General features: G+C 72.9%; 41 protein-coding genes, 1 tRNA gene, 1 rRNA gene and 1 pseudogene (1 of these 44 only partly in view). 25 read left to right on the forward strand and 19 right to left on the reverse strand.

All coding sequences use genetic code 11. The features are described from left to right. Window positions 1–794 carry the beginning of a cobaltochelatase subunit CobN gene (gene cobN, locus CCO04_RS25735; protein WP_252373892.1) on the reverse strand. 2785 nt of this gene lie to the left of the window's left edge, so only the first 794 of its 3579 coding nucleotides appear in the window; it begins with the start codon at window positions 792–794; its stop codon lies beyond the left edge, outside the window. 178 nt (window positions 795–972) lie between these two features. Between cobN and CCO04_RS25740 the strand changes: the two genes are divergently transcribed. Beyond that, window positions 973–1524: a hypothetical protein gene (locus tag CCO04_RS25740; RefSeq protein ID WP_215817038.1), complete on the forward strand. Its 552-nt coding sequence runs from the start codon at window positions 973–975 to the stop codon at window positions 1522–1524. Here CCO04_RS25740 and CCO04_RS25745 read toward each other — a convergent pair. After that, on the reverse strand, window positions 1491–3044 hold the full coding sequence (locus CCO04_RS25745; protein WP_215817039.1) for an AMP-binding protein: 1554 nt from the start codon (window positions 3042–3044) through the stop codon (window positions 1491–1493). The two genes, CCO04_RS25740 and CCO04_RS25745, sit on opposite strands and share 34 nt — an antisense overlap. Before the next feature lie 168 nt (window positions 3045–3212). Between CCO04_RS25745 and CCO04_RS25750 the strand changes: the two genes are divergently transcribed. The 3 genes from CCO04_RS25750 to CCO04_RS25760 are packed head-to-tail and all read left to right on the forward strand — an operon-like array spanning window position 3213 to window position 5639. Then, window positions 3213–3554: a hypothetical protein gene (locus CCO04_RS25750; RefSeq protein ID WP_215817040.1), complete on the forward strand. Its 342-nt coding sequence runs from the start codon at window positions 3213–3215 to the stop codon at window positions 3552–3554. Further along, window positions 3463–4980, forward strand: a complete 1518-nt coding sequence (locus CCO04_RS25755; RefSeq protein ID WP_252373894.1) for a cell wall metabolism sensor histidine kinase WalK — start codon at window positions 3463–3465, stop codon at window positions 4978–4980. The genes CCO04_RS25750 and CCO04_RS25755 overlap by 92 nt, the downstream gene beginning before the upstream one ends. Beyond that, window positions 4965–5639, forward strand: coding sequence for a response regulator transcription factor (locus CCO04_RS25760; RefSeq protein ID WP_215817042.1), 675 nt, complete (start codon window positions 4965–4967; stop codon window positions 5637–5639). The genes CCO04_RS25755 and CCO04_RS25760 overlap by 16 nt, the downstream gene beginning before the upstream one ends. Window positions 5640–5642: 3 nt before the next feature. Here the strand turns inward: CCO04_RS25760 and CCO04_RS25765 are convergent, their stop codons facing one another. From CCO04_RS25765 to CCO04_RS30010, 4 genes are all read right to left on the reverse strand, one after another. After that, window positions 5643–6524: a serine/threonine-protein kinase gene (locus CCO04_RS25765; protein WP_308281540.1), complete on the reverse strand. Its 882-nt coding sequence runs from the start codon at window positions 6522–6524 to the stop codon at window positions 5643–5645. Beyond that, window positions 6521–6958, reverse strand: a complete 438-nt coding sequence (locus tag CCO04_RS25770) for a hypothetical protein (protein WP_215817043.1) — start codon at window positions 6956–6958, stop codon at window positions 6521–6523. The genes CCO04_RS25765 and CCO04_RS25770 overlap by 4 nt, the downstream gene beginning before the upstream one ends. 124 nt (window positions 6959–7082) lie before the next feature. Further along, complete coding sequence (locus CCO04_RS25775) at window positions 7083–7706, reverse strand: hypothetical protein (protein WP_215817044.1); 624 nt, start codon at window positions 7704–7706, stop codon at window positions 7083–7085. A 76-nt stretch (window positions 7707–7782) separates the two neighbouring features. Further along, a complete protein-coding gene (locus CCO04_RS30010; protein ID WP_257751617.1) occupies window positions 7783–8304 on the reverse strand; it encodes a CGNR zinc finger domain-containing protein in 522 nt (173 codons plus the stop codon). 26 nt (window positions 8305–8330) lie between these two features. On the opposite strand from CCO04_RS30010, the pseudogene CCO04_RS29540 reads away from it, so the two are divergent. Then, window positions 8331–9605: pseudogene (locus CCO04_RS29540) on the forward strand (MFS transporter); the annotation flags it as partial. A 62-nt stretch (window positions 9606–9667) separates the two neighbouring features. Here the strand turns inward: CCO04_RS29540 and CCO04_RS25790 are convergent. The 4 genes from CCO04_RS25790 to CCO04_RS25805 form a co-directional block, all read right to left on the reverse strand. Then, window positions 9668–9742: transfer RNA gene (locus CCO04_RS25790), tRNA-Val, on the reverse strand. 212 nt (window positions 9743–9954) lie between these two features. After that, window positions 9955–10455: a peroxiredoxin gene (locus CCO04_RS25795; protein ID WP_308281541.1), complete on the reverse strand. Its 501-nt coding sequence runs from the start codon at window positions 10453–10455 to the stop codon at window positions 9955–9957. Continuing rightward, complete coding sequence (locus tag CCO04_RS25800) at window positions 10452–12095, reverse strand: AMP-binding protein (protein WP_215817045.1); 1644 nt, start codon at window positions 12093–12095, stop codon at window positions 10452–10454. The genes CCO04_RS25795 and CCO04_RS25800 overlap by 4 nt, the downstream gene beginning before the upstream one ends. Window positions 12096–12114: 19 nt before the next feature. Continuing rightward, window positions 12115–12492, reverse strand: coding sequence for a DUF3052 domain-containing protein (locus CCO04_RS25805; RefSeq protein WP_082003982.1), 378 nt, complete (start codon window positions 12490–12492; stop codon window positions 12115–12117). 224 nt (window positions 12493–12716) lie between these two features. On the opposite strand from CCO04_RS25805, the gene aceE reads away from it, so the two are divergent. After that, window positions 12717–15530, forward strand: coding sequence for a pyruvate dehydrogenase (acetyl-transferring), homodimeric type (gene aceE / locus CCO04_RS25810; protein ID WP_374197028.1), 2814 nt, complete (start codon window positions 12717–12719; stop codon window positions 15528–15530). Between the two features lie 70 nt (window positions 15531–15600). Here the strand turns inward: aceE and CCO04_RS25815 are convergent, their stop codons facing one another. Continuing rightward, window positions 15601–16524: a hypothetical protein gene (locus CCO04_RS25815; RefSeq protein ID WP_215817047.1), complete on the reverse strand. Its 924-nt coding sequence runs from the start codon at window positions 16522–16524 to the stop codon at window positions 15601–15603. A gap of 62 nt (window positions 16525–16586) precedes the next feature. Beyond that, window positions 16587–17291, reverse strand: a complete 705-nt coding sequence (locus tag CCO04_RS25820; protein ID WP_215817048.1) for a FadR/GntR family transcriptional regulator — start codon at window positions 17289–17291, stop codon at window positions 16587–16589. A 155-nt stretch (window positions 17292–17446) separates the two neighbouring features. Here CCO04_RS25820 and CCO04_RS25825 point away from each other — a divergent pair, with 155 nt between their 5' ends. The 11 genes from CCO04_RS25825 (at window position 17447) to CCO04_RS25875 (ending at window position 27252) form a co-directional block, all read left to right on the forward strand. Beyond that, window positions 17447–17689: a biotin/lipoyl-containing protein gene (locus CCO04_RS25825; RefSeq protein WP_215817049.1), complete on the forward strand. Its 243-nt coding sequence runs from the start codon at window positions 17447–17449 to the stop codon at window positions 17687–17689. Next, window positions 17686–18642, forward strand: coding sequence for a thiamine pyrophosphate-dependent dehydrogenase E1 component subunit alpha (locus tag CCO04_RS25830; protein ID WP_215817050.1), 957 nt, complete (start codon window positions 17686–17688; stop codon window positions 18640–18642). The genes CCO04_RS25825 and CCO04_RS25830 overlap by 4 nt, the downstream gene beginning before the upstream one ends. After that, complete coding sequence (locus CCO04_RS25835) at window positions 18639–19631, forward strand: alpha-ketoacid dehydrogenase subunit beta (protein WP_215817051.1); 993 nt, start codon at window positions 18639–18641, stop codon at window positions 19629–19631. Before CCO04_RS25830 ends, CCO04_RS25835 begins: the two co-directional genes overlap by 4 nt. Continuing rightward, window positions 19628–21004, forward strand: coding sequence for an aspartate aminotransferase family protein (locus CCO04_RS25840; RefSeq protein ID WP_215817052.1), 1377 nt, complete (start codon window positions 19628–19630; stop codon window positions 21002–21004). Before CCO04_RS25835 ends, CCO04_RS25840 begins: the two co-directional genes overlap by 4 nt. Then, window positions 21001–21987 carry an ABC transporter substrate-binding protein gene (locus CCO04_RS25845; RefSeq protein WP_215817053.1) on the forward strand — a complete coding sequence of 329 codons (987 nt, stop codon included), beginning with the start codon at window positions 21001–21003 and terminating at the stop codon, window positions 21985–21987. The genes CCO04_RS25840 and CCO04_RS25845 overlap by 4 nt, the downstream gene beginning before the upstream one ends. Window positions 21988–22000: 13 nt before the next feature. Then, the gene (locus CCO04_RS25850; protein ID WP_215817054.1) at window positions 22001–22951 is read left to right on the forward strand and encodes an ABC transporter permease; all 951 of its coding nucleotides are present in this window, start codon (window positions 22001–22003) and stop codon (window positions 22949–22951) included. Beyond that, entirely contained in the window at window positions 22935–23771 is an 837-nt protein-coding gene (locus CCO04_RS25855; protein ID WP_215817055.1) for an ABC transporter ATP-binding protein, read from the forward strand. Before CCO04_RS25850 ends, CCO04_RS25855 begins: the two co-directional genes overlap by 17 nt. Next, entirely contained in the window at window positions 23768–24415 is a 648-nt protein-coding gene (locus CCO04_RS25860; RefSeq protein ID WP_215817056.1) for a 2-oxo acid dehydrogenase subunit E2, read from the forward strand. Before CCO04_RS25855 ends, CCO04_RS25860 begins: the two co-directional genes overlap by 4 nt. Beyond that, on the forward strand, window positions 24415–25356 hold the full coding sequence (gene lipA, locus CCO04_RS25865) for a lipoyl synthase (protein ID WP_215817057.1): 942 nt from the start codon (window positions 24415–24417) through the stop codon (window positions 25354–25356). The genes CCO04_RS25860 and lipA overlap by 1 nt, the downstream gene beginning before the upstream one ends. Next, entirely contained in the window at window positions 25353–26414 is a 1062-nt protein-coding gene (locus CCO04_RS25870; RefSeq protein WP_215817058.1) for a histidinol-phosphate transaminase, read from the forward strand. The genes lipA and CCO04_RS25870 overlap by 4 nt, the downstream gene beginning before the upstream one ends. Window positions 26415–26526: 112 nt before the next feature. After that, window positions 26527–27252, forward strand: a complete 726-nt coding sequence (locus tag CCO04_RS25875; protein ID WP_215817059.1) for a DUF4352 domain-containing protein — start codon at window positions 26527–26529, stop codon at window positions 27250–27252. Window positions 27253–27334: 82 nt separating this feature from the next. On the opposite strand, the gene CCO04_RS25880 is transcribed toward CCO04_RS25875, so the two are convergent. Continuing rightward, on the reverse strand, window positions 27335–28336 hold the full coding sequence (locus CCO04_RS25880; protein WP_215817060.1) for an SLC13 family permease: 1002 nt from the start codon (window positions 28334–28336) through the stop codon (window positions 27335–27337). 9 nt (window positions 28337–28345) lie between these two features. Beyond that, on the reverse strand, window positions 28346–29338 hold the full coding sequence (locus CCO04_RS25885; RefSeq protein WP_215817061.1) for an alpha/beta fold hydrolase: 993 nt from the start codon (window positions 29336–29338) through the stop codon (window positions 28346–28348). Between the two features lie 104 nt (window positions 29339–29442). Here CCO04_RS25885 and CCO04_RS25890 point away from each other — a divergent pair, with 104 nt between their 5' ends. The 7 genes from CCO04_RS25890 to CCO04_RS25920 all read left to right on the forward strand — a co-directional run bounded on the left by CCO04_RS25890 (window position 29443) and on the right by CCO04_RS25920 (window position 36373). Continuing rightward, window positions 29443–30621 (forward strand): CdaR family transcriptional regulator, encoded by a 1179-nt coding sequence (locus tag CCO04_RS25890; protein WP_215817062.1) that lies wholly within the window; start codon window positions 29443–29445, stop codon window positions 30619–30621. Then, window positions 30611–31048 (forward strand): GNAT family N-acetyltransferase, encoded by a 438-nt coding sequence (locus CCO04_RS25895; RefSeq protein ID WP_215817063.1) that lies wholly within the window; start codon window positions 30611–30613, stop codon window positions 31046–31048. The genes CCO04_RS25890 and CCO04_RS25895 overlap by 11 nt, the downstream gene beginning before the upstream one ends. 78 nt (window positions 31049–31126) lie before the next feature. After that, window positions 31127–32326, forward strand: a complete 1200-nt coding sequence (locus CCO04_RS25900; protein ID WP_215817064.1) for an acyltransferase domain-containing protein — start codon at window positions 31127–31129, stop codon at window positions 32324–32326. Next, window positions 32323–33324: a beta-ketoacyl-ACP synthase III gene (locus tag CCO04_RS25905; RefSeq protein ID WP_215817065.1), complete on the forward strand. Its 1002-nt coding sequence runs from the start codon at window positions 32323–32325 to the stop codon at window positions 33322–33324. The genes CCO04_RS25900 and CCO04_RS25905 overlap by 4 nt, the downstream gene beginning before the upstream one ends. Window positions 33325–33404: 80 nt before the next feature. Continuing rightward, window positions 33405–33650, forward strand: coding sequence for an acyl carrier protein (locus CCO04_RS25910; RefSeq protein WP_141799363.1), 246 nt, complete (start codon window positions 33405–33407; stop codon window positions 33648–33650). Between the two features lie 31 nt (window positions 33651–33681). Then, entirely contained in the window at window positions 33682–34932 is a 1251-nt protein-coding gene (locus tag CCO04_RS25915; RefSeq protein WP_215817066.1) for a beta-ketoacyl synthase, read from the forward strand. Between the two features lies 1 nt (window position 34933). Further along, complete coding sequence (locus CCO04_RS25920) at window positions 34934–36373, forward strand: acyl-CoA carboxylase subunit beta (RefSeq protein WP_215817067.1); 1440 nt, start codon at window positions 34934–34936, stop codon at window positions 36371–36373. 42 nt (window positions 36374–36415) lie between these two features. On the opposite strand, the gene CCO04_RS25925 is transcribed toward CCO04_RS25920, so the two are convergent. From CCO04_RS25925 to CCO04_RS25935, 3 genes are all read right to left on the reverse strand, one after another. Next, a complete protein-coding gene (locus CCO04_RS25925) occupies window positions 36416–37339 on the reverse strand; it encodes a hypothetical protein (protein WP_215817068.1) in 924 nt (307 codons plus the stop codon). Between the two features lie 143 nt (window positions 37340–37482). After that, window positions 37483–37980, reverse strand: coding sequence for a DUF3145 domain-containing protein (locus CCO04_RS25930; RefSeq protein WP_215817069.1), 498 nt, complete (start codon window positions 37978–37980; stop codon window positions 37483–37485). Window positions 37981–38217: 237 nt separating this feature from the next. Continuing rightward, on the reverse strand, window positions 38218–39138 hold the full coding sequence (locus CCO04_RS25935; protein WP_215817070.1) for an alpha/beta fold hydrolase: 921 nt from the start codon (window positions 39136–39138) through the stop codon (window positions 38218–38220). 83 nt (window positions 39139–39221) lie between these two features. Here CCO04_RS25935 and CCO04_RS25940 point away from each other — a divergent pair, with 83 nt between their 5' ends. Beyond that, a complete protein-coding gene (locus tag CCO04_RS25940) occupies window positions 39222–39839 on the forward strand; it encodes a hypothetical protein (protein WP_215817071.1) in 618 nt (205 codons plus the stop codon). A 27-nt stretch (window positions 39840–39866) separates the two neighbouring features. On the opposite strand, the gene CCO04_RS25945 is transcribed toward CCO04_RS25940, so the two are convergent. Together CCO04_RS25945 and rrf are read right to left on the reverse strand one after the other, a co-directional pair. Beyond that, window positions 39867–40982, reverse strand: coding sequence for a tetratricopeptide repeat protein (locus tag CCO04_RS25945; protein WP_215817072.1), 1116 nt, complete (start codon window positions 40980–40982; stop codon window positions 39867–39869). Between the two features lie 90 nt (window positions 40983–41072). Next, window positions 41073–41189, reverse strand: a 5S ribosomal RNA gene (gene rrf, locus CCO04_RS25950). Between the last annotated feature and the right edge of the window lie 82 nt (window positions 41190–41271).

Below are 41271 nucleotides of genomic sequence, written 5' to 3' on the forward strand. Positions count from 1 at the left end.
TCCGAGGCCTCCCACTCGGCACGGCTGCTCGTCAGGCACAGGCCCTGCAGCACGGGGATGTCGAGCGCGGCGACCCGCTCCACGTCCCAGGTCTCGTCGTCGCCACCGGCGCTCGCACCGGCCGGGACGCTGCCGCCGGCCGCGAGGACCGTGACGACCAGCGCGTCGAGCTCGCCGAGCGCGTCGAACAGCGCGTCGGGCGCCGCCCGCAGCGAGCCCGCGAACACGGGCACGCCGACGGCCTCACCGGTCGCGTCGATCGCGTCGCACAGGGCGTGGGCGAAGGCGGTGTTCCCGCTCGCCTGGTGCGCGCGGTAGAACAGCACGCCGACCTTGGCGAGGTCCGCGGCGGCAGGCGCGGCCGGCCGCTCGACCAGGCCCCACGCCGGGATCACCTCCGGCGGCTCGAAGCCCTCACCGGTCAGCAGCACCGTGTCGGACAGGAAGGCGTGCAGCTGCGCGAGGTTCCGCGGGCCGCCCTCGGCCAGGTACCGGTGCGCCTCGGCCGCGAGACCGACCGGCACGGTCGAGGTCTCCATCAGCTCGGCGCTCGGCGTCTGCTCGCCGCCGAGCACCACGAGCGGACGTCCGGTGGCCTGCAGCGCGGCCAGCTCGCCGTCGTACTGCTGGGGGGAGCCGAGGAGCCGGATCACGACCAGGTCGCTGTCCTCGGCCAGCGCGACGAGCCCGTCGAGGCCCGACCGGCTCGGGTTGGCCCACCGGTAGTCGGTGCCGCTGGCCCGTGCGGAGAGCAGGTCGGTGTCGGACGTGGACAGCAGTGCGATGCGCGCCATGACGCTCAAAGCCTCCTCGGGGTTCTCGCCCCTCATCGGTAGGTGTGTCCGTGGCCAGTGTCTGGCTGCCCGGCGGCGCCCTCGCGGGGGCCGTCGGGATCACAGTGGCGGAACCGCCCCGGTCTCACACCGGGTTCCTGGGCCACGGACCTGTGGGGGCTCAGCCTACGGTGGTCCCGTGACTTCCCCGCAGGCGCCTGGTCTCAATGTGGCCGTGCACGGCCACCCCAACCTGGACACCCTCCTGCTGTGGCACCCCGCGGTCCGCACCGACGCCGAGGCCGTCGGCGCGCTGGCGAGCCGGATCGCGACGCGCGGCGGGGTCCGGGTCGTCGTACCGACCTGGGAGGACGGGCGCGACCTGCTGCGCTCGGTGCGCTACGCCCGCGGGTCGGCGGTGCACCCTCCGGACCAGCTCTCCGTCGTCGGGTACGGCGCCGCCGGGATCGCCGCGCTGAGCCTGGCCCAGCACCAGCGGCGCCTCGGCATCGGCCTGCGCCGCGTCACCTGCGTCGACGGCGCGGCCGACCTGGTGGACCCGATCAGCGGGCAGCCGCTCGGCGTACCGGCGGCCCGGCCCGACCGGGTCACGACCGAGGTCGACGTCGTCGTCCCCGCGGTGGGCGGGGACTGGGCCGAGACGACCGTGACGGCGTGGCAGGGCGCGGGATGGGCCGCCACGCTCGTCCCGGCCGATCAGTTCACCTGGCGGGTGAGCCCCTCCCAGTAGGGCGCGCGGAGCTTGAACTTCTGGAGCTTGCCGGTCGCCGTGCGGGCCAGCTCGTCGCGGAACTCCACCGATGTCGGCGCCTTGTAGCCGGCCAGCCGGTCCTTGCACCAGCGGATCAGCTCGGCCTCCATCTCGGGGCCGGCGGTGGCGTCGGCGGAGAGCACGACGAGCGCCTTGATGGTCTCGCCCCACTTCTCGCTGGGGACGCCGATGACCGCGACCTCGGCGACGGCCGGGTGCGAGAAGAGGGTGTCCTCGACCTCGATCGAGGTGACGTTCTCGCCGCCGGTGATGATGACGTCCTTCTTGCGGTCGGCGATGATGAGGTAGCCGTCGTCGCCGACGAAGCCGCCGTCGCCGGTGTGGAACCAGCCGTCCTTGAGCGCGGCGGCCGACTCCTCGGGCTGCTCCCAGTAGCCCTCGAGGATCACGTTGGAGCGGGCCAGCACCTCGCCGGCGCCCTCCTCGGACTCGTCGATCGCCAGCCGTACGCCGAGCGCCGGCGCGCCCGCCCGGGTCAGCCGGGTGGCGCGCTCCTCGGCGGACAGGTCGTCCCACTCGGCCCGGGTGCGGTTGATGGTGAGGAGCGGGGAGGTCTCGGTGAGGCCGTAGATCTGGATGAACTCCCAGCCCAGCTCCTCCTGGACCCGGATGACGGTCTTGGTCGGCGGCGGGGCGCCGGCCATGATGATCCGCACCTTGTCGCGCCCGGGGATCTCGCCCTCCCAGGTCTGCGCGGCCTCCAGGACGGCGGCCGCGACCGCCGGCGCCGCGCACATCACGGTCACGCCGTGGTCGCGGACCCGGCGCAGGATCTCGGCGCCGTCGACCTTGCGCAGGATGACGTGCCGGGCGCCGACGCCGGTCATGGCGAAGGGCATCCCCCACCCGTTGGCGTGGAACTGCGGGAGCGTGTGGAGGTAGACGTCGCGGTCGCTGATCCCCGCGTGCAGGCCGAAGGTCAGCGCGTTGACCCAGATGTTGCGGTGGGTGATCTGGACGCCCTTGGGCCGCGCGGTCGTGCCGGAGGTGTAGTTGATCGTCGCCGTCGCGCCCTCGTCGTAGGCCCACGGACGCGGCTCGGTGCCCGGGGCGGCGTAGAGCGCGTCGTCGTCACCGAGGACGTACTTCTGCTCGCAGGTGACCCCGGCGAGCGACTCCTCGAGCTCGGGGTCGACGTAGAGGACGCGGGCACCGGAGTGCTCGACGATGTACTGCACCTCGTCGGGGCTGAGCCGGAAGTTGACCGGCACCAGCACCCGGCCCCACCCGCTGACGCCGAAGAACGACGTGAGCAGCCGGCTGCTGTTGTGGCTGACGACCGCGACCCGGTCGCCCACCCCGATCCCGAGCTCGTCGAGCCGGGCGGCCTGGCGGCGCGCGAGCGCACCGATCTCGGCGTAGGTCAGCTCGCCCTGGCTCGGCGCGGGCTGGGTCGGCTCGTCGACGACGCCCACCCGCTCGCCGTACACCTGGACGGCGCGGTCGAGGAAGTCGTTGACGCTGAAGGGGACGAACACGCGGGGGCCTCCCAGGGTGTGACACGGGTACGACGCGGGTGTGACACGGACCACCCTAGGCCCGCGGGCCAGGCGTCCGCTCCCTCCCAAAGGATGCATTCAGGCAGATGAGAGTCCTCTCATCCGGCTCTCACCGGCGGCCCACGGTGGGGCAGGATGATCGACGTCATGGGACGGGTCGGGAAGGTGCTGCTGCCGCTCGCGCTGCTGCTCGTGCTCGTCGCGTTCGCGGCGGGCGCGGTGGTCGCCGCGGGCGCGGACGACGAGCCGCCGGCCCGGCCGCCGGTCGACCTGCCGACGGCACCGGCCCCGACCACCCCGACCACGCCCGGCACGCCGACGCGGCCGACCGGCCCGACTGCGCCCCGGACCACCGACGAGGTGATCCGGCCGCAGCCGGACCTCGACGACGATGACGATGACGACCACGGCGACGACGACCGCCGGGACGACGACCGGCGAGGCGGCCGGGACGACCGGGACGACCGCGACGAGCGCGATGACGACTGAGCCCCGCCGCGGGGTCTCCGTCCGGACCCGGATCACCGCCGCGGTCGCCCTCCTCGTCACGGTCGCGCTCGCCGGCGCGGGGCTGATCGTCTACTTCGTCGAGAGCCGCTCGCTCACCGAGTCCACCCAGCGCGAGGTCGAGCAGGAGCTCGACGAGTTCGTCGCCCTGCAGAAGACCGGCGACTTCGCGTCCGTGCGCGACCTGCTCAGCGGCTTCCTCGAGCGCAACGTGCCCGACGAGGACGAGCTGCTCGTCGGCTGGGTCGGCGACGGCCGGATCGTGCGCTTCCCCGACGATCCGCTGGTCCGTGACCAGCGGTTCCTCGCCGCGGCCGCTCCCCTGGTCACCGACGGCGGTACGGCGTACCTCGACACCGACCGCGGCGAGGTCCGGATCACCAGCCAGCCGGTCACCCAGGGCGACCAGCGCGGGGCGCTGCTCGTCGTGACCTTCCTCGACGAGGAGCGCGGCGAGCTGCTGCGCACGATGCGGACGTACGCCCTGGTCGCGGTCATCGCCGCCGTCCTCGTCACCGCGACCGCGGCGTGGCAGTCGGGCCGGCTGCTGCGCCCGCTGCGCAGCCTGCGCACAGCCACCGAGAGCACCAGCGCCACCGACCTGTCCCGGCGGCTGCCCGAGCGCGGCAATGACGACATCACCGCGCTCACCCGGACCGTCAACGGCATGCTCGACCGGCTCGAGCACGCGTTCGCGGGGCAGCGGCAGTTCCTCGACGACGCCGGGCACGAGCTGCGCACGCCACTGACGATCCTGCGCGGGCACCTCGAGCTGCTCGACCCGCACGACCCGGTCGAGGTCGCCGAGACCCGCGCGCTGCTGCTCGACGAGGTGGACCGGATGGCGCGCCTGGTGGGCGATCTGATCCTGCTCGCCAAGAGCGACCGGCCCGACTTCCTCTCCCCCGCGACCACCGACATCGCCGACCTGCTCGCCGCCGTGGTCACCAAGGCCCGCGCCCTCGGCGAGCGCGACTGGGTGCTCGCCCTCGGCGACGACCTCCCGGCGGACCTGGTCCTCGACGCCCAGCGGATCACCCAGGCGCTGCTCGCCCTGGCCGACAACGCGGTCAAGCACACCGGCCCCGGCACCCGGATCGAGATCGGCGCCGGCCTCAGCAGCGGCGGCACCGGGACCCCGCTGCACTGCTGGGTGCACGACGCCGGGCCCGGGGTGGCCCCCGCGGACCGGGAGCGGATCTTCCAGCGGTTCGGGCGGGCCGCCGTACCGGAGGGGGACGAGGGGTTCGGCCTCGGGCTGTCCATCGTCGCCGCGATCGCCGAGGCCCACGGCGGCCGGGCGTACGCCGACCCGGCGCCGGGCGCCGGCGCCCGCTTCGTGGTCGAGGTTCCGGCCGTCCGCCCCGACCCGACCGACACCGAGGAGCTCCCGTGGCCCGCATCCTGATCGTCGAGGACGAGGAGCGGATCGCCTCGTTCGTCGCCAAGGGCCTGCGCGCCGAGGGCCACCAGACGACCGTCGCCGGCGACGGCCTGACCGGGCTCGACCACGCGCTCTCCGGCGACTTCGACCTGCTGGTGCTCGACATCGGCCTGCCCCGCCTCGACGGCTTCGCAGTCCTCGACCAGCTGCGCGCCCAGGGCTCGCGGATGCCGGTCATCGTGCTCACCGCCCGGGACTCGGTCACCGACACGGTCACCGCGCTCGAGGGCGGTGCGGACGACTACATGCCCAAGCCGTTCCGGTTCGCCGAGCTCAACGCCCGGGTCAAGCTGCGGCTGCGCCGCCTGGCCCCGGCCGACGGCGCGGGCGACGTCCTCGACCACCTCAGCGCCGGCCGCGTCCACCTCGACCTGCGCACCCGCCGGGCCACGGTGGCCGGGCGCGAGGTCGAGCTGTCCGCGCGGGAGTTCGCGCTCGCCGAGATCTTCCTGCGCCATGCCGGCCAGGTGCTGTCCCGCGAGCAGCTCCTCGACCACGTCTGGGGGTTGGACTTCGACCCGGGCTCCAACGTGGTCGACGTGTACGTCGGCTACCTGCGCCGCAAGCTCGGCGCCGACACGATCACGACCGTGCGCGGCATGGGCTACCGGCTCGACCGCTAGCCGCTAGCTCTTCCAGCTCAGCCGCGGCGCCGGCAGCGCGGCCAGCTCGGGCTCGAGCGCCTCGGCGACCTCGCGCGGCGCGGGCCGGTCGGCCGGGTCGGGCTCCAGCATCGCGTGGACGACCTTCGCCACCGCCGCCGGTACGTCATCGGGCAGCTCGGCCGGCGCGTCGAGCAGCTGCGGGAAGCGGGCCGCGGGCTCCGCGGCGTCCGGGTCGCCCTCGCGGAAGGCGCGGACGCCGGCCACCGCGTGGAACAGCGTGGTGCCCAGTCCCCAGACGTCGCTGGCGTAGCCCGGCACGCCGTACGCCGTCCCGGGCGCGGCCTGCTCGGGCGCGAGGTAGGCGTCGGTCCCGATCGGCGTGGTCAGCGCCGCCGCCTCGGCGTCCGGGCGCGCCACGGACAGGTCGATCATCCGGGCCGGGTCGCCCATGATCACGTTGCTCGGCTTGATGTCGAGGTGGCACACGTCCGCGTGCCGGAAGAAGTGCAGCGCCGAGGCGAGGTCGATCGCCAGCGGGAGGTACTGCTGCGGCGAGAGCCGCCGGTGCCGCCGGATCAACCGGGACAGGCTGGGCCCCTCGACGTGCTCGAGGACCAGGTGCGGACGCGGCCCCTCGGCGTCGTGGCGCAGGCCGCGGACGACCACCGGGTGGTGCGCGACGTCGAGCGCGGTCGCCTCGCGCACGAGGGCGCGGACCGTGCGCTCGTCGTCGGCCTCGGCGGGCCGGACGACCTTGACCACGACGGGACCGTAGGTGATCTCGTCGAACGCGAGGTACGCCTCGTAGGCGGAGCCACCCCCGAGCAGCCGCTGCGCGGTCAGCTCGGGGGTGATCGCGTCACCCTCGGCGAAGTGCCAGGAGGACAGCTCCACGGTGCTCACCCGCGGGTGTTGTGCCGGCTGCGGTCGTTGGTGTGGTTGCGCGACCAGTCGCGGACCTTGGGGCCGGGGCCGTCCTGGGTCCAGTCGCGGACGGCACGGCCCGAGCGGCTGTCGTCGCGACCGCTGCGCGCACCGGTCCGGGTGTTGTCGCGGCTGTTGCCGGTCCGGGTGACCCGGGTGTTGGTCCGGGTCTGGGCCTTCGTGCCGGTGTGGGTGTCGGCCACCTGACGGGCGCGGAGGGCGTCGGCCGGGTCGTCGTCATCGTCCTCGACGACGAGCACGACGTCCGGGGTGTCCTCCTCGCGCTTGACGGCGAGGTCGCCGTCCGAGCCGCTGCCCGCGTCGGCGGGCCAGGCGAGCAGGCTCACGGTCAGGCCGGAGGCCATCAGGCCGACCAGTCCGGTCGCGACGGCGGCGATGGGCTTCTTCTTCATGGGTGCTCCTCGGTCCGGGGGGACGTCGACCCTGCGTCGACGTCCCTCACCCTTCCGAGCGGCCGTGAGGTCACCATGAGCCGACCATGAGAGGGCTCTCATGGTCGGCGTCGTGCCGGTGCGCTCAGCCGTGCTTGATCTTCGGCGACATCTTGCCCGGGCCGAAGCCGGCGCCCATGCCCCCGCGCAGGGCGTCGTCGCTGTAGCTGTAGTCGTCGTCGCTGAAGATGTCCATCGTCGTCACGTCGAGGCTGAACCGGACCCAGCGCGGGTTGCCCAGGCAGGAGCGCGGGATCTTCGTGGTCATCACCGTGCGGCCCTTGTCGAAGGAGCGCTTCAGCCCGGGGCAGCGGACCGTGGGGTCCTTGCGCTTCGAGCTGAGGTCGAGGAGCTCGACGCTGTTGCCGAGCATCGGCATCCGCATCGACATGAGCAGGAACCGCTTGTTCGGCGTGCGGATCAGCGAGTTCACCATGAGCGCGCCCTTCATCGCGGTCCGGGTGCGGACCTTGATGGTGAGGTGACGGCCCCGGTGGTTCGCGACCACGCGCGTGACGTCGATGTCGGTGCGATCGGGCACGGGCGTCAGCTCGCCGACCTCCCCCATCGTCTCCCGGACGACATCGCCCACGGCGTCGTCGTGGGTCCACCGCTCGGCCTGGGCGGGCGCGGCGAGCGCGGCGGTCGTGCCGACCAGCGCGAGGGACAAGGACAGGGTGGCGACGGTACGCCGGACGGTGCTGAGCATGGGGATACCTTGGCAGAGGCTCACCATTCTCGGGACAGGACCCGGCAGAAGACGCGTGTCCCGAGGCTCCGCAGGCTCACGAGGACCGCGCGCGCCGGTGCCGCCGTACGGCGTCGCGGTTGGCGCAGGCGTGCGAGCAGTACCGCTGGCGCCCCGGCCGGCTGTGGTCGGCGAACGCCCGCCCGCACTCGTCGAGGGCGCAGCGCCCGAGCCGGTGCATGCCGTGCGCGGTGAGGTGGTCGGCCGCGGCGACCGCGCTCGACGCGGCCAGGATCTCGCCCAGACTGGCGTCGTCCGGGCGGTGGTGGACGTGCCAGCCGCTGCCGTCGTGGTCGGTCACCGTGGGCGGCCCGGCGTACCGCGCGAGCAGCTCGTTGAGGACGACGACCCGCGCCGCCTCGTCCACGGCGTCGACCATCCGGGCCCACGCCGCCAGGCACGCGCCGACCACGGCGAGGTCGCTCTCCCGCGGCCGGCTCTCCAGCGGCATGCCCGCCGCGACCCAGCGCGCCGCGACCTCGTCGGCGTCCGCCGGCGGCTCGTTGAGCAGGCCGATCATCACGTCCAGCAGCGGGCGTGCGTAAGGCTTTACAAGCACAAGAGCATTACACCACGCTCCGAGCCATGGCCCCCACCCCACCGCGTCCCCCCGGTTGGCAGCCGCTGGTCGCCTGCTGCCTGAGCACCTTCCTCCTGCTCCTCTACACGTCCGTCGTCACGGTGGCGCTGCCCAGCATCGGCGCGGACCTCGGCGCCGGCTTCGCGGCCCAGCAGTGGGTGGTCGACGGCTACACCGTCGCGCTGGCCGGCCTCCTGCTCGGCGCCGGAGCCCTGAGCGACGCCGCCGGGAGCCGCCGGGTGCACCTGGCCGGCCTGGCCGGGTTCACCGCGGCGACGCTCGCCTGCGCCCTGGCCGGATCGCCCGGCTGGCTCGTCGCGGCCCGCGCCGCGCAGGGCGTGGCAGGTGCGGCCCTGTTCGCGACGATCCTGCCGCTCATCGCCCAGACCTACACCGAGCCACGGCGCCGGGCGAGCGCCTTCGGGATCTGGGGCGCCGTGGCCGGCGGCGCCTCCGCGGTCGGCACCGTGGGCGGCGGCCTCCTCACGGCGTACGCCGGCTGGCGGTGGCTCTTCGGGGCCGGACTCCCCCTGTGCGCGCTCGCCCTCGTCCTGGCCCACCGCTCGCTCCCCCGGACACCTCAGGCGACGGCGCGGCCCCCGGCGGACCGGCGCGGCATCGCCCTGATCACCGTCGCGATCACCGCGGCCGCCACGGCCGTGATCGGCGGCGGTTCCTGGTGGGCCGCCGCCGTCGCCGCGCTCGCCCTGGCCGGCTTCGTGCACACCGCGCGGCGCTGCCCCCAACCCGTGCTCCCGCTCGGCCTGCTCACCTCGCCCCGGTACGCCGCGGTGCTCCTGACCGCCTTCGGCTACTACTTCGCCGCGTTCGGCGCGCTGCCCGCCCTGGCCACCTGGCTCCAGACCGACCTGCACCTGGGCCCGCTGACCACCTCGCTGGTCCTCGTCGCCCAGCTGCTCGTGTTCATCGCCGTCTCAGGCCTGCTCACCCGGCACCTGCACGCCCTCGCCCCCACCTGGACGCTCGGCGCCGGCACCGTCCTGGTCGGCCTCGGCGCCCTCGCCGGGACCGCGCTGGCCCTCGGCCCGGCCTGGCCGGCCCTGGCGCCCTTCCTGGTCCTGACCGGCTTCGGCGCCGGCCTGGTCTCCCCCGCGCTCCCGGCGCTGGCGATCGCCGCCGCCCCCGCGCACCAGGCCGGGGTCGCGAGCAGCGCCGCGAACGCCGTACGCCAGCTCGGGCTGGCGCTCGGCATCGCGGCCTGCGGGACGATCGCCGCGACCTCGGGCGGCACGGTCACCCGCGCCGGGCTCTCGGCCGCTCTCGCCGCATGCGCCCTGACGGCGCTCGGGACCGGGGTCCTCGCGGCGGTGCTGCTGAGGGGTGGTGGGCGCAACAGGGATCGAACCTGTGACCGCCTCGTTGTAAGCGAGGAGCTCTACCGCTGAGCTATGCGCCCCAGAAGCCGGGACAGCGTACCGAAGCCTGCTCCGGGCACCGAAACGAGGCGCACTCAGGAGAAAGCGTCAAAAATGAGCCGAACCGCTGGCGTCTCGGGTCACCAGCGGTTCGACAACAGGAACATTACCGGCCACCCCCGGCCCATCCAACCGTTCCCGGGGATTTGGGCCAAAAATGATCCGAAAGAACTAGACGACCTACCCGACCGGCCTATCCCGCGGCCGCGCGGAGCGCCTCGAGGAGCTCGTCGGCGCTGCGTGCGGCGGGCTTGGGGTGGTGCACGGCCCAGGTGAGCCGCCCCGCCTTGTCGACCACGTACGACGACCGCTCGGCCGACCCGCCCCGCTCGTCGAAGACCCCGTAGGCCCGGGCCACCTCGCCGTGCGGCCAGAAGTCGCTGAGCAGCGGGAAGTTGAGCCCGTCGGCGTCGCTGAACGCCCGCAGCGCGTAGACCGGGTCGCAGGAGATCGCGAGCACCTCGGTGTCGAAGGTGAGGAACTCGTCGAGGCGGGTCCGGAAGGCGTTCATCTCACCGGTGCACACGCCGCTGAACGCGAACGGGTAGAAGACCAGGGCGACCGCCTTGACCCCCCGGTACGACGACAGCGTGGTGTCCTGCCCGAACTGGTCGCGCAGGGTGAAGTCGGGGGCCGGGCCGCCGAGCTCGATGCCCAGCGCGCTGGTGGCCGGTCCTGCCGCGTCGGGCCTCACTCGGCAGGCTCGATCGCGGCGAGCTCGCGCTTGAGGACCTTGCCGGTCGCGTTGCGGGGCAGCTCGTCGAGGAACACGATCTCGCGCGGCACCTTGTAGCGGGCCAGGTTCTGCTTCACCAGGTCCTTCAGCTCGTCGGCGGAGACCGGGTCGGCGTCGGGCACGCGGACCACGAAGGCGCGCAGGCGCTTGCCGAAGTCGGGGTCGTCGACCCCGATCGCGGCGACCTCGGCGACCCGCTCGTGACCGGCCAGGCAGTCCTCGATCTCCTTGGGGAAGACGTTCTCGCCGCCGGAGACGATCATCTCGTCGTCGCGGCCCTCGACGTAGAGGCGGCCCTCGGCGTCGAAGCGGCCCACGTCGCCCGAGGACATCAGGCCGTCGACCATCTCCTTGCCACCTCCGCCGGTGTAGCCCTCGATCTGGAGGCTGTTGCCGACGAAGATCCGCCCGGACTCGCCCCGCGGCACCTCGCGGCCCTCGCCGTCGAGGATCCGGACGACGGTCTGGTGCGGGAGCCGGCCGGCGGTGCCGGGCGCCTTGCGCAGGTCGTCGGGCGAGGCGATCGAGGCCCAGGCGACCTCGGTCGAGCCGTAGATCGAGTAGAGGTTCTCGCCGTAGCGGTCCATCCACTGGGTCGGCAGGTCGCCGGGCAGCGCGGAGCCGGACGAGGCGACCGCCTTGAGCTGCGGCAGCGGGTAGCGGTCGAGGGTCTCGGCGGGCAGCGCCAGGATGCGCTGGAGCATCACCGGGATGACCGCGAAGGAGTCGCACTTCTCGTCGCGCAGCAGGCGCAGCGCGTCCTCGGGGTCGAACTTGCGGGTCAGCACGAGCGTGGTGCCGAGCATCATCGAGAGCTGGTAGTGCGCGAAGCCCCAGGTGTGGAACAGCGGCGCCGCGACGTGGCAGCGCCAGCCGCTGCGCAGCGGCATCCGGGACAGCAGCGAGATCGCCGCCGGCAGGCCGCCCTGGGGGCGGGGCGCGCCCTTGGGCGTACCGGTGGTGCCCGAGGTCAGGATGATCGTGCGGCCCTTGGCGGACGGCGGCGCGAGGTCGTCGGTGCGCCCGGCCGCGAGCCCGGCGCCGATGATCCCCTCGAGGCTGTCGGCCCCCGCCTCGCCGTCGGTCCAGCCGAGCACCCGGTCGGCGATGTCGGCCCCGGCGAGCAGCCCGGTGAACTCCTCGTCGTGGATGACCACGCGCGGCTTCTCCCGGGTCAGCACGTCGGCCAGCTGCGGGCCGGCGAACGCGGTGTTGAGGTAGAGCACGTCGGCGCCCAGCTTGCTGATCGCGATCGACGCCTCGATGAACCCGCGGTGGTTGCGGCACATCACCGCGACCCCGTCGCCGGGCGCGACGCCCCGGGCACGCAGCCCGTGGGCCAGCGCGTTGGTCCGCGCCTGGAGCTCGCCGAAGGTCAGCGCACCGCGCTCGTCGATGATCGCCGTCTGCTCGGGCATCCGCAGCGCGATCGTCTTGAAGCCGCCCGCGGGCGTGGTGCTCCACTGCCGCAGGGCGTTGGCCATGCCAGCCAGGACCTGCGGCGAGTAGGGCCGGACGATCCCCGACTCGGTGAGGATCTTCAGGCTCGTCCTGGCGTCCTTGACCTTGCCGGTGACCCGATCGGCGATGTTACTCATGAGTTCAGTCTAGAGGGGGTCAGGCGATCGACTTCGGGGCGACCAGCCGGGTCGCCGCCCAGTCCTTGCTGACCGTGGCCGCGGTGGTCTGGGCCAGCCCGGCGACCGGAGCCGCCTCGGCGATGTCCGCGGCGTCGACCGCCCCGGGGCGCCCGATCTTGGGCGTGAGCAGCCAGATGACCCCGCCGCCGACCAGGTCGGTCAGCGCGTCGACGAGTCCGTCGACCAGGTCGCCGTCGTCCTCGCGCCACCAGAGCAGCACGGCGTCGACGACATTGCCGTAGTCACCGTCGACCATGTCCCCGTCGATCGCGTCCTCGAGCGCGACCCGCAAGGCGTCGTCGGTGTCGTTGTCCCAGCCGAGTTCCTGGACCACCATGCCCGGCTTGAGGCCCATCCGCTCGGCGGGTCCGGTCGGGGTGGTGCCGCCAGGGGCGGTCGAAGTCACGGTGAGTCCTCCAGTGGTTCGGGGTACGACGACGGTCCCGCGAACGTGCGGGTTGGGGAGTAGTCCAGCGGAGTCAGGTACCCAGGCGCAACCCTCTGGCACTCCGAGCCCCCTCCGCGACCGTACTCATGGGTAGATTTTCAGCCCTGGAGCGAGGTGCAACGATGGGCAGCGTGACCTCCGACACGAACTCCGGTGGCCCCACCCCGGCCGCCCGCGCAGGTTCGGCACCCTCGGTCATCCATGAGGGCCTGCCCACCCAGCTTCCCGACATCGACCCGGACGAGACCCAGGACTGGATCGACTCGTTCAACGCGCTCATCGACGAGCGCGGCCGCGAGCGCGCCCGCTACGTGATGCTGCGCCTGCTGGAGCGGGCCCGGGAGGCCCAGGTCGGCGTCCCGGCGCTGCGCAGCACGGACTACATCAACACGATCCCGCCCGAGCGCGAGCCGTGGTTCCCCGGCGACGAGGACGTCGAGCGCCGGATCCGGGCGTTCATCCGCTGGAACGCCGCGGTGATGGTCTCCAGCGCCAATCGCAAGGGCCTCGAGGTCGGCGGGCACATCGCCACCTACCAGTCGAGCGCGAGCCTCTACGAGGTCGGCTTCAACCACTTCTTCCGCGGCAAGGACCACCCGGGCGGCGGCGACCAGATCTTCATCCAGGGCCACGCCTCCCCCGGCATCTACGCCCGGGCCTACCTCGAGGGCCGGCTCTCCGAGGAGCAGCTGTTCCGCTTCCGCCAGGAGGTCCAGCACGGCAAGGGCGCCGGCCTGTCGTCGTACCCGCACCCGCGGCTGATGCCGGACTTCTGGGAGTTCCCGACGGTCTCGATGGGCCTGACCGGCATCAACTCGATCTACCAGGCGCGGTTCAACCGCTACCTGCACAACCGCGGCATCAAGGACACCGCCGCGCAGCACGTCTGGGCGTTCCTGGGCGACGGCGAGATGGCCGAGCCCGAGTCGCTCGGCGCGATCCGGATCGCGGCCCGCGAGGAGCTCGACAACCTCACCTGGGTGATCAACTGCAACCTGCAGCAGCTCGACGGCCCGGTCACGGGCAACGGCAAGATCATCCAGGAGCTCGAGGCCAACTTCCGCGGCGCCGGCTGGAACGTCATCAAGGTCGTCTGGGGCCGTGAGTGGGACGCCCTGCTCGCCCGCGACGTCGACGGCGTGCTCGTCAACCAGATGAACTCCACCCCCGACGGCGCGTTCCAGACCTTCTCGGTCGAGGACGGCGCCTACACCCGCGAGCACTTCTTCGGCCCGGACCCGCGGCTGCGGGCGATGGTCGAGCACATGAGCGACCGGCAGATCGAGAAGCTGCCGCGCGGCGGCCACGACTACCGCAAGGTCTACGCCGCGTTCGACGCCGCGACCAAGCACGTCGGGCAGCCGACCGTGATCCTGGCGCACACCGTCAAGGGCTGGACGATCGACGCCCTCGAGGGCAAGAACGCCACCCACCAGATGAAGAAGCTGACCCAGGACGACCTGAAGAAGTTCCGCGACCGGCTCTACCTGCCGATCAGCGACCGCGACCTCGAGACGGCCTACGACGCCACGGGCGCGGCGCCGTTCTTCCACCCGGGCGCGGACTCGCCGGAGATCGAGTACATGATGGAGCGGCGGCGCCAGCTCGGCGGCTCGCTCCCCCGGCGCGTCGACCGCTCGACGATGCTGACCCTGCCCGGCGACAGCACCTACGCCGAGCTCAAGAAGGGTGCCGGCAACCACAAGGTCGCCACGACCATGGCCGCCGTCCGGCTGCTCAAGGACTGGATGAAGGACCCCGGCATCGGCAAGCGGATCGTCCCGATCGCGCCCGACGAGTACCGCACCTTCGGCATGGACGCGATGTTCCCCTCGGCCAAGGTCTACGACCCGCACGGCCAGCAGTTCGAGTCCGTCGACCGCAACATGCTGCTGCAGTACAAGATGTCCGCACAGGGCCAGATGCTCCACGAGGGCATCTCCGAGGCCGGCGCGATGGCCTCCGCGATCGCGGCCGGGTCGTCGTACACGACCCACGGCGAGCCGATGATCCCGTTCTACATCTTCTACTCGATGTTCGGCTTCCAGCGCACCGGCGACTCGATCTGGGCGATGGCCGACCAGCTCTCCCGCGGCTTCCTGGTCGGCGCGACCGCCGGCCGGACGACGCTCACGGGTGAGGGTCTGCAGCACGCCGACGGCCACTCGCCGCTGATCGCGGCGACCAACCCGGCCGTCGTCCACTACGACCCGGCGTTCGGCTACGAGGTCGGCCACATCATGCGCTCGGGCCTCGAGCGGATGTACGGCGCCGGCCCCGAGCACCCGCGCGGCGAGGACGTGATCTTCTACCTCACCGTCTACAACGAGCCCGTCGCCCAGCCCGCCGAGCCCGAGGGCCTCGACGTCGCGGGCCTGCTCAAGGGTCTCTACCGGGTCACCGAGTCGGCGCCCGCCGAAGGCCCGCGGGTCCGGCTGCTCGCCTCCGGCGTCGGCTTCCCGTGGATCGCCGAGGCCCAGCAGATCCTCGCCGACGAGTGGGGCGTCCAGGCCGAGACCTGGTCGGTCACCTCGTGGAACGAGCTCGCGCGCGACGGCATCGCGACCGAGAAGTGGAACCTCCTGCACCCCGACGAGGCCCACCGCACGCCGTACGTCGCGACGGCGCTGGGCGAGGGTGCCCACGCCCAGGCCCCCGTGGTCGCGGTCTCGGACTACATGACCGCCGTCCCGCTGCAGATCGCGCAGTGGGTCCCGGCCGACTACCGGGTGCTCGGCGCCGACGGCTTCGGCTTCGCCGACACCCGTCCGGCCGCGCGGCGCTTCTTCCAGGTCGACGCCCCGTCCGTCGTCGTCGCGGCGCTCGCCGCGCTCGCCGACGCCGGCGAGATCGACCCGGCCCGGGTCAAGGAGGCCGTCGAGCGCTACCGCATCGACGACCCGACCGCCGCGGCCGGCGTCCTCCAGGAGGGCGGCGACGCCTGAGCCCACCGGCTCCTCGTCCGTGCGGGCGTCCTCGCGAGAGGGCGTCCGCACGGCTCATTCTCCCGGCGGGTCAGACCCGCAGCCCGGTGGAGGCGCGCAGCGCCTCCGCGAAGACCGGGAAGTTGGCGATCCCCGACTGCTGGACCTTGACCCGGCCCCGGCGTCCCCGGACCCGGACCACCACGTGGGTCCAGTTGTTCTCGCCGTCGTGCTCGTAGGTGACCGCGTCGATCCGGTCCCACCGCACGGGCTCTCCCTCCAGCACCAGGACGTCCGCCTGGAGGCTCACCGCGCCGAGGTCGATCGTGTCGCCGGCGCGCAGCCGCTCGGCGTACGTCGCGAGCCCGGCGGCGACGGCCGCCTCCTCGATGCGGGTCTCCACCGCGCCGCTCACACCGGCCCGGTCCGGCCGGCCCTCGATCCCGGCCTGCCCGCTCTCGAAGTACAGGACCTGTGACCAGGGTGCGGCCTCGAGCCGCCCGCGCCGGACGATCCGGACGCCCTCGGCGTGCACGCCGACGTACTCGTTGCCGCGCCAGTGCACGAACACACCGACGCTGATCGCGACCAGGCCCAGGAGCACCGGCGTCAGCCAGCCCCACGCCGCGCCGTCCGCGGCGGCCGGCACGACCACGATCCCGAACACCCCGACGGCCAGCGCCGCCAGGACCGCCCACCACGGGACGTAGCCCTCGGAGAACATCGCCGCCCCGCCCTGCGCGAGCTCGGGACGATCACCGGCGACGAGCGGGGCCGCGCGCAGGTCCCGCCGCCACGCCACCACGAGCGCGACCAGGAAGCCCAACGCGACGAGCACCAGGCCCGCACCGACGACGAGCCCGACGAGGCGCACCTGCGCGCGGTCGCTGGTGCCCAGCGTCGCCAGGTAGCCGGCGCCGCCGATCGCGATCAGCCCCAGCCACCCGGCCGAGCCGGCCGAGAAACGCGTCAGCCTGCGCAGCGCCGCGGCGTGCATGTCGGTCCCGGGATCCATGCGTCACGGTAGCCGTCGGGCGTCGCGCGATGTCAAGCGGTCCGGGGCCGCCGGGCCTCGCCTCAGCTGTTGCCGATCGCGTCGAAGTGCTCGTCGACGGCGCGCATCGCCGCGTCGGGGTCGCCGGCGACGATGGCGTCGTAGATCCGCGTGTGGTGGTCGACCAGGAGGGCCTGGCGCGAGGTGCTCAGCCGCTCCTGGCTCAGCCGCTCGCTGCGCTCGGCGAGGTCCTTGGTGAGCACGTTGGACAGCGCCTCGGCGAAGAAGGTCAGCGACGGGTTGCCGGCCGCGCGCAGCAGCGACTGGTGGAACGCGCGGTCGGCGACCAGGACGTCGGCGCTCAGCTCGGTCGCGGCCATGGTGTCGATCGCGCGCTTCATGTAGGCGATGAGCACCGGGTCGGCCCGGCGGGCCGCCTCGGCCGCGGCCTGGCGCTCCAGGGCGATCCGGACCGACTCGAGCGAGGCCAGCGGCAGGTGCGAGCTGCTGATCGCGAGGTTGAGCGCGAACGCGAGCGCGTCGGGGCGCAGGGTCTCGACGAACGTCCCCGCCCCCGTACGACGGCGCAGCACCCCCAGCCCCTCGAGCATGCCGAGCCGGTCGCGCAGCGCGGTCCGGCTCACGTCGAGGCGGACGGCGAGGTCGCGCTCGCTCGGCAGCCGGTCCCCCGGCTGGATCCCCTGGATCAGCTCGGCGAGCGCGACGGAGAGCGGGTCGTCGGCGAACAGCTCGCTGAGCGAGGACCCGGCGTCGTTCTCGATCGTCATGGCATCGGCCTTTCCTGGGTGGGGCGCAGCGACTGTAGCCGGAGGCCCTTGACATCCGGCCGTGGGCCAGATCACTATTCATTCAATTGGTAGTACCACTTTGCGAAGCGGTAGCACCACTTTAGCAACCCCTATCCCCGACCGAAAGGACTTCGGTGAGCACTTCCGTCTCGATCACAGAGCTGGGCGACGGCGTCGAGGAGGCCGTCCTCGCGACCTGGCTGTGCGCCGTGGGCGACACCGTCGCCGCCGGCGAGCCGATCGCCGAGGTGATGACCGACAAGGTGAACCTCGAGATCGAGGCCCCGGTCGCCGGCGTCGTCACCGCGCTGCACGGCGAGCCCGAGGACACCGTGCGGATCGGCCAGGTCATCGCCGAGATCGGCGACCCCGCATGAGCCTCACCGAGACCGGCCTCTGGGAGGCCATGGTCGAGGCCCGCGCCTTCGACCAGGCGATGTGCCGGCACAACGGCCACTGGCACGAGGCCCGCGGCGAGGAGGCCGTCTTCGTCGGCGCCTTCGCCGACCTGGGCGCCGACGACGTGGTCGCCCCGCACTTCCGCGGCGCCTGCGCCGTCGCGCTCCACCGCGGCGCCGACCCCGCGACGCTCGCCGCCGGGGTGTTCGGCACCGACGCGAGCGGCTCGGGCGGGCACTGGCGCGGGGACATCTGCCCGGCTCCCGGCACGCACGCGGTCGGCATGTTCTCCGGCTCGCTCGGTACGTCGGTCGCCTACGCCACCGGCGCGGCCCTGCACCTGTCCCGGACCAGCCCCGGCGCGGTCGCCGTCTGCGGCTTCGGCGACGGCACCGCCAACAGCGGCATCGTCGCGGAGTCGCTCAACCTGGCCGCGATGCTCGCCCTGCCGATCGTCTACGTCTGCCAGGACAACCAGTACGCCACCTCGCTCCCCTCGTCGGTCGCGCTGGCCGGCGAGCGGGTCTCCGACCGGGCCCGGGCGCTCGGCATCACCGCCACCGACGTCGACGGCAACGACGTGCGCGCCGTGCGGGCCGCCGTCACCGCGGCGGTCGACCACGCCCGCAGCGGCGGCGGCCCCGCGTTCGTGCACGCGCTGACCTACCGGATGGGCGGGCACTACATGAACGACCCCGAGACCTACCGGACCCCCGAGGAGGTCGCGGCCTGGGCCGAGCGCGACCCGATCGCCCGGCTCGAGGACGACCTGGTCGCCACCGGGCTCCTCGACCGCGCCGGCGCCGAGGCGCGCTCGGCCGCCGCGCACGAGCGGATGGACGCGATCGTCGCCGCCGCCAAGGCCGCGAGCGATGCCGCCCTCGTCCGCGCCACCAGCCCCTACGCCGAGGACCTGAGGAGCGCGTCATGAGCCGGATGACCATGAGCGAGGCGATCGTCGCCGCGATCGCCGACGCGATGGCCGAGGACGACTCGGTCTACCTGATGGGCCAGGACATCGGCGTCTTCGGCGGGCCGATGCAGTCGGCCAAGGGCCTGTGGGACGCGTTCGGTGCCCAGGGCCGGGTGATCGACTCCCCCATCTCCGAGGCCGCCATGGTCGGGACGGCGGTCGGGGCCGCGATGGCCGGCAGCCGGCCGATCGTCGACCTGATGTTCGCCGAGTTCCTCGCCCTGACCATGACCCCGCTGGGCCTGGAGGGTGCGGCGGTCGCCTTCCGCACCCGCGGCGAGGTCACCGTGCCGCTCGTCGTCCGCGCCAAGTGCGGTGTCGGGCCGCACCGCGGCCACGCCGAGAGCTGCGTCGGCATGCTGCTGGCCTTCCCCGGGCTCAAGGTCGCGATGCCGACCACGCCGCAGGACGCCTACTCCCTGACCCGGGCCGCGATCCGCGACGACAACCCGGTGGTGCTGCTGGAGCACATGAGCCTGCTCCACGGCGCCAAGGCCGAGGTGGACCCCACGCTGGAGGTGCCGCTCGGCGCGGCCGTCGTACGGCGTCCGGGGGCCGACCTGACCGTGGCCGCCTCCGGCCTGATGGTCCAGCGCGCCGTCCGCGCCGCCAAGGACCTCGCCGCCGACGGCATCGAGGCCGAGGTCGTCGACCTGCGCTCCCTCGCCCCGCTCGACACCGCGCTGGTCCGGGCCAGCGCCGAGCGGACCGGCGCGCTCCTGGTCGTCGAGGAGTCGTGGCCGGGCTCCGGTCCGGCCGCCGCCCTCTGCGCCGCCCTCCTCGGCGACGGCGACCGGCTCGGCTTCCCGGTCCGGCTGCTCCAGCCGCCCGCGACGCCGGTGCCCTTCGCTGCGTCCCTGGAGGCCGCCTTCGTCCCGTCCGTCGCCGACATCGTGGACGCCGCCCATTCCCTTCACCCGTCCCTGAGAGGAACGGTGTCCGCATGAGCACCTCACCGGCCAGCCAGGTCTTCCACCGCGACCTGGTCCACTCCGCACCCGCGGTCAGCCACGCCTCCGGCGTGCACGTGTGGGACGCCGACGGCAACGAGTACCTCGACGCCTCCTCCGGCGGCAATATCGTCATCAGCATCGGCTACGGCGTCCAGGACGTCCTCGACGCGATGGCCGAGCAGGCCGCCAAGGTGAGCTTCTGCGGCCAGTTCACCAGCGAGCCGCAGGAGCAGCTCGCCCGCGAGCTCGCCGACTTCGCGCCCGACGGCATGGACTACGTCCGGTTCACCTCCGGCGGCTCCGAGGCCAACGAGACCGCGATCAAGCTCGCCCGGCACTACTTCGTCGAGTCGGGCAAGCCGTCCAAGCACAAGATCGTCGGGCGCTGGCGCAGCTACCACGGCAACACGCTCGGCGCGCTGTCGGCGACCGGGCACGTGATGCGCCGGACCGGCTACGCGCCGATACTCCTGCCGTTCGCGCACGCGGCGCCGCCGTACCGCTACCGGTGCACGTTCTGCGCCCAGAGCAACGCCTGCACGCTCTCGTGCGCCGACGACGTCGAGCGGGTCATCCTCAACGAGGGCCCCGAGCACGTCGCGGCCTTCATCGCCGAGCCGGTCGTCGGCGCGGCCGCGATGGGCATGGTGCCGCCGGACGGCTACTTCGAGCGGGTCCGCGAGATCTGCGACAAGTACGACGTGCTGATGATCGTCGACGAGGTGCTCAGCGGCATGGGCCGGACCGGGCGCAACTTCGCGATCGAGCACTTCGGCGTCGTCCCCGACCTCATCACCTGCGGCAAGGGCATCAGCAGCGGCTACTCCCCCTTGGGCGCGGTCATCGCCCGCAACGAGATCTACGACGCCGTCGCCAACGGCAGCGGCATGTTCGAGCACGGCTTCACCTACGGCGGCAACCCGCTCTCGTGCGCGGTCGGCCTGGCCGTGCTGCGCCACATCGAGAAGCACGACCTCGTGGCCCGCGCCGGCGACGTCGGCTCCTACCTGCTGGCCGAGGTGCGCCGGGCGATCGGCGACCACCCCCTGGTCGGCGAGGTGAGCGGCCTCGGCATGCTCGTCGGCGTCGAGATCGTGGCCGACCGCGCCACCAAGGAGCCGTTCCCCTACGAGGCCGGCGTCAGCAAGCGGATCGCCCGGGCCTGCCAGGAGCGCGGCGTCCTCATCAACCCGTCGTTCAGCGGCAACGCCGACGGCTATCGCGGCGACCGGTTCGGCATCTGCCCGCCCTACGTCTTCGAGCGCCACCACGTCGACCAGACCGTCGCGGCCCTCGCCGCGGCCGTCGACCAGGTCGCCGCGGAGCTCGCCTCTCGGGTCCCCACCACCACCAAGGAGTCCCAGTGAAGCGCACCCACCTCACCCTCGCCGCGTCCGCCCTCGCGGGCCTCGGGCTGTCCACGCTGACCGCCTGCGGCGGCGACGGCGCCGCCGGGGCCACCGAGGTCGCCGACGCCAAGGTCTGCATCGACCAGTACGCCACCGCCACCGTGATCGACGACCTCCTCACCGGCATCAAGAAGGGCCTGAAGAGCGCGACGGACGACGGCCTGGAGCTCGACATCCAGAACCCCAACGCCGACGCCGCGACCGAGCAGACGCTGGCCCAGAAGTTCATCTCCGGCGGCTGCGACCTCATCGTCCCCGTGGGTACGTCGGCCTCGCAGCTGATGGCGACCGCGTCCAAGGACATCCCCATCGTCTTCGCCGCGTCCTCGACGCCGGTCGAGGCCAAGCTGGTGAAGTCCATGGACGAGCCGGGCGGCAATGTCACCGGCGTCGCCGACGTGATCGACCCGGTCCCGGACATCGACGCGATGACCGAGCTCGTCCCCGGGCTCGACAAGGTCGGCCTGATCTGGAAGCTCGGCGACCCCGCCGGCGACGCCCAGGCCGACAAGGTCCGCGCCCACCTCGACGACCTCGGCATCGAGTACGTCGAGGCGACGATCAGCAACGGCTCCGACATCACCCAGGCCGCACAGAGCCTGGTCGGCAAGGTCGACGCGATCGAGATCCCCGGCGACACCACCACGATCAGCGCGGTCGAAGGCCTGATGAAGGTCGCCGACGACGCCGAGATCCCGGTCTTCGGCGGCACCAGCGAGGCCGTCGAGGCCGGCGCGGTCATCTCCTCCTCCTACGACTACGAGGTCGTCGGCCAGGCGGTCGCCCAGCTCGTCCTCGAGGTGCTCGACGGCGCCGACCCCGCGACGACGGCGGTCGTCGTCCCCGAGACCGGCGGCTTCGACCTCAACCTCACCAAGCTCGAGCAGCTCGGCATCGACGTCCCGGCCGAGATCCGCGACGCCGCGCTCACCACCCACTGACGAAGGGCACACCATGATCTGGAACCTGTTCGAGATCGCCGTGCAGGTGGGACTGCTCTACGTCCCGCTCGTGCTCGGCATCTACCTGGCGATGGGGGTGATGAGCCTCCCCGACCTGACCCTGCAGGGCTCCTTCGGCGTCGGGGGCTCCACGGCCGCGGTGCTCACCGTCCACGGCCACCACCCGCTGGTCGCGCTCGGCCTGGCCATGCTGGCCGGCGCCGCGACCGGCCTGGTCACCGCGATCCTGCACATGACGCTGCGGCTCAACGTGCTGCTGGCGAGCATCCTGGTCGCCACGGCGGCGTACTCGATGTGCCTGGTGATCATGAGCTCCGGCAACGTCTCGCTGTTCGGCGCCGACACCGCGTTCTCCTGGGCCGCGGACGCCGGGCTGACCTACCGCCAGGGCACGATCGTCACCGGCGTCGTCGTCGCGGCGCTGCTCGGCGTGGCGATGCTCTGGTTCCTGCGCACCGACTACGGCCTCTCGCTCATCGCGTCCGGCCAGAACATCCAGACCGCGCGCGGGCTCGGCGTCCGTACCGAGTCGCGCCAGGCCGTCGGCCTCGCCGTCGCCAACGCCTTCGCGGCGCTCTCGGGCGGCCTGGTCGTGCACAACCAGGGCTTCATGGACGTCACCATCCAGAACGGCGTCATCGTGATCGGCCTGGCCGGGATGATGCTCGGCCTCAGCTTCACCCGCTCCAGCCGGGTGCTGCCCATCGTGCTCGCGCTCGTCGCCGGCGTCGTCGTCTACCGCTTCGCGGTCGCGGCCTCGCTGCAGATCGGGCTCGACCCCAACCTGCTCCAGCTGCTCACCGCCGCTGTCGTGGTGATCGTGATCGCCGTGCGCAGCCAGGGCCGCAGCTGGCTCAGCTCTCTCACGACGAGCGGACGGCGCCAGCGGCGCATCGCTCGTACCAGGTTCTACGAGGAGGACCGCGTTGCCAGCTTCATCTGATTCCGTCCCCGACCTGCTCCTGGAGGGATGCACCAAGCGGTTCATCGCCCCCGGACGCGAGCTCGTCACCGCCGTCGACGACCTGAACCTGGAGGTGGCGGCCGGCACCTTCGTGTCGATCATCGGCTCCAACGGGGCCGGCAAGTCGACCATGCTCTCGATGGTCGCCGGCAACCTGCTGGCCGACGAGGGGCACGTGACCGTCCGCGGCCGCGATGTCACCACGCTGCCGTCGTGGCGCCGGATCGGCCTGGTCTCGCGGGTGCGCCAGAACCCGCAGGACAACATGGTCTCCAACCTGACGATCGAGGAGAACTTCGCGCTCGCCCTGGCCGGACGACGCGGGCGGTTCCCGCTGCGCCGTACGTCGCCGAGCAAGGTGCGCGCCGCCGCCCAGGAGCTCCTCGAGCCCCTCGGCATGGGCCTGGAGGACCGGCTCGGCGCCATCTCCGGCTCGCTCTCGGGTGGTCAGCGCCAGGCGATCGCCGTGGCCATGGCGTGCCTCGGCTCGCCGGCGCTCATGCTCCTCGACGAGCACGTCGCGGCGCTCGACCCCAACAGCGCGGCGCGGGTCAACTCCGCCACCGAGCGGCTGGTGCGCGAGCGGAAGATCACCACGATGATGGTCACCCACGACATGAAGCACGCGCTCGACCACGCCGACCGGCTGCTGATGATGCACCAGGGCAAGGTCGTCGTCGACGTGAGCGGCGAGCAGCTGACCGGCATCACGCCGCGCGACCTCCAGCAGCGCTTCGCCGCGCTCTCGGGCGGCAGCCTGTCCGACGCCAGCCTGCTCGCGGAGAGCAGCCCGGCATGAGCACCCCGACGGTCACCCGCACGCCGCTGGTCGGCATCCGCAAGGCGATCGCCCAGCGGATGGCTCAGTCCCACGCGCAGATCCCCGGCGTGCACGTGGTCGAGGAGTGCGACGTCACCCGCGTCGACATGCGCCTGCTCCTCGCCCACGTCTGCCGGGCGGTCGCCGCGCTCGCGGCCGAGCACCCCGTGTTCAACGCGCACGTCGTCGACGACGAGATCCTCGCGTACGACGACGTGGCGGTCGGGTTCGCCGTGGACACCCCGCGCGGGCTCGTCGTACCGGTGCTGCGCGACCCGCTCGCCCACTCGGCCGAGGACCTCACCGCCCAGGTGGCGGACCTCGCCGAGCGGGCGCGGGCCGGCCGCCTCGCCGCCCGCGACATCAGCGGCGCCACGGTGACCGTCACCAGCCCCGGCAAGAGCGGCGGCGTGCTCGCCACCCCGCTCATCAACCCGCCGCAGACCGCGATCATCGGCGTGCACCGGGCGACCGACCGGGTGGTCGCGGTCTCGGGCGGGGTCGCCGTACGCCGGATGCTCAACCTCACCGTCACCTTCGACCACCGGGTGATCGACGGAGCCGAGGCCGGGCGCTACGCCCGCGAGCTCCGCGCCCTCCTGGAGCAGGAGCCGGCTGCCTGATGACCGCCTCCCCCGAGGGACGCCGGCTCCTGCGCGTGGAGGTCCGCAACGCGCAGGTGCCGGTGGAGCCCAAGCCCGCCTGGATCCGCACCCGGGCCCGGACCGGCCCCGCCTTCCGCGAGCTCACCGACCTGGTCCGCGCCGAGGGCCTGCACACGGTGTGCCAGGAAGCGGCCTGTCCCAACATCTTCGAGTGCTGGGAGGACCGCGAAGCCACCTTCCTCATCGGCGGCGACCAGTGCACCCGACGCTGCGACTTCTGCCAGATCGACACCGGTCGCCCCGCCGCGCTGGATCGCGACGAACCCCGCCGGGTCGCCGAATCGGTTCAGACCATGGGCCTCAAGTACGCCACCATCACCGGCGTCGCCCGCGACGACCTCCCCGACGGCGGCGCCTGGCTCTACGCCGAAACCGTCCGCGCCATCCACGACCTCAACCCCGACACCGGAGTCGAGAACCTCATCCCCGACTTCAACGGCCGCCCCGACCTCCTCACCCAGGTCTTCGAGTCCCACCCCGAGGTCCTCGCCCACAACGTCGAGACCGTCCCCCGGATCTTCAAGCGCATCCGCCCCGCCTTCCGCTACGACCGCTCCCTCGACGTCCTCACCCAGGCCCGGGCCTTCGGACTCGTCACCAAGTCCAACCTCATCCTCGGCATGGGCGAGACCCGCGACGAGGTCTCCCAAGCCCTGCGCGACCTCCACGACGCCGGCTGCGAGCTCATCACCATCACCCAGTACCTACGCCCCAGCCCCCGCCACCACCCCGTCGAACGCTGGGTCAAGCCCGAGGAGTTCGTCGAGCTCGCCACCGAAGCCGACGAGATCGGCTTCAGCGGCGTCCTCTCCGGCCCTCTCGTGCGCTCCTCCTACCGCGCCGGACGGCTCTACGAGACCGCCCGCCGCGCGCGCCGGGACCTGGAGGCGGCCCGATGACCGAGCTCACCGCCCGCCCCTGGCTGTCCGGGCTCGCCCCCTACCGCCCGGGCGCCGCCGCGCCCTCCGCCGCCGGCTCGCTGTCGTCCAACGAGTCCGCGCTCGGCGCCAGCCCCCACGTCGTCGACGCGGTGGTGCGTGCCGCCCGCTCGGCTCACCGCTACCCCGACGCGCTGGCCACCGAGCTGCGCGCGGAGATCGCGGCGCGCCACGGCATACCGACGGAGCAGGTGCTGGTCGGCAACGGCTCGGACGAGCTGATCTTCCTGCTCGCCCTCGCCTTCCTCGCCGGCGGCGGCACCGCCGTCTGCGCCGACCCCGCCTACCGCGTCGACGAGATCAGCACCCAGGTCGTCGGCGGCACGGTCGTCTCGGTCCCCCTCGCCGAGGACCAACACGACCTCGCCGCCATGGCCGCCGTCCCCGCCGACCTCGCCTACGTCGTCAACCCCCACAACCCGACCGGCACCCTGGTCCCCCGCGACGCCGTCCGCCGCTTCCGCGAGCACTCGCCCGCCGGCCTGGTCGTCGTCGACGAGGCCTACATCGACTTCGCCCCCGACCCCCTCGCCGCCACGGCCGTCCCCCTCCTGCGCGAGGGCGGCCTCGCCGTCCTCCGGACCTTCTCCAAGGCCTTCGGCCTGGCCGGCCTCCGCGTCGGCTACCTCCTCGCCCCCACCCCCGTCATCGACGTCCTCAGCGGCATCCGCGCCCCCTTCTCGGTCAACCGCCTCGCCCAGGCCGCCGCCCTCGCCGCCCTCCGCGACCGCACCCACCACGAGGCCGTCCGGGTCCACACCATCGACATGCGCCGCCGGGTCAGCGACCTCTTCACCCGCCACGGGTACGACGTCGTGCCCTCCCACACCAACTTCGTCCTGGTCCGCGTCCCCGACGAGGCCGGCCTGGTCCGCCGGCTCGCCGCCGCGGGGATCGCCGTACGGCCGGGATCGGCGCTCGGCGTACCGGGGGCGGTGCGGGTGTCGGTGCCGGGTGACGAGGGCTGGCGTCACCTGCAGCGGGCGATGGCGGATCCCGGCATGCTTCCGAGAACATGAGCAGTTCACCGACCTGTCTCACCCTGTCTCGATTCTGACCACTGGCGACGAAATCTCCCCTAGCCTGGCCCCGCGGCTGAGAAGCATGCCGCCCAGCACAAGGAGAAGAACCATGACGGACCAGTCCCCGCCGCCTCCCCCGCAGCAGCCCATGCCGCCGCAGGGTGGTCAGCCGTACTACGGCCAGCCGATGATGCCGCCGCAGAAGAAGTCCAACACCCTGCGCAACGTGATCATCGGTGTCATCGCGTTCTTCATCCTGATGTGCGGAGGCTGTTTCGCCGTCGTCGGCCTGAGCGCCAACGAGGTCGCCAAGGAGTCGGACAAGATCAAGTCGTCCGACGCCACCTCCCCCAAGGACGAGAAGAAGCCCGGCGACGCCAAGCCCGAGGGCAAGAAGGACGAGCCCGAGGACGCCTCGAACAACGAGCCCGTGGGCAGCAAGGACAACCCCGCTCCGCGGGGCAAGGCGGTCGAGAACAAGAGCGCCAAGTACCAGATCGACAAGGTCGAGGTGCGCGACTCCCTCGGCCAGTTCTCCGACGCCCCGGGCGGCAAGTACGTCGTCGTCACCCTGACCGTCCAGAACGTCAAGGACGAGACCATCCAGGTCAGCTCCGAGGACTTCAAGCTCCAGGTCGGCGGCAACGAGATCGATGCGTCCGACCAGGCGTTCATGCTCGACAACGCCTTCAGCTACGACGACCTGAGCCCCGGCCTCAAGCGGACCGGCGTCGTCGTCTTCGACGTCGCACCGAAGGACGCCGGCAAGGGCGTGCTCAAGGCCCAGGCCATGCTCAGCATGGACGAGGCGATCTACCTCGTCGTCGGCAAGTAGCCGACCCGCGGATCTCTCGGCTCAGCCGTCGGCGCTCTCGGGTGCCGACGGCTGAGGTGCGTCCGGGGAGGGGAACCGCCCCCTAGACCCAGCCCGCCTCCACCGCACCCCGCATCACCACGACCAGCACCACCAGGAACCCCACGTTGACCACCGTGAACAGCCGCAGGAACGCCCCCGACTCCCCCGGCCGCAGCGCGGCGTACTGACGCAGCGTGATCAGGCTCGCCAGCGACGCGATGATCGTGCCGACCCCGCCGATGTTGACGCCGATGAGCAGCTGGGCGTGGGCGTCCGTGAACGGCGCCGCCAGTACGGCGGTCGGCACGTTCGAGAGCACCTGGCTGGCGAACGTGCTGACGAGGAGCGGGTCGTGGGCGAGCAGGTCGCCGAGGGCGGTGGCGACGGCGGGCACCCGGGACAGGCCCTCGGCGACGACGAAGAAGCCCGCGAGGATCACCAGCAGCAGGTAGTCCACCTTGGCCAGGGCCGCCCGGTCCACGACGAGCAGCACCGCGACGACGACCGCGCCGGCCCACCAGGGCACGATCCGCAGCACGATCGCCACGGTGAGCGCGAAGAGCGCGAGGTGCAGCAGGGCCGGGCGCCAGGCGACCTCGTGGGGGAAGACCACCGGCTCGTGCCGGGTACGCCGGACGAACAGGCAGGTCAGCACGACCAGCACCGCCGACACGGCGAACGGCAGCGCCATGATCCGCAGGAAGTCGCCGATCCCGAGCGCGTAGAACTGGTAGAGGTACAGGTTCTGCGGGCTGCCGAACGGCGTGATCATCCCGCCGAGGTTGGCCGCGACGGTCTCCATCACGAACACGAACGCCAGCAGGTCGTCGTTGCCGGTCGCGCGCAGCGTGACCGCGGTGAGCGGTAGCAGGGTCAGCAGCGCCATGTCGTTGGTGATGATCATCGACGCGACGAGCGTCAGCAGCACCAGGCCGAGCACCAGCGAGCGGCGGGTGCGCAGCAGCCCGATGATCCCCTCGGCGACCGCGCTGAAGAAGTGCACGCCCTCGAGCGCCCGGACGACGGCGAGCAGGCAGAAGACGCTCGTCAGCGTGATCAGCACGGGCGCAGGTCAGGCAGGGGTGATCGCCTCGTCGCGTGCCTCGGCGGCCGCGACGGCGGCCAGCGGGCCGAGCGGAGCGGTGGCACCCGCCTTGAGCATGCGCCGGAACCGCGCCCGGTTGTACGACGCCGGCTCGGTCGTCGAGACGAACTCGTCGAGGATGCGCACGAACTCGTCGGGGTGGTTCTTGTGCGGGAAGTGGCCCGCGTCGGCGAGCAGGTCGACCCGGACGTCGGGCGCGAGCTCGGCCGCGTTGCCCGCGTGGCGCACCGGCAGGACCTGGTCCTCCTCGCCCCACACCACGGCCATCGGCATCGCCTCGGAAAGGTAGGCCCGGTCGGACATGGTGACGATCTGGCCGCGCCAGTCGATGACCGCACGGACCAGGTGCCGGATCGCGAAGCGGGTGCGCCGGTCCTTCCAGGACTCGACGATGTCGGCGACCTCGTCGAGGTCGCGGGTGTACTTGCGCAGGGGGCCGACGTCGCCGTACCGGGCGGCGGTGCGGAGCGCGAACGTCTCGGCGTGCCGGATGCCGGGCAGGGTCAGCACGCCGACCGCCCGGAACCAGCCGGGCACCTGGATCAGCCGGATGAGCGGGGTCACCTCGGCGCCGAGGCCGCCGGTGGCGACGAGCATCACCCGCTGGGTGCGCTCGGGGAACTGGTAGGCGAACTGCATCGCGATGCCCCCGCCGAAGCTGTGCCCGACGACGGTCACCTTGTCGACGCCCAGCACGGTCAGCAGGTCGCGCATGCCGTTGGCGTAGCCGCCGAGGGTGTAGTCGGCGCGCGGCTTGTCCGAGAGCCCGTGCCCGAGCAGGTCGGGCGCGATGACCGTGTAGCGCTCGGCGAGCTTGTCGATGACCGGCGACCAGGTCGTGTGGTCGCACGCGAGACCGTGCAGCAGCAGGAGCGCGGGGCCGGAGCCCTTCTTGACGTACGCGCGCCGCTTGCCGTGCAGCGTGACGTACTGGACGCCCTGGTCCGGCTGCTCCGTCATGACGCCCCCTCCGAACGACGTGCAGATGGTGGACGATTCAACCACGCCCGACCGGGCGCCGACACCCGGGATCTCGTTCCCGCACCGGGTCCTACGCTGGTCCCATGTCCCCCATCGGCCGCTCGACCCGCGCCAACGCCACCCAGCAGCTGCGCGCGGCGTCCGGCTCGCTGGGCTCGGCCGCGATCGCCCGGATGGAGTCCGACCGGCCGTGGTTCCGCGACCTGACCGCCGAGGAGCGCTCCTGGGTCGGGATGATCGTCCAGGCGGGCGTCAAGGGCTTCGTCGACTGGTTCGCCGAGGGCGGCGGCGTCGACCCGCAGGACGAGGCGGTCGTGCTCCAGGTCTTCGGTGTCGCGCCCCGCGCGATGGCCGGCGTGATCGACCTGCACCAGACCGTCGACCTGATCAAGCTGACCATCGACGAGGTCGAGCGCAGCGTCGAGCGCCTGCTCGACCCGGACGTGCTGGCCGAGGTCCACGCCGCCGTCCTGCGCTACGGGCGCGAGGTGGCCTTCGCGACCGCCGAGGTCTACGCCCGCGCCGCCGAGGTCCGCGGCCGCTGGGACGCCCGCCTCGAGGCGCTGGCGGTCGACGCGGTGCTGCGCGCCGAGACCGACGAGTCGGTGCTGTCCCGCGCGAGCGCCGTGGGCTGGTCCTCGCGCGGCGAGGTCGCCGTCGTGGTCGGGCCGGCCCCGGCCGAGGCCAACGGCGACGGCGTCTTCGAAGAGGTACGACGAGCCGCCCAGGAGCACGGCCTCGACGCGCTCAGCGCCGTCCAGGGTCACCTCCTGGTGGTCATCCTCGGCGGGGTCACCGTGCCCGAGAAGGACGCCGGCTCGGTCGTCCACCTCTTCGGCGAGGGCGCCGTCGTGGTCGGCCCCGCCGCCGCCGACCTGGCCCAGGCCCACGTCTCGGCCACCGTCGCCCTCGGCGCCCTGCGCGCCGCCGTCGGCTGGCCCGACGCCCCGCGCCCGGTCTCGGCCCACGACCTGCTCCCCGAGCGGATCCTGGCCGGCGACGACGTGGCCCGCCAGGACGCCGTCGTCCAGATCTACCGGCCCCTCGCCGACGCGCGCGGCGAGCTCGTCGCCACCCTGGTCGCCTACTTCGCCAACGGCGGCGGCATCGAGGCCACCGCCCGCGCGCTCTTCGTGCACGCCAACACGGTCCGCTACCGCCTCGGCCAGATCGCGGACCTCACCGGCCTGACCCCCGCGGTCCCCCGCGACGCGCTCGCCCTCCAGCTCGCGCTCGTGCTCGGGAGGCAGAGTGCGGCCTGAGCCCGACGGCTACGCGTTCTCGGCCGACCGCGACCGGATCGACGCCGGCTGGATGCACCGCCAGCTCTCCGAGCACGCCTACTGGGCCCTCGGGCGCCCGCGCGAGCTCCAGGACGCCGCCAACGCCGGCTCGCGCTGCTACGGCGTCTACGACGCCGCGAGCGGCGCGCAGGTCGCGTTCGCCCGGGTGGTGACCGACGGCGCGACCTTCGGCTGGCTGTGCGACGTGATCGTCGACCCGGAGCTGCGCGGCCACGGCCTCGGCACGACCCTCGTCGCCGGGGTCGTCGCCGACCTCGAGCCGCTGCGGCTCAAGCGGCTGATGCTGGCGACCAGCACCGCGTCCGGGCTCTACGCCCAGCACGGATGGACGCCGCTACGGGCGCCGGAGACCTGGATGGAGCACCCCGGCAGCGCAGACTTGTAGGACTCCCACAAACCGCGTGGCCCATCTTCGTGGGCGGCGCAGGCGCGTTCCCCGTACGGCGCCAGGCAGTCTGGTTGCGTGCTCGTGATCGTCGCCCCCGGCCAAGGGGCACAGACCCCTGGTTTCCTCTCGCCGTGGCTGGAGGACCCGACCTTCGCCGCGCGCATCGAGTGGCTCTCGGCCGTCGCCGGCCTCGACCTGGCGCACTACGGCACCGAGGCCGACGAGGCCACGATCCGCGACACCAAGATCGCCCAGCCGCTGCTGGTCGCCTCCGGGCTGGTCGCCGCGCTGCAGCTCTACCCCCACCCGGCCGACGCCTACCGCGGCCTCGGCGCCGTGGCGGGCCACAGCGTCGGTGAGATCACCGCCGCCGTCGGCGCCCGGGTGATCACCGCCGAGCAGGCGATGGTCCTGGTCCGCGAGCGCGGCAACGCCATGGCCGCCGCGGCCGCGGTCACCCCGACCGGCATGACCGCCGTCCTCGGCGGCGATCGCGACGAGGTCCTCGCCGCGATCGAGGCCCACGGCCTGACCGCCGCCAACGACAACGGCCCCGGCCAGATCGTGGCCGCCGGGACGATGGAGCAGCTCGCCGCCTTCGCCGAGAACGCCCCCAAGGGCGCCCGCCCGCGGCCGCTCTCGGTCGCCGGCGCCTTCCACTCCCCGCACATGGCTCCCGCGGTCGACCACGTCGCCCGCCTGGCCCAGTCGGTCTCGACGCACGACCCGCGGACCCGGTTCATCTCCAACCGCGACGGCAACGTCGTCCACGACGGCCGCGACGTCCTCGGCCGCATCGTCGGCCAGATCGCCCGCCCCGTGCGCTGGGACCTGTGCCTGGAGACGATGGCCGACATCGGCGTCACCGGCATCCTCGAGATGCCGCCGGCCGGCACCCTGACCGGCATCGCCAAGCGCTACTTCAAGGGCCGCGACATGAGCGTCGAGACGTTCGCGCTGACCGGACCCGAGCAGCTCGACGAGGCCCGCGCGTTCTGCGGGCGCCACGTCGAGACCTCCCTCATCGACAGCTCCCCGACCTGGCGGATGGTCGTCTCCCCCGCCAAGGGCCTCTTCCACCGTGCCGAGACCGCTACCGGCGCCGACCGCTTCGACGCCGGTACGCCGATCGGCGAGGTCGCCAGCCTGCGCGACCGGATCACGGTGACCGCGGCCCACGGCGGCCAGGTCGTCGAGTGGCTCGTCGAGGACGGCGACCCGGTCGCCCCCGGCCAGCCCCTGCTGCGCCTCCACCCCGAGGTCGTCCCCGCATGAGCGCGACGCTCCGCACCGAGACCGGCGCCGCCCACGCCGCTCTCCTCGGCGTCGGCGCCTACCGCCCGCGCCGCGTGGTCCCCAACGCCGAGGTCGTCGACGCGATCGACTCCAGCGACGAGTGGATCCAGCAGCGCTCGGGCATCAAGACCCGCCGCTTCGCCGAGGACGACGAGACCGTCGTCTCGATGAGCGTCGCGGCCGCCCAGGACGCGCTCACCGCGGCCGGCATCGACGCCCGCCAGATCGACTGCGTGATCGTGGCGACCGTCAGCCACCTGCTGCAGACCCCGTCGGCGGCGACCGCGATCGCCCACGAGCTCGGCACCGACCAGGCGGCCGCCTTCGACATCTCCGCGGCCTGCGCCGGCTTCTGCCACGGCGTGGCCCTGGCCAACGACATGGTCCGCGCGGGCAGCGCCGGCTACGCGCTGGTCATCGGCGTCGAGCGGCTCTCCGACATCACCGACCCCACCGACCGCGGGACGGCGTTCATCTTCGCCGACGGCGCCGGCGCGGTCGTCGTGGGCCCGTCCGAGACGCCGGGCATCGGCCCGGTCGTCTGGGGCTCCGACGGCGAGCACTACGACCACATCCGCACGCCCGACTGGCGCGACATCCTCGAGTCCGGCGAGAAGAAGATGCCGTGCCTGTCGATGAAGGGCAACGAGGTCTTCCGCTGGGCGTCGTACGGGATGGCCAAGGTCGCCCAGCAGGCGCTCGACCGGGCCGGCATCACCGCCGACCAGCTCGACTGCTTCGTCCCGCACCAGGCCAACAACCGGATCACCGACGCGATGGCCCGCTCGCTCAAGCTGCCCGACACGGTCAAGATCGCGCGCGACATCATCGACGCCGGCAACACCTCCGCGGCCTCGGTCCCGATGGCCCTGCAGCGCATGATCGACGACGGCGACGCGAAGTCGGGCGACACCGCCCTCCTCATCGCCTTCGGCGCCGGCCTCGCGTACGCCGCGCAGGTCGTCGTCGTCCCCTGACGGGTCCCGCGACCCGCCCACGGATCAGCACCACCCCCGCACCACCCAGCACCACCCATCAACCAGGGAGAACACGAAGAATGAGCACCGAAGAGATCCGCGCCGCCCTCGCCGAGATCGTCAACGAGGTCGCCGGCATCCCCGCCGACAGCGTGCAGCTGGACAAGTCGTTCAGCGACGACCTGGACGTCGACTCGCTGTCCATGGTCGAGGTCGTCGTCGAGGCCGAGGAGAAGTTCGGCGTCACCATCCCCGACGACGAGGTCAAGAACCTCAAGACCGTCGGCGACGCCGTGGCCTACATCGAGCGCAACCGCGCCGCCTGATCCACCCTGACTCACTAGGAGACCGACAGCCATGTCCCGCACTCGTGTCGTCGTGACCGGCCTGGGCACCACCAGCCCGCTCGGCGGCGATGTCGCCAGCACCTGGGAGGGCCTGCTCGCCGGTCGCTCGGGGGTTCGTCCCCTCGGCGACATGGCGGAGGGTCTCCCCGTGACCATCGGCGCCCCGGCCGCCGTCGACCCCACCGAGGTCCTCGACCGCGTCGTCGCCCGTCGGCTCGACCGCTCCTCGCAGCTCGCCCTCGTGGCGGCGCTCGAGGCGTGGGCCGACTCCGGGCTCGACGTCGTCAAGGACGCAGGTGAGCTCGACGGCGACCGGTTCGGCGTCGCCTTCGCCTCGGGCATCGGCGGTGTGCACACGCTGCTGTCCAACCACGAGGTCCTGCTCGAGAAGGGTCCGCGCCGGGTCTCCCCGATCTCGGTCCCGATGCTGATGGCCAACGCCCCGGCCGCCACGATCAGCCTCAAGCTCGGCGCCCGCGGCCCGGTCAACACGCCGGTCTCCGCGTGCGCCTCCGGCAACGAGGCGGTCTCGCTGGCCGCCGACCAGATCCGGCTCGGCCGGGTCGACGTCGCGATCGCCGGCGGCACGGAGGCGGCCATCCACCCGCTGCCGATCGCCGCGTTCGCCAACATGATGGCGCTGTCCAAGAACGACGGCGACCCCACGACCGTCTCGCGTCCCTTCGACACCGCCCGGGACGGCTTCGTCCTCGGTGAGGGCGCCGGCGCCCTCGTGCTGGAGTCGCTGGAGCACGCCCAGGCGCGCGGCGCCCGGATCTACGCCGAGGTCCTCGGCACCGGCATCACCGCCGACGCCCACGACATCGCCCAGCCCGACCCGGCCGGCCGCGGCGGCGCTCGCGCCATCCGCCTCGCCGTCCAGGACGCCGGGGTGGCGCCGAGCGACATCGCCCACGTCAACGCCCACGCGACCTCGACGCCGCAGGGCGACGTCGCCGAGTCGCTCATGCTCCACGCCGTCCTCGGCTCGGCCGCCAACGACCTCGTCGTCTCGGCCACCAAGTCGATGACCGGTCACCTCCTCGGCGGTGCCGGTGCGCTCGAGGCCGTCGCCACGGTCCTCGCGATCAAGAACCGCACCGCTCCCCCGACGATCAACCTCGACGAGCAGGACCCGCGGGTCGAGCTCGACGTGGCGACCAAGCCCCGGGACCTCCCGCTGGGCGACATCGCCGCGATCAACAACTCCTTCGGCTTCGGTGGCGCCAACGTCGCCGTGGTCTTCGGGTCGGTCAGCTGACGTGACGTCGGCTCCGACCGCCCCCAGCTCGGCCAGGCCCGCTCGCGAGGACGACCCCCGTCATCCTCTGCGGCGGCTGGCCGCGCTCCTCGATCCAGGGTCGCTGGAACTCCTCCCGTCCGGCGACCCTGACTGCGGAATGATGGCCGCGACCGGCACGGTCGACGGCGCTCGCGTGGTGGCGTTCTGCTCGGACGCCACCGTCATGGGTGGCGCGATGGGCAACGACGGCTGCACCGTGGTCGTCGATGCCTATCACCGCGCGCTCACCGACCGCATCCCGATCATCGGGCTGTGGCACTCCGGTGGCGCGCGTCTCGCCGAGGGCGTGCTCTCCCTGCACGCCGTCGGCCGGATCTTCGAGGTGATGACCCGGGCCTCCGGCGTCATCCCCCAGGTCTCGGTGGTGCTCGGCCCGGCCGCGGGTGGCGCGGCGTACGGCCCGGCCCTGACCGACGTCGTGATCCTCGGCCCCGAGGGCCGGATCTTCGTCACCGGTCCCGAGGTCGTCCGCTCGGTGACGGGCGAGGCCGTCGACATGCTGCGCCTGGGCGGCCCCGAGCCGCACGGACGCCGCTCCGGCGTCGTCCACGTCGTCACCACCTCCGAGGAGGAGGCGCTCGGCAAGGCCCGCTCCGTGGCCGCGCTCGTCGGCGCCCAGGGTCGCCTCGACGCGACCGCCGTGCCCGACACCGACCTCGGCGCGCTGCTCCCCGAGTCCCGCAAGCGGGCCTACGACGTGCACCCGCTCGTCACCGGCATCCTCGACGACGACTCCAGCGTCGAGCTCCACGCCGGCTGGGCGCCCAACATCGTCACCGCCCTGGGTCGCCTCGGCGGTCGCACCGTCGGCGTGGTGGCCAACAACCCGCTGCGCCTCGGCGGCTGCCTCGACTCCCCCTCGGCCGAGAAGGCCGCCCGCTTCGTGCGGATGTGCGACGCCTTCGGCATCCCGCTGCTCGTCGTGGTCGACGTGCCCGGCTACCTGCCCGGCGTCGGCCAGGAGTGGGACGGCGTCGTACGCCGTGGCGCCAAGCTGCTCCACGCGTTCGCCGAGTGCGAGGTCCCCCGGGTCACCCTGGTCACCCGCAAGTCCTACGGCGGCGCCTACATCGCGATGAACTCGCGCTCCCTCGGCGCGACCAAGGTCTTCGCCTGGCCCGGCGCCGAGATCGCCGTGATGGGCCCGCTGGCCGCCGTCCGGATCCTGCACCGCCGGCGCCTCGCCGAGGTCGCCCCCGAGCTGCGCGACCAGGTCGAGGCCGAGCTGGCCGACGAGCACGAGCGGATCGCCGGCGGCGTCGAGCGCGCCGTCGAGATCGGCGTCGTCGACGAGATCGTCGACCCCGCCAGCACCCGCTCCGCGCTGACCGCCGCCTTCCTCGAGGCGGTCCACGCCCAGGGTGTGCGCCGCGGCACCCACGGCAACATCCCGCTGTAGGAGAAACGCGGCCTGCAGGCCCCCCGACCCGCAGGCCGCGCGCTAGAGCCGGCCGACCCCGGACGCGACGTCCGGGTCGATCCGGAAGCTCGGCCGCAGCGCCTGCTGCTCCCCCGTGCGGAGCAGCCCGGCCTTGCGGCCCACCCGCATCGCCGCCACCTTGCCGGCCGCCAGCACGCCGTCCTCGCGCGTGGAGCGGGCACCGCGGCCCAGTCGCTCGCGCAGGTGGTGGTTGGCGGTCCAGACCCGCTCCCGGCGGACCGAGGCGGGCGTCCAGTGCTCGGTCGAGAGCGAGACGTTCATGCCGTCGAGGTTCTCGACCCGGTGCGGGCAGTTCTGCGGCCACCAGGCCACCTGACCGGGCTCCAGGTCGAGCACCTCCGCGTGCGCGTCGAAGCCCGCGTCGTACGGGAGGCCCTCGGTGCTCGCGCCGGCCACGACCTTCTCCAGGTCCGCCCGCGAGGCGAACCGCTCGGCGCGCGGGTAGACGTACGCGCGCTTGCGCCCGCGCAGGTGCCAGAGCAGGTTCGGCTGGTTGTCGGCGTGGTAGTAGACCATCGCCGTGGGTGAGGAGATCAGCAGCGTCGCCTTGATCTCCAGCGGGTCGAAGCCGGGCACGAGCGTGCCGATCTCGGCATAGGCGTCGGCGACGAGGCCGGCGAGCGCGGCGTCGTACCGGCTGACGCCGACGAGGTTGAGCCAGAGCCGGCCACGACCGACCACCTCGAGCAGCTCCTTGCCCGGCAGGTCCGTGGTCTCGCCCCGGCGCCACTCGCCGGTCGTGGAGGCGTCGGTGCCCATCGTGTAGGGGTGCACCGCCTCGCGGGGCAGCCGGTCGAGCAGGTCGGCGAGGGCGTCGTCGGTGAACATCGGCTGCTCGTGGAGCAGGTGGGCCGCGCGGTGGGGCGCGGCGCCGAAGGCCTCGATGTCACGGAAGGTCCACGGGAGCAGTGTCGGAGCGGGCACCGGGCGACGCTAGCGTCCGGCGCGGCGGCTGCCGAGGCTCCCGCGGCTTTCGTGACCAGATCGGAGAACGACGCAGCGCCCCGGCTCGGGAGCCGGGGCGCTGCGTCGTTGTCACGGGGGCGGGTTCGGACCGTCCAGGCCGTTCAGACCACCTGGTGCAGCCAGCGGACGGGGGCACCGTCGCCGGCGTGCCGGAAGGTCTCCAGCTCGTCGTCCCAGGGCTTCCCGAGCAGCTTGTCGATCTCGTTCTCCAGGGTGACCTCGCCGAGCGCTGCGCGCACGACGGCCGCCTTGAGCCGGTCCTCGGGGATCATGATGTCGCCGTGGATGCCGGTGACCGCGTGGAAGACACCGAGGTCCGGGGTGTACGAGAAGCGCGCACCCTCGGTCGCCGAGGTGGGCTCCTCGGTGACCTCGAACCGGAGGTGGTTCCAGCCACGCAGCGCGGAGGCCATCTCGGCCGCCGCCCCGGTCTTGCCGGTCCAGGAGAACTCACACCGATAGCTGCCGGACTGAGCCGACTGCGGCGTCCAGTCAGGGTTGACGGGTACGCCGAGCACGCCGCCCACCGCCCACTCGATGTGCGGGCACAGCGCGGACGGCGCGGAGTGGACGTAGAAGACGCCCCTGGTTGCACTCATTCCGGTCACCACGAACTCCTCGAACTATCCCTACCTCCGGCGTGAGATACGCCTTCCCCAGCGGTCTCCACGGAGGTGTCGGGCAGTCGCGGACGGGTGGCGGGCACTCGTGCAGCGTGACACCTGTGTAGTTGTGGTCCCATTGTGACCCATGGGACGGTCCGACACCAGCGTCTCCGCGCGTGTCTGGTCACACCCTGCCGCATCGGGCGGGTGCTCCGGAAGAGGGCCGGCGGCTCAGGCGCCGAGCGCCAGGAGCTCGGCCATCACCTTCTGGGCGATGCCGAGGCCGCCGAGATGGCTCTCCCCGTCGATCGTGGTCATCGTCGCGTCCGGGAGCCGGTCCACGCAGTGCTGACCGTGCCGGAAGGGCACGATGTGGTCGTCGTCGCCGTGCCACCAGCGCACCGGCACCCGGACGTCGTCCAGCGCGAAGCCCCAGTCCCGGGTGAACAGCAGCAGGTCCGCCAGCGGCGCCGAGGTCTGGAACCGGCTGCCGTTGAGCAGGTCGTCGAGGAACATCGCCTTGAACTCCGGGCGGCCCAGCAGGTTCTTGTCGCCCGGCGGCTGCACCGCGGCGTACAGGTCGAGCGCGGGGCCGGCCAGCGGCTTCACGGTGCGGATCGCGCCGGTGAGCGCCATCCCCAGCGGTACCCGGGTCGCGGCCAGCACCGGCGCCGCGTGCACCGCGAGCCGGATGATGCCACCCTCGGCCGCGTCCGGCCCCCGGGTGGGCGCCACGCCCCCGAGGACACCGACCCCGCGCACCCGCTCGGGCATCGCGGCACCGGCCGCGAGGGCGTAGGGCCCGCCACCGGAGAGACCGATCACCCGCAGGGTGTCGATCGCCAGGGCGTCGAGCAGGAGCGCCAGGTCCGCGGTCCAGTCCCGCACGTCCGGGTAGAGGTACGGCGTCGACGAGCCGATCCCGGGCCGGTCGATGCCGATGATCCGTACGCCGGCCTCCGCGGCGTACGCGCGGGCGTCGACGGGGATCTGGCGCCGGGCACCCGGCGTCCCGTGCATCCAGACGATCGCCGGACCGCGCGGGGAGCCGTACTCGGCGAAGCTCAGCCGCCGCCCGTCGCGCACCGCCACGCTGCCCTCCAGCGTGGGCCGCTTGGGCTGCTCGGCGATCCGGGTCCCGGGGAACGTCATGCGCAGGAGTGTGACAGGTTCTACCCCGCTCCGGAGGGCGGTCCACGACCAGCCGGACGCCGCGAATGCCCTAGGGTGCGGGCATGACCATGGGGGCATCAGAGCGCCGCGCGCCCGCACCCGGCCGTCGCAAGGCCGAACGGCCCCGGCGACGCCGCGGCGGCGACGGCGACCTCGACTCCTCCCGGATCCCCCGGCCCTCGTTCCGCTCCCGGACCTGGCGCTACGCCGTGCTGGCCCTGGCGACGCTCCTGGGGGCCGCCTGGCTGGTCTGGTACGCCCTGACGCCCGAGCAGCTGCCCGTGAGCGACAAGGCGCTCAACGCGAGCGGCGTCGTGGGGACGCCGCTCTACGTCGGCATGTTCGCTCCGCCCGCGGACTTCGGCCGCACGCTGCGCATCGCCGGGGTCAAGGTGCACACGACCGCCGACGTCAAGATCGGCGTCACTCCCCTGCTCTGCCGGCGCGGGACCGTGGGGGTGACCACCAAGCCCGAGCAGTTCTGCGCGGAGCTGGTGAACCCCGAGGGCCAGCGCCTGGTCGGCGGGGACTCGATCGTGCTCAAGGTGGACGCGCCCGAGGCGGCGCTCGCGGTCATCGACCGGATCCGGATCGCCTACCGCGAGGACATCCGCTGGGACACGCAAGCGGCCGGCAACCACCAGGCGATCGTGATGATCGCCGGGCGGCCGCCGGCCTGAGTCCTGCACCGCGGCAGTGCCGCGGGACTACTCCGCGTTGCGATCGACGCGCTTCTCGAGCGACTCCGCCCGCTCGGCGGCGTCGGTGTACTCCTCGGCGTCGATCGCGTTGACCTTGTGGAACCAGGTCAGCGCGTCGTTGAGCCGGCCGGCCTCCTCGAGCGTGTCGGCGTACGCGTAGCGCAGGCGGACCACCCAGGGCTCCCGGCTCTTGCTGTTGAGCGGGGAGACCTCGAGCGTGCGCAGGGCAGCGTCGAGCTGGCCCAGGTCGCGGCGAGCGCCGGCCTCGACGATCACCATCTCCGCACGCGCCGCCGACGGGAACTTGGCCACCGACGGGCTCTTGGCGAGCTCGAGGGCACGCTTGGGGTTGCCCAGCGCGCGGTGGCAGTCCGCCATGATCGGCAGGTACGCCGTGGCGCCGTTCATCCGCTTGGCCGCGCGCAGCTCGGACAGCGCCTCGGCGTAGTGACCGGCCGCGTAGGCCGCCTCACCGACGGCCTCGCGCACGACCGCGATCCGCGACGCCCGGGCCTTGGCCGCCAGCGCGTGCTGGTAGGCGGTCTCCGGGTCGTCGTCGACGAGCTGCCCGGCCGCGGCCAGGTGGCGCGCCACGCGAGCGGCGAGCTTCTCCGGCAGACCCTTGAGGTGGGCCCGGACCGAAGCGCTCAGCTCCGCACCCGTGATGTCCTCGGGCAGCGTGGGGCCGTCGTACACGGCCTGCTCGGCCGTCCGGTCCCGCTGCTCGCGCGCCTCGCGCGTCTTGCGCTGATCCGACGTCCCCGGGCCACCGCTGCGCGGTGCGCGGCGCTTGTCCGCTCCCGCAGCCGGCTTGCCGCGCCGGTCGGGGCGCTGCTCGTTGCGGTCGTCTCGGTCACGGCTGTAGGGCCTGCGCCCCTCACCGCTGCTGCTGGCTCCACCGGTCTTGCCGGCACCGCCGGTACGCCGGGGGCCGCCGCTGCCGGCACCACTGCCGGTCGGCTTGCTCCCGGACCCGTACGGCTTGCCGCCACCGGTCGAGCTGCTTCGGCCTGCACCGCCCTGTCGAGCACTGCCGCCCTGTCGCGCGCTACCGCCCTGTCGCGCGCTACCGCCCTTGCGGGGGGCCGCACCGCTGTCGCGTCGGCCTCGCTGGTCTGCCACGTCGGTCTCCTGGACGTCGAATCGCTATTGAGGAAAGAGGGTGCAAAACAGAGTAGAGGCCACCCGAGGGTGGCCTCTACCTGAATGTATGTCCGGCGGCGTCCTACTCTCCCACAGCCTCTCGGTTGCAGTACCATCGGCGCTGGCAGGCTTAACTTCCGGGTTCGGGATGGGACCGGGTGTTTCCCTGCCGCTATGGCCGCCGTAACTCTATGAACCCCATGTATGTCTGGGGTTGGTCTTCATGTGGACGCGCAGCACACCAAGTGTTCATCTTGTGTGTTGTTGG

The sequence above is a fragment of the Pimelobacter sp. 30-1 genome, from assembly GCF_018831735.1.
Taxonomy (GTDB): domain Bacteria; phylum Actinomycetota; class Actinomycetes; order Propionibacteriales; family Nocardioidaceae; genus Nocardioides.

Excerpts from the sequence above, each read along its gene's own strand:
- CCO04_RS25750 (WP_215817040.1), top strand. The coding sequence starts at position 3,213 with ATGGGACGGGTCGGGAAGGTGCTGCTGCCGCTCGCGCTGCTGCTCGTG.
- CCO04_RS25755 (WP_252373894.1), top strand. The coding sequence starts at position 3,463 with ATGACGACCACGGCGACGACGACCGCCGGGACGACGACCGGCGAGGCG.
- CCO04_RS25770 (WP_215817043.1), bottom strand. The coding sequence starts at position 6,958 with ATGAAGAAGAAGCCCATCGCCGCCGTCGCGACCGGACTGGTCGGCCTG.
- CCO04_RS25775 (WP_215817044.1), bottom strand. The coding sequence starts at position 7,706 with ATGCTCAGCACCGTCCGGCGTACCGTCGCCACCCTGTCCTTGTCCCTC.
- CCO04_RS25800 (WP_215817045.1), bottom strand. The coding sequence starts at position 12,095 with ATGAGTAACATCGCCGATCGGGTCACCGGCAAGGTCAAGGACGCCAGG.
- CCO04_RS25805 (WP_082003982.1), bottom strand. The coding sequence starts at position 12,492 with ATGGGCCTCAAGCCGGGCATGGTGGTCCAGGAACTCGGCTGGGACAAC.
- CCO04_RS25815 (WP_215817047.1), bottom strand. The coding sequence starts at position 16,524 with ATGGATCCCGGGACCGACATGCACGCCGCGGCGCTGCGCAGGCTGACG.
- CCO04_RS25820 (WP_215817048.1), bottom strand. The coding sequence starts at position 17,291 with ATGACGATCGAGAACGACGCCGGGTCCTCGCTCAGCGAGCTGTTCGCC.
- CCO04_RS25830 (WP_215817050.1), top strand. The coding sequence starts at position 17,686 with ATGAGCCTCACCGAGACCGGCCTCTGGGAGGCCATGGTCGAGGCCCGC.
- CCO04_RS25835 (WP_215817051.1), top strand. The coding sequence starts at position 18,639 with ATGAGCCGGATGACCATGAGCGAGGCGATCGTCGCCGCGATCGCCGAC.
- CCO04_RS25840 (WP_215817052.1), top strand. The coding sequence starts at position 19,628 with ATGAGCACCTCACCGGCCAGCCAGGTCTTCCACCGCGACCTGGTCCAC.
- CCO04_RS25850 (WP_215817054.1), top strand. The coding sequence starts at position 22,001 with ATGATCTGGAACCTGTTCGAGATCGCCGTGCAGGTGGGACTGCTCTAC.
- CCO04_RS25860 (WP_215817056.1), top strand. The coding sequence starts at position 23,768 with ATGAGCACCCCGACGGTCACCCGCACGCCGCTGGTCGGCATCCGCAAG.
- lipA (WP_215817057.1), top strand. The coding sequence starts at position 24,415 with ATGACCGCCTCCCCCGAGGGACGCCGGCTCCTGCGCGTGGAGGTCCGC.
- CCO04_RS25870 (WP_215817058.1), top strand. The coding sequence starts at position 25,353 with ATGACCGAGCTCACCGCCCGCCCCTGGCTGTCCGGGCTCGCCCCCTAC.
- CCO04_RS25875 (WP_215817059.1), top strand. The coding sequence starts at position 26,527 with ATGACGGACCAGTCCCCGCCGCCTCCCCCGCAGCAGCCCATGCCGCCG.
- CCO04_RS25885 (WP_215817061.1), bottom strand. The coding sequence starts at position 29,338 with ATGACGGAGCAGCCGGACCAGGGCGTCCAGTACGTCACGCTGCACGGC.
- CCO04_RS25890 (WP_215817062.1), top strand. The coding sequence starts at position 29,443 with ATGTCCCCCATCGGCCGCTCGACCCGCGCCAACGCCACCCAGCAGCTG.
- CCO04_RS25905 (WP_215817065.1), top strand. The coding sequence starts at position 32,323 with ATGAGCGCGACGCTCCGCACCGAGACCGGCGCCGCCCACGCCGCTCTC.
- CCO04_RS25910 (WP_141799363.1), top strand. The coding sequence starts at position 33,405 with ATGAGCACCGAAGAGATCCGCGCCGCCCTCGCCGAGATCGTCAACGAG.
- CCO04_RS25915 (WP_215817066.1), top strand. The coding sequence starts at position 33,682 with ATGTCCCGCACTCGTGTCGTCGTGACCGGCCTGGGCACCACCAGCCCG.
- CCO04_RS25930 (WP_215817069.1), bottom strand. The coding sequence starts at position 37,980 with ATGAGTGCAACCAGGGGCGTCTTCTACGTCCACTCCGCGCCGTCCGCG.
- CCO04_RS25935 (WP_215817070.1), bottom strand. The coding sequence starts at position 39,138 with ATGACGTTCCCCGGGACCCGGATCGCCGAGCAGCCCAAGCGGCCCACG.
- CCO04_RS25940 (WP_215817071.1), top strand. The coding sequence starts at position 39,222 with ATGACCATGGGGGCATCAGAGCGCCGCGCGCCCGCACCCGGCCGTCGC.